59 protein-coding genes and 1 pseudogene (1 of these 60 running past the window's edge) are annotated in these 57,671 nt (G+C 40.5%); 53 read left to right on the plus strand and 7 right to left on the minus strand.

Annotated features, from left to right (window positions below; genetic code table 11):
- The first annotated feature begins 431 nt into the window (after positions 1-431).
- Genes DXB77_RS03040 through DXB77_RS03055 form a run of 4 tightly spaced genes read left to right on the plus strand, consistent with a single transcriptional unit; the run spans position 432 to position 5,458 of the window.
- The gene (locus DXB77_RS03040; RefSeq protein ID WP_118662638.1) at positions 432-1,706 is read left to right on the plus strand and encodes a glutamate-5-semialdehyde dehydrogenase; all 1,275 of its coding nucleotides are present in this window, start codon (positions 432-434) and stop codon (positions 1,704-1,706) included.
- 38 nt (positions 1,707-1,744) lie between these two features.
- Positions 1,745-3,613 (plus strand): indolepyruvate ferredoxin oxidoreductase subunit alpha, encoded by a 1,869-nt coding sequence (iorA, locus tag DXB77_RS03045; protein ID WP_118662639.1) that lies wholly within the window; start codon positions 1,745-1,747, stop codon positions 3,611-3,613.
- The gene (locus tag DXB77_RS03050; protein WP_118662640.1) at positions 3,613-4,185 is read left to right on the plus strand and encodes an indolepyruvate oxidoreductase subunit beta; all 573 of its coding nucleotides are present in this window, start codon (positions 3,613-3,615) and stop codon (positions 4,183-4,185) included. Before iorA ends, DXB77_RS03050 begins: the two co-directional genes overlap by 1 nt.
- 37 nt (positions 4,186-4,222) lie before the next feature.
- The gene (locus DXB77_RS03055; RefSeq protein ID WP_117784992.1) at positions 4,223-5,458 is read left to right on the plus strand and encodes a phenylacetate--CoA ligase; all 1,236 of its coding nucleotides are present in this window, start codon (positions 4,223-4,225) and stop codon (positions 5,456-5,458) included.
- Positions 5,459-5,517: 59 nt separating this feature from the next.
- On the opposite strand, the gene DXB77_RS03060 is transcribed toward DXB77_RS03055, so the two are convergent.
- Positions 5,518-6,114 (minus strand): cytidylate kinase-like family protein, encoded by a 597-nt coding sequence (locus tag DXB77_RS03060; RefSeq protein ID WP_008401539.1) that lies wholly within the window; start codon positions 6,112-6,114, stop codon positions 5,518-5,520.
- 33 nt (positions 6,115-6,147) lie between these two features.
- Entirely contained in the window at positions 6,148-7,509 is a 1,362-nt protein-coding gene (locus tag DXB77_RS03065) for an SLC13 family permease (protein WP_117807737.1), read from the minus strand.
- A 334-nt stretch (positions 7,510-7,843) separates the two neighbouring features.
- Between DXB77_RS03065 and tgt the strand changes: the two genes are divergently transcribed.
- Positions 7,844-8,977, plus strand: coding sequence for a tRNA guanosine(34) transglycosylase Tgt (gene tgt, locus DXB77_RS03070; protein ID WP_008401543.1), 1,134 nt, complete (start codon positions 7,844-7,846; stop codon positions 8,975-8,977).
- 12 nt (positions 8,978-8,989) lie between these two features.
- Positions 8,990-9,346 (plus strand): preprotein translocase subunit YajC, encoded by a 357-nt coding sequence (gene yajC, locus DXB77_RS03075; protein WP_008401544.1) that lies wholly within the window; start codon positions 8,990-8,992, stop codon positions 9,344-9,346.
- Between the two features lie 88 nt (positions 9,347-9,434).
- On the opposite strand, the gene DXB77_RS03080 is transcribed toward yajC, so the two are convergent.
- Positions 9,435-10,307, minus strand: a complete 873-nt coding sequence (locus DXB77_RS03080; RefSeq protein ID WP_118662641.1) for a PHP domain-containing protein — start codon at positions 10,305-10,307, stop codon at positions 9,435-9,437.
- Between the two features lie 251 nt (positions 10,308-10,558).
- Between DXB77_RS03080 and DXB77_RS03085 the strand changes: the two genes are divergently transcribed.
- Both DXB77_RS03085 and DXB77_RS03090 read left to right on the plus strand, forming a co-directional pair.
- Positions 10,559-11,266, plus strand: coding sequence for a nitrogen-fixing protein NifU (locus tag DXB77_RS03085; protein ID WP_008401546.1), 708 nt, complete (start codon positions 10,559-10,561; stop codon positions 11,264-11,266).
- Between the two features lie 20 nt (positions 11,267-11,286).
- Positions 11,287-12,297, plus strand: a complete 1,011-nt coding sequence (locus DXB77_RS03090; protein ID WP_008401547.1) for a GGGtGRT protein — start codon at positions 11,287-11,289, stop codon at positions 12,295-12,297.
- A 132-nt stretch (positions 12,298-12,429) separates the two neighbouring features.
- Here DXB77_RS03090 and DXB77_RS03095 read toward each other — a convergent pair whose 3' ends face one another.
- A complete protein-coding gene (locus tag DXB77_RS03095) occupies positions 12,430-13,074 on the minus strand; it encodes a tyrosine-type recombinase/integrase (RefSeq protein ID WP_243100132.1) in 645 nt (214 codons plus the stop codon).
- A 15-nt stretch (positions 13,075-13,089) separates the two neighbouring features.
- On the opposite strand from DXB77_RS03095, the gene DXB77_RS03100 reads away from it, so the two are divergent.
- The 19 genes and pseudogenes from DXB77_RS03100 to DXB77_RS03180 all read left to right on the plus strand — a co-directional run bounded on the left by DXB77_RS03100 (position 13,090) and on the right by DXB77_RS03180 (position 26,877).
- Positions 13,090-13,764 (plus strand): hypothetical protein, encoded by a 675-nt coding sequence (locus DXB77_RS03100; RefSeq protein ID WP_147353799.1) that lies wholly within the window; start codon positions 13,090-13,092, stop codon positions 13,762-13,764.
- A gap of 91 nt (positions 13,765-13,855) precedes the next feature.
- Complete coding sequence (locus DXB77_RS03105; RefSeq protein WP_118662644.1) at positions 13,856-14,047, plus strand: glutamyl-tRNA amidotransferase; 192 nt, start codon at positions 13,856-13,858, stop codon at positions 14,045-14,047.
- Between the two features lie 39 nt (positions 14,048-14,086).
- Entirely contained in the window at positions 14,087-14,356 is a 270-nt protein-coding gene (locus DXB77_RS03110; protein WP_118662645.1) for a DUF6275 family protein, read from the plus strand.
- Between the two features lie 160 nt (positions 14,357-14,516).
- Positions 14,517-14,768 carry a hypothetical protein gene (locus tag DXB77_RS03115; RefSeq protein WP_118662646.1) on the plus strand — a complete coding sequence of 84 codons (252 nt, stop codon included), beginning with the start codon at positions 14,517-14,519 and terminating at the stop codon, positions 14,766-14,768.
- 235 nt (positions 14,769-15,003) lie between these two features.
- Positions 15,004-15,171 (plus strand): hypothetical protein, encoded by a 168-nt coding sequence (locus DXB77_RS12975; protein ID WP_182439426.1) that lies wholly within the window; start codon positions 15,004-15,006, stop codon positions 15,169-15,171.
- 279 nt (positions 15,172-15,450) lie between these two features.
- The gene (locus DXB77_RS13215; RefSeq protein WP_243100133.1) at positions 15,451-15,585 is read left to right on the plus strand and encodes a helix-turn-helix domain-containing protein; all 135 of its coding nucleotides are present in this window, start codon (positions 15,451-15,453) and stop codon (positions 15,583-15,585) included.
- 37 nt (positions 15,586-15,622) lie between these two features.
- A complete protein-coding gene (locus tag DXB77_RS13220; protein ID WP_243100134.1) occupies positions 15,623-15,898 on the plus strand; it encodes a hypothetical protein in 276 nt (91 codons plus the stop codon).
- A gap of 84 nt (positions 15,899-15,982) precedes the next feature.
- On the plus strand, positions 15,983-16,606 hold the full coding sequence (locus DXB77_RS03125) for a TetR/AcrR family transcriptional regulator (RefSeq protein WP_118662647.1): 624 nt from the start codon (positions 15,983-15,985) through the stop codon (positions 16,604-16,606).
- An 84-nt stretch (positions 16,607-16,690) separates the two neighbouring features.
- Positions 16,691-17,154 (plus strand): annotated as a pseudogene (locus tag DXB77_RS03130) (CatB-related O-acetyltransferase).
- Between the two features lie 65 nt (positions 17,155-17,219).
- Positions 17,220-18,569, plus strand: coding sequence for an MATE family efflux transporter (locus tag DXB77_RS03135; RefSeq protein ID WP_118662648.1), 1,350 nt, complete (start codon positions 17,220-17,222; stop codon positions 18,567-18,569).
- 288 nt (positions 18,570-18,857) lie between these two features.
- Positions 18,858-19,052, plus strand: a complete 195-nt coding sequence (locus tag DXB77_RS03140; RefSeq protein WP_118662649.1) for a hypothetical protein — start codon at positions 18,858-18,860, stop codon at positions 19,050-19,052.
- A gap of 107 nt (positions 19,053-19,159) precedes the next feature.
- Positions 19,160-20,218 carry a histidinol-phosphate transaminase gene (hisC, locus tag DXB77_RS03145; protein WP_021943222.1) on the plus strand — a complete coding sequence of 353 codons (1,059 nt, stop codon included), beginning with the start codon at positions 19,160-19,162 and terminating at the stop codon, positions 20,216-20,218.
- A 306-nt stretch (positions 20,219-20,524) separates the two neighbouring features.
- A complete protein-coding gene (locus tag DXB77_RS03150) occupies positions 20,525-21,436 on the plus strand; it encodes a DUF5688 family protein (RefSeq protein ID WP_117784985.1) in 912 nt (303 codons plus the stop codon).
- A 184-nt stretch (positions 21,437-21,620) separates the two neighbouring features.
- A complete protein-coding gene (locus tag DXB77_RS03155) occupies positions 21,621-22,208 on the plus strand; it encodes a TetR/AcrR family transcriptional regulator (RefSeq protein WP_021943224.1) in 588 nt (195 codons plus the stop codon).
- An 18-nt stretch (positions 22,209-22,226) separates the two neighbouring features.
- The gene (locus tag DXB77_RS03160; RefSeq protein ID WP_021943225.1) at positions 22,227-22,619 is read left to right on the plus strand and encodes a response regulator; all 393 of its coding nucleotides are present in this window, start codon (positions 22,227-22,229) and stop codon (positions 22,617-22,619) included.
- A gap of 11 nt (positions 22,620-22,630) precedes the next feature.
- On the plus strand, positions 22,631-23,947 hold the full coding sequence (locus tag DXB77_RS03165) for a replication-associated recombination protein A (protein ID WP_021943226.1): 1,317 nt from the start codon (positions 22,631-22,633) through the stop codon (positions 23,945-23,947).
- Complete coding sequence (locus tag DXB77_RS03170) at positions 23,947-24,195, plus strand: hypothetical protein (protein WP_021943227.1); 249 nt, start codon at positions 23,947-23,949, stop codon at positions 24,193-24,195. Before DXB77_RS03165 ends, DXB77_RS03170 begins: the two co-directional genes overlap by 1 nt.
- Positions 24,196-24,249: 54 nt before the next feature.
- A complete protein-coding gene (locus DXB77_RS03175) occupies positions 24,250-24,753 on the plus strand; it encodes an SEC-C metal-binding domain-containing protein (protein ID WP_021943228.1) in 504 nt (167 codons plus the stop codon).
- 105 nt (positions 24,754-24,858) lie between these two features.
- Positions 24,859-26,877: an ATP-dependent helicase gene (locus tag DXB77_RS03180; protein WP_118662650.1), complete on the plus strand. Its 2,019-nt coding sequence runs from the start codon at positions 24,859-24,861 to the stop codon at positions 26,875-26,877.
- Here DXB77_RS03180 and DXB77_RS03185 read toward each other — a convergent pair.
- On the minus strand, positions 26,874-27,188 hold the full coding sequence (locus DXB77_RS03185; RefSeq protein WP_021943230.1) for a DUF1292 domain-containing protein: 315 nt from the start codon (positions 27,186-27,188) through the stop codon (positions 26,874-26,876). The two genes, DXB77_RS03180 and DXB77_RS03185, sit on opposite strands and share 4 nt — an antisense overlap.
- 230 nt (positions 27,189-27,418) lie before the next feature.
- On the opposite strand from DXB77_RS03185, the gene glgA reads away from it, so the two are divergent.
- The 16 genes from glgA (at position 27,419) to DXB77_RS03265 (ending at position 45,546) form a co-directional block, all read left to right on the plus strand.
- Positions 27,419-28,855, plus strand: a complete 1,437-nt coding sequence (glgA, locus tag DXB77_RS03190; RefSeq protein WP_021943231.1) for a glycogen synthase GlgA — start codon at positions 27,419-27,421, stop codon at positions 28,853-28,855.
- Between the two features lie 148 nt (positions 28,856-29,003).
- Entirely contained in the window at positions 29,004-30,752 is a 1,749-nt protein-coding gene (locus tag DXB77_RS03195) for an NFACT RNA binding domain-containing protein (protein ID WP_118662651.1), read from the plus strand.
- 69 nt (positions 30,753-30,821) lie between these two features.
- Positions 30,822-31,700 carry a YicC/YloC family endoribonuclease gene (locus tag DXB77_RS03200; protein ID WP_117822813.1) on the plus strand — a complete coding sequence of 293 codons (879 nt, stop codon included), beginning with the start codon at positions 30,822-30,824 and terminating at the stop codon, positions 31,698-31,700.
- Positions 31,701-31,706: 6 nt separating this feature from the next.
- A complete protein-coding gene (gene gmk / locus DXB77_RS03205; protein WP_021943234.1) occupies positions 31,707-32,327 on the plus strand; it encodes a guanylate kinase in 621 nt (206 codons plus the stop codon).
- 29 nt (positions 32,328-32,356) lie between these two features.
- Positions 32,357-32,599, plus strand: a complete 243-nt coding sequence (gene rpoZ / locus DXB77_RS03210; RefSeq protein WP_021943235.1) for a DNA-directed RNA polymerase subunit omega — start codon at positions 32,357-32,359, stop codon at positions 32,597-32,599.
- A gap of 62 nt (positions 32,600-32,661) precedes the next feature.
- Positions 32,662-34,161 carry a UDP-N-acetylmuramoyl-L-alanyl-D-glutamate--2,6-diaminopimelate ligase gene (locus tag DXB77_RS03215; protein WP_117807719.1) on the plus strand — a complete coding sequence of 500 codons (1,500 nt, stop codon included), beginning with the start codon at positions 32,662-32,664 and terminating at the stop codon, positions 34,159-34,161.
- Entirely contained in the window at positions 34,118-36,370 is a 2,253-nt protein-coding gene (priA, locus tag DXB77_RS03220) for a primosomal protein N' (RefSeq protein ID WP_117822811.1), read from the plus strand. The genes DXB77_RS03215 and priA overlap by 44 nt, the downstream gene beginning before the upstream one ends.
- Positions 36,371-36,384: 14 nt before the next feature.
- Positions 36,385-36,846 carry a peptide deformylase gene (def, locus tag DXB77_RS03225; protein ID WP_117822809.1) on the plus strand — a complete coding sequence of 154 codons (462 nt, stop codon included), beginning with the start codon at positions 36,385-36,387 and terminating at the stop codon, positions 36,844-36,846.
- 40 nt (positions 36,847-36,886) lie between these two features.
- Entirely contained in the window at positions 36,887-37,840 is a 954-nt protein-coding gene (fmt, locus tag DXB77_RS03230; RefSeq protein WP_117822807.1) for a methionyl-tRNA formyltransferase, read from the plus strand.
- Entirely contained in the window at positions 37,833-39,182 is a 1,350-nt protein-coding gene (rsmB, locus tag DXB77_RS03235; RefSeq protein WP_118662652.1) for a 16S rRNA (cytosine(967)-C(5))-methyltransferase RsmB, read from the plus strand. Before fmt ends, rsmB begins: the two co-directional genes overlap by 8 nt.
- A 70-nt stretch (positions 39,183-39,252) precedes the next feature.
- The gene (gene rlmN / locus DXB77_RS03240; protein ID WP_243100135.1) at positions 39,253-40,317 is read left to right on the plus strand and encodes a 23S rRNA (adenine(2503)-C(2))-methyltransferase RlmN; all 1,065 of its coding nucleotides are present in this window, start codon (positions 39,253-39,255) and stop codon (positions 40,315-40,317) included.
- 14 nt (positions 40,318-40,331) lie between these two features.
- Entirely contained in the window at positions 40,332-41,054 is a 723-nt protein-coding gene (locus DXB77_RS03245; protein WP_117822801.1) for a Stp1/IreP family PP2C-type Ser/Thr phosphatase, read from the plus strand.
- Positions 41,055-41,068: 14 nt separating this feature from the next.
- Positions 41,069-43,294: a Stk1 family PASTA domain-containing Ser/Thr kinase gene (pknB, locus tag DXB77_RS03250; RefSeq protein WP_118662654.1), complete on the plus strand. Its 2,226-nt coding sequence runs from the start codon at positions 41,069-41,071 to the stop codon at positions 43,292-43,294.
- Between the two features lie 8 nt (positions 43,295-43,302).
- Positions 43,303-44,181, plus strand: a complete 879-nt coding sequence (gene rsgA, locus DXB77_RS03255) for a ribosome small subunit-dependent GTPase A (RefSeq protein WP_117807712.1) — start codon at positions 43,303-43,305, stop codon at positions 44,179-44,181.
- The gene (rpe, locus tag DXB77_RS03260) at positions 44,181-44,840 is read left to right on the plus strand and encodes a ribulose-phosphate 3-epimerase (RefSeq protein ID WP_117784975.1); all 660 of its coding nucleotides are present in this window, start codon (positions 44,181-44,183) and stop codon (positions 44,838-44,840) included. The genes rsgA and rpe overlap by 1 nt, the downstream gene beginning before the upstream one ends.
- A gap of 58 nt (positions 44,841-44,898) precedes the next feature.
- Positions 44,899-45,546 carry a thiamine diphosphokinase gene (locus DXB77_RS03265; RefSeq protein ID WP_117784974.1) on the plus strand — a complete coding sequence of 216 codons (648 nt, stop codon included), beginning with the start codon at positions 44,899-44,901 and terminating at the stop codon, positions 45,544-45,546.
- A gap of 166 nt (positions 45,547-45,712) precedes the next feature.
- On the opposite strand, the gene DXB77_RS03270 is transcribed toward DXB77_RS03265, so the two are convergent.
- The gene (locus tag DXB77_RS03270) at positions 45,713-47,710 is read right to left on the minus strand and encodes a Na/Pi cotransporter family protein (RefSeq protein ID WP_118483788.1); all 1,998 of its coding nucleotides are present in this window, start codon (positions 47,708-47,710) and stop codon (positions 45,713-45,715) included.
- A gap of 277 nt (positions 47,711-47,987) precedes the next feature.
- Between DXB77_RS03270 and DXB77_RS03275 the strand changes: the two genes are divergently transcribed.
- Both DXB77_RS03275 and DXB77_RS03280 read left to right on the plus strand, forming a co-directional pair.
- A complete protein-coding gene (locus tag DXB77_RS03275) occupies positions 47,988-49,436 on the plus strand; it encodes a hypothetical protein (RefSeq protein ID WP_118614878.1) in 1,449 nt (482 codons plus the stop codon).
- Positions 49,437-49,452: 16 nt separating this feature from the next.
- A complete protein-coding gene (locus DXB77_RS03280; protein ID WP_118614881.1) occupies positions 49,453-49,908 on the plus strand; it encodes a 23S rRNA (pseudouridine(1915)-N(3))-methyltransferase RlmH in 456 nt (151 codons plus the stop codon).
- On the opposite strand, the gene DXB77_RS03285 is transcribed toward DXB77_RS03280, so the two are convergent.
- Positions 49,892-50,305, minus strand: a complete 414-nt coding sequence (locus DXB77_RS03285) for a 23S rRNA (pseudouridine(1915)-N(3))-methyltransferase RlmH (RefSeq protein ID WP_118662655.1) — start codon at positions 50,303-50,305, stop codon at positions 49,892-49,894. The genes DXB77_RS03280 and DXB77_RS03285 overlap by 17 nt on opposite strands.
- A gap of 179 nt (positions 50,306-50,484) precedes the next feature.
- Here DXB77_RS03285 and DXB77_RS03290 point away from each other — a divergent pair, with 179 nt between their 5' ends.
- The 8 genes from DXB77_RS03290 to DXB77_RS03325 all read left to right on the plus strand — a co-directional run.
- Positions 50,485-51,294 (plus strand): Cof-type HAD-IIB family hydrolase, encoded by an 810-nt coding sequence (locus tag DXB77_RS03290; protein WP_117807706.1) that lies wholly within the window; start codon positions 50,485-50,487, stop codon positions 51,292-51,294.
- A gap of 162 nt (positions 51,295-51,456) precedes the next feature.
- A complete protein-coding gene (locus DXB77_RS03295; protein WP_021943252.1) occupies positions 51,457-52,674 on the plus strand; it encodes an LCP family protein in 1,218 nt (405 codons plus the stop codon).
- A gap of 193 nt (positions 52,675-52,867) precedes the next feature.
- Positions 52,868-53,569 carry a UMP kinase gene (pyrH, locus tag DXB77_RS03300; RefSeq protein ID WP_021943253.1) on the plus strand — a complete coding sequence of 234 codons (702 nt, stop codon included), beginning with the start codon at positions 52,868-52,870 and terminating at the stop codon, positions 53,567-53,569.
- A gap of 21 nt (positions 53,570-53,590) precedes the next feature.
- Positions 53,591-54,136 (plus strand): ribosome recycling factor, encoded by a 546-nt coding sequence (gene frr, locus DXB77_RS03305; RefSeq protein ID WP_021943254.1) that lies wholly within the window; start codon positions 53,591-53,593, stop codon positions 54,134-54,136.
- 12 nt (positions 54,137-54,148) lie between these two features.
- Positions 54,149-54,877, plus strand: a complete 729-nt coding sequence (locus DXB77_RS03310; protein ID WP_118614887.1) for an isoprenyl transferase — start codon at positions 54,149-54,151, stop codon at positions 54,875-54,877.
- A 12-nt stretch (positions 54,878-54,889) separates the two neighbouring features.
- Positions 54,890-55,687: a phosphatidate cytidylyltransferase gene (locus DXB77_RS03315; RefSeq protein ID WP_118614890.1), complete on the plus strand. Its 798-nt coding sequence runs from the start codon at positions 54,890-54,892 to the stop codon at positions 55,685-55,687.
- 141 nt (positions 55,688-55,828) lie between these two features.
- A complete protein-coding gene (locus DXB77_RS03320; protein WP_117822791.1) occupies positions 55,829-56,971 on the plus strand; it encodes a 1-deoxy-D-xylulose-5-phosphate reductoisomerase in 1,143 nt (380 codons plus the stop codon).
- Between the two features lie 3 nt (positions 56,972-56,974).
- Positions 56,975-57,671, plus strand: partial view of a M50 family metallopeptidase gene (locus DXB77_RS03325; RefSeq protein WP_021943257.1) — the 5' portion only. It continues 401 nt past the right edge of the window; the window shows 697 of its 1,098 coding nt (coding positions 1-697); its start codon is at positions 56,975-56,977; its stop codon lies off the right edge, out of view.

Consider the following 57,671-nt stretch of genomic DNA (forward strand, 5'->3'; position numbering starts at 1 on the left):
GATTGGAGAGAATGAAGTCGCAAGACTTTCTGTATGAAATTCTGAAGGTACATGAAATAGTTTAAAAAAAGAAAGCGTCAAAAAACGCTTTCTTTTTTTGTGTATAAATATTAATTTGAAATATGAAATAATCATTCTGTACCTCATAAAAGATTGTAAAATATAAAAATTAAAAAGCAACGGCATGTTATTCTTAGATAGCCGGATATTGAAGGCTGTTATGGTATTTAAAAACTAATATAATGGTAAAAGATTGTGTATTTTTATTGCAATTACATACATAAATCTATAAAATAGATATGGTGAATCATACATAAACAGTGCGAAAAAGGGTATATATCTGATATATTATATCAGATAAACAAGAACAATAATTACAGATGTATTGTAATAGAAAGGAAATATAATAGCAGGTAGCTATTGAAAAAGGTATGGGAATAAAAGAAGAAACAATAAAAATGAAAGCGGCAGCACCTTATCTGGCAGCTTCCTCGGTAGAACAGAGAAATAAGGCACTTCTAATGGTTGCAGAGAATTTAAGGGCAAAAGCGGCAAAGATTTTTGAAGAGAATAAACGAGATTTGGCAGCGGCAGAAGAAGATCATATTGCACAGGCAGTAATGAAACGCTTGAAGTTTGATGAGGGAAAACTAAGAGATGTTATAAAAGGAATTGAGCAGTTAGTTGCTCTGCCTGATCCATTAGGAAAGGTGACATTAAAGCGTCAGTTGGATGAGGGATTAGTTCTGAATCGTGTTAGCTGTCCGATTGGTGTTATCGGAGTTATTTTTGAAGCAAGACCGGATGCACTTGTTCAGATATCATCTCTTTGTATTAAGAGTGGAAATTGTGCGATACTAAAGGGTGGTAGGGAGACAACATATACCAATCGTATCCTGTTTCAGATTATACATAACAGTATAATAGATGCAGGATTGCCGGCAGATTGTATGCTTCAGGCAGAGCAGCACAGTGAGATTGATGAACTTCTGTCGTGCCATGAGACGGTTGACCTTCTGATACCGAGAGGATCGAACAGTTTTGTTCAGTATATTATGAATCATACAAAGATTCCTGTTATGGGACATGCAGATGGAATCTGTCATATTTATGTAGATAGAGATTATGATCCAAATAAAGCGATTCCGATTATTATCGATGCAAAGACCCAGTATACAGCAGCATGTAATGCGGTGGAAACTTTGTTGATCCATAGAGATATAGCAGAAAAATTTCTTCCGGTTCTTGCAAAAGCATTAAAGGAAAATGGAATTACGCTTCGTGGAACAAAGGAAGTAACAGATCTGATTGGCGGAGAGACAATCGGTGAACAGGAGTTCAAAGAATATCTGGATCTGATCGTTTCTGTTAAGATTGTAGATACGGTAAATGATGCGATCGCACATATCAATAAATATGGTTCCCATCATACAGACAGTATCATTACCGAAAATGCGGAAACTGCAGAATTATTTATGCAGATGGTTGATTCTGCCGGAGTTTATCAGAATTGTTCAACTAGGTTTGCGGATGGTTTCCGTTATGGTTTTGGTGCAGAGGTTGGAATCAGTACAGGAAAGATCCACGCAAGAGGTCCGGTTGGTCTGGAAGGGCTTGTTACTTATAAATACAAGCTGTTTGGATGTGGACAGATTGTAGATGATTATGCAACAGGAAAGAAAGAATTTCATTTTAAAGATTTATAATAAAAATCATTCACAAGATTATTACAGGAGTTAGAAAGATGCATAAGGAATTTCGAATGGGAAATGAAGCAATTGCGCTTGGGGCAATTGCTGCCGGGGTAAATTTGATTTCCGGATATCCGGGAACGCCATCGACAGAGGTACTTGAGACGGTTGCAAAGAACAGAACAAATGACTGTTATGTAGAATGGTCGGTTAACGAGAAGGTTGCCATGGAGGTAGCAGCCGGTGCTGCTTATTCAGGCGCGAGAGTTATGGTAACAATGAAGCAGGTCGGATTAAATGTGGCATCTGATCCGTTGATGAGTCTGGAGTATGTGGGAGTAAAAGGCGGTATGGTGATTCTGGTTGCCGACGATCCGGGGCCGATCTCATCACAGACAGAACAGGATACGCGGACATTTGCAGCATTTTCAAAGGTTCCATGCTTTGATCCTACATCGGCACAGGAAGCTTATGAAATGGTACAGGAGGCCTTTGAGTACTCGGAAAAATATAAAACACCTGTATTCTTAAGACCGACAACAAGAGTGTGTCATGGATATGCAACGATTGAAGTAAAGGATGCGGCAGAATACAAAAAGAATGAATCGGAAGGATTTGTGAAAGATTCCAAACGGTGGGTTATTTTCCCGAAGCTGTCCTTTCAGGCACATCGAAATATTGAAAAGCGAAATGTCGAGCTGGGGGATGTCTTTTCTGAATATGACAGAAATGTTGTGAGCAGGAAGACAGAGACAAGATTTGGTATTGCAACCGGTGGAATCAATTATACATATACAATGGAAGCCCTGGGAACCGATGCAGAAAAAATAGCGATATTTAAAGTAGCGACCCCATTTCCGTTCCCGGAACGAAAAGCAGTTGAATATCTGGAACAGTTAGATGCGGTTTTATGTGTGGAAGAATTAGATCCGGTGATTGAACGTGCGCTTACCTATATAGCGGGCAAATATCACCTTCCGGTAAAGATATATGGTAAACTGACCGATCATGTAGCTGCCTCAGGTGAGAACACGATCGACAGTGTAAAGGACAGTATCACACAGTTCTTATTGGATCAGGGTATTGCAGCAGACCGGTACAAGGCGCTTACCGCAGGTGAAAAGAACAATCAGTCGGAAGAGTTGGCAGAGAGGCCGGAGCTTCCGGTACGTCCACCTGTATTATGTGCAGGTTGTCCTCATCGTGCTTCCTTTTATGATGTAAAATGCGCTATGAAGGGAAAGAAGACAATCTTTTGTGGAGATATCGGATGTTATACACTTGGAAATGCCATGCCGCTTGATATGGTTGACACTTGTCTGTGTATGGGCGCAGGGCTTGGAATTGCGCAGGGTGTTTATCATACAGAACCGGATACGACATGTTTTGCATTTGTTGGAGATTCTACATTCTTCGCGTCAGCAATTCCCGGAGTCGTAAATGCGGTTTATAATCAGGCAGATATGACATTGATCGTTCTTGATAATTCCACGACGGCTATGACAGGACACCAGCCACATCCTGGAACCGGACATACGATGATGGGAGATATTGTAAATAAGATTGATATTGTTGGTATCTTAAAGGGAATTGGTCTTAAGACAGTAGAGACGATCAATCCATTTGAGCATGAAGCAGCGGTACAGACAGTTGCGCGTGTTGCAGCAGAACCGGGTGTGAAGGCAATTATTTTCAAATCTCCATGTATAGCCATTACGAAGTCGTCCAGATGTATGCATATAGATACAGATGCATGTATAGGTTGCCAGAAATGTATCAGAGAGATCGGTTGTCCGGCACTTTACACATTTGAAGGCAAGGTTTGTATCGATGAAAGTCTCTGTACAGGATGTACTTTGTGCAGCCAACTCTGCCCGGTACATGCAATCGGGGACGGACAAGAAGAAAGGGGGCAGGCATAATGAATAAGAATATTATTCTGTGTGGTGTCGGTGGACAGGGAACAGTGCTTGCATCCAAGCTGATCGCAGCCGCAGCTATGGAGAAAGGAATCCCGGTTATGAGTGCGGAAACGATCGGTATGGCACAGCGCGGAGGAAGCGTATTTAGCCACGTAAGAATGGGTGAAAATCTGTATTCACCAATGATAGCAAAAGGAACAGCAGATATGATCCTGGGATTTGAACCGGGAGAAACGGTGCGGATGCTTCCTTATCTGAAAAAAAACGGAGCAGTAGTCGTCAGCAATCGTGCGGTTATGCCGGTTACAGCATCGCTGGCGAAGACCGGTTATAACGGAGCATCTATGATCGAATATCTGAAGACACAGGTAAATCAGATTCTGGTGATCGATACAGATCAGGCATGTGAAACTCTTGGGTCTGCAAAGGTGTTAAATGTCTTGATGCTGGGAGCCGCAATCTCGACCGGTATGCTTGGACTTGAAAAAGAAGATATCAAACAGGCTTTGATAAAAAGATTGCCGGAAAAATTACATGAGCTGAATTTCAGAGCACTTGATTATATACAATAAAAATATTTTATAAAATAGAAAGTTTGGAGGATAAATAATGGAGATTTCAGAGTTACAGATCAGTCAGGTCAATAAACAGATCGAAGCATTGATTAAGGCTGAAAGTTTTTATGGAAAGAAGCTGGAGGAAGCAGGAATTACAAGAATTTCGACACCGGAGGATTTTAAGAAGCTTCCATTTTCAGAAAAAAAAGACCTGAGAGATGCATATCCACTTGGTTTAATGACAGCACCGGAAAGTGAGATCGTTCGTATCCATTCATCGTCAGGAACAACAGGACTTCCGGTTATTATTCCATACACAGCAAAGGATGTAGATGACTGGGCAATCATGTTCAAGCGTTGTTATGAGCTTGCAGGTATCACGAATATGGATCGTATTCAGATCACACCGGGATATGGACTCTGGACGGCAGGAATCGGCTTCCAGAACGGAGCAGAGAAGTTGGGTGCTATGGTCATACCTATGGGACCAGGAAATACGGATAAACAGCTTCAGATGATGCAGGACATGAAATCTACTGTCCTTTGTTCGACGTCTTCCTATGCACTTCTTCTTGCAGAGGAGATTGAGAAACGTGGTATCAAAGATAAGATTTGCCTGAAGAAGGGTGTGATCGGTTCTGAACGCTGGGGCGAAAAGATGAGAAAACGTATCTCAGAGGAACTGGGAATTGAATTATATGACATCTATGGTTTGACAGAGATCTATGGACCGGGTATCGGAATCAGCTGTAAATATGACAACGGTATGCATTACTGGGATGATTATATCTATATCGAGATTCTTGATCCTGTAACCTTAGAGCCGGTTCCGGATGGCGAAATGGGTGAGATTGTTATAACAACGCTTGTAAAAGAGGGTGCACCTCTGATTCGTTATCGTACACATGATCTTTCAAGAATTATTCCGGGAGAGTGCCCATGTGGATGCAAGCATCCAAGGTTAGGTGTGATTATGGGAAGAACGGATGATATGATGAAAATCAAGGGTGTAAATGTATTCCCAAGCCAGATTGAAGAAGTATTGAAGGAATTCCCTGAATTATCAAGTGAATATCAGATTCGCATCTCCCATCTGGATGGAAAAGATACAATGAGAATCTATGTAGAGACGGATGGAAGCGTAGATTTCGTAGAGTTATCTAAGCGTATTGCAGAGAGAGTAAAGAGTCGGATTGGATTTACCCCACTTGTTAAGGTTGTAGAGATTGGGGTGCTTCCAAGAAGTGAGAAGAAGACAAAACGTGTAATTGACGAGAGATATGAATAAAGCAGAAAGCCGGATATGATATTTCATACCCGGCTTTGTTTTTGTCAGTAAATTATGAATTACAGATCAAATTTTGTCTTTACAAAATCTTCAATGATATCGGCGGTCTTTTTGAAGCCCAGGACGGTTGAATTGATCGTCATATCATAGTTCTTACTGTTGCCCCATTCCATATCAGTGTGATCCTTGTAATATGTTTTTCTGTTACGGTCATGACGTTTGATCGTAGCTTCAGCATCACGTTGGGATAACTGCTTGGTTTCCATAGTACGCTGTAACTTTGCTTCGTTATCAGCAACAATAAAGAATGAAGCTACACAATCCATATCCTTTAATACATAGTCGGCACATCTGCCAACAATTACAAAGGATTCTCCGGATGCTGCCTTTTCTTTTATAAAATCGAACTGAAGACCGGCAAGAATCTCTTCCGGAGAATTGCTGTATCCCTGAACGGTACGAGAGAACAGATATTTTCTAGGTGACTCATCATAGTCTTTAATATTATCTGTATCAAAATTATTCTGTTTTGCAACTTCTTCAATTAGATTACGATTGTAATATGGGACATTAAAACGTTTTGCAATGTCCTGTGCAATTACATGTCCGCCACTTCCATATTCACGACCGATCGTGATAATAACCTGTTTGTCCATATTTTATAACCTCCCTAAAAATATGTAAGTTTCTTAGAAGACGCTGTTATATCGAATAAATACACCGAGTGTACAAATGATCATAACAAGAATAGTAGCAGGAGCCATCTTCTTACAATATTCGCCCCATCCGACCGGATGACCTGCTTTAGCAGCTACTGAAGTACCAACAACATTTGCGGAAGCACCGATAGGTGTTGCATTTCCACCAATATCTGTACCAATGGCTAATGAATAGGCAAGGACGGCAAGAACCCCACCATTACCTGCTGCAAGTTCTTTGATAACAGGAACCATAGTAGCAGCAAATGGAACATTATCGATAAAGGCACTGCAGATAGCTGAGAGCCAGATGATAATAGCAACCATGATATACATATTTCCACCGCTGACGTTTTTGATGAATTTTGCAATGACTTCCAGAATACCGGTCTGCTCCAAACCACCAACGACAACAAATAAACCAATAAAGAATAAGAGTGTCTTGTAATCAATCTTCTTTAAAAGTTCCAGTACATGTCTGCCGGAACAGATCAGTGTGATTATAGCTATTATAACACCAATCGCAGCAACTGTCAGCCCTGTCTGTGTCTGTGTAAGAAGCAGAACAACAGAAAGCAGGAAAATAACACAGCTGAAGATAAATCCGGATTTGTCTGTAATTGCTTCTGAAGGACTTGGTATTGTTGAGGTATCAACCCCACCTTCATTTTGCTTTAATTCCTTACGAAAAGCAAGATAAAAATAGACAATCATAATAACCAGTGAAATAAGAACAAACACACCGGTATTTGTCAGAAAATCAAAGAATGAAAATCCAAGTGAGGTACCGATGATGATGTTTGGTGGATCACCACAGACGGTAGCAGTTCCACCGAGGTTGGAGCAGAAGACTTCTGCCAAGATCATTGGAACCGGATTGAATTTTAATAATTGTGAGAGTTCTACTGTTACAGCTGCAAGGAACAGAATAACCGTGATACTTGCAATGAACATGGAAAGAAATGCTGACAGGATCATAAAGGTGATCAGAATTGGAACAATTCTGTATCGTACAAGCTTTGCAATCAGCATGCAGAGCCATGTAAAGAAACCTGCACGTTTCATACCTTCAACCATGACCATCATACCGGCAATAAAAATAATGGTCGCCCAGCTGATACCGCTGGAATCTTCAGATGCTTGTCCAACTGTATGCCAGAAGCTGGTTGTAAAAATGCTTTTAACGTTTAACACTTCCATGATAGCCTGTCCACTGTGCAGACAGATACCAAGGACAAAGATGATGGTGAGTAATCCACAGCCCAGCGTTATAAGATAATGTTCGATCTTATCAAGAACGATCAGCACAAACATAGCCAGGAAGATGGTTACTGCTAAGATGGATGCTAACATGTTTCCTCCTTCTTGAGAGATACCTGAAAATCATAATGGTAGTATCTCTTCTTATTTATAATATTTTTTTTCCGTTTATCATTATAGGAAGATTGCACAAAAAGTCAATATTTTTCGGTAAAGGTTCGGTAAAGGACGATGAAAATTGATAAAAAACAAGTAAATATGACTAAAAATAGAGTGAGTAAATAAAAAATAGTCATTATATTTGGTACAAATGTTACAGTTTTCAATCGTATTGTGGATAGGAACAAAATTAATAAGAAGAAACTGTTGCATTTCCGTTCAGACTGGGGCATTATAGAGAAAGAATATTAAAGGAGAATGAGTAATTATGTATAAAATTATTTGTAAAGATGGCAGAGCAAAAAGAGCTACCTTTACGACTGTTCATGGTACAGTGGAAACTCCTGTATTCATGAATGTGGGAACTGCTGCTGCAATCAAAGGCGCAGTTGCTACGACAGATCTGAAAGAAATCGGCTGTCAGATTGAATTATCAAACACCTATCATTTACATGTAAGACCGGGTGATGAGGTTGTGAAGAAAATGGGCGGTTTACATAAGTTTATGTATTGGGATCGTCCAATTCTTACGGATTCTGGCGGATTTCAGGTGTTCTCGCTTGCAGGACTTCGAAAGATTAAAGAAGAAGGCGTTACATTTAACTCGCATGTAGATGGACGCAAGATATTCATGGGACCGGAGGAAAGTATGCAGATCCAGTCTAATCTTGCATCTACGATCGCAATGGCGTTTGACGAGTGTGCACCTGCAAAGGCGGAACGTTCTTATGTGGAGAATTCGGTTGCCAGAACCTATCGTTGGCTGGAGCGCTGTAAGGCAGAGATGACACGTTTAAACAGCCTGCCGGATACGATCAATAAGGAACAGATGCTATTCGGAATCAATCAGGGCGCAGTATATGAGGATATTCGTATTGACCATGCAAAAAGAATTGCAGAGCTGGATCTGCCGGGGTATGCTATTGGTGGATTGGCTGTTGGAGAGACAGCGGAGGAAATGTATCATATTCTGGATGTAACCGTGCCATATCTTCCTGAGAATAAGCCGGTTTATCTGATGGGTGTCGGAACGCCGATCAATATACTCGAAGCAGTTGACCGTGGTGTGGATTTCTTTGACTGTGTATATCCATCCAGAAACGGACGACATGCACATGTATACACAAAACATGGAAAACTGAATCTGAAGAATGCAAAATATGAGACAGATGACAGACCGATTGAAGAAGGCTGCGGATGTCCGGCATGTCAGCATTACAGCAGAGGTTATATCAGACATCTGTTAAAGGCAAATGAAATGCTTGGTATGAGATTTTGCGTCTTGCATAATTTGTATTTTTATAATAATATGATGAAAGAGATTAGACAGGCTATCGAAGAAGGCTCATATGCATCGTATAAAAAGTCTATGATAGAGAGTTTAACATCAAATGAAGTTTAGAAGGAGAATATTATGAACACATTAGGAATGGTTTTAAGCGGTAGTACACCAGCAAATACAGGTAGCAGCACAATGTTTATTGTTGTATATATCCTGATCTTTGCTGCAATTATCTACTTCATGATGATCCGTCCACAGAAGAAGCAGAAGGCTAAGACAGAAGAAATGCATAACCAGATGGAACCGGGTGACAATATTATGACAACCAGTGGTTTCTATGGCACAATCCTTGATATTGTAGATGACACAACTATCATTGTTGAGTTTGGTAATAACAAGAACTGTCGTATTCCAATGCATAAGAATGCAGTTGCTGAGCTTGAAAAGAAGAATGCAGCAGTAGTGGAAGAAGATAAGGAAAAGAAATAAAGAATATCTTTTTAAATAAGAAGATGTCAGAACAGAAAAATCTCCATGTTCAGTAGAAAATCTGAATATGGAGATTTTTTTCTGTTCTTCAAAAAAGATGCGCTTTAATATTGTCCAGAATTCCTGTGGTGATCCGCATACCGCCGCGACCGGTTCCGAGAGAGATGTCCGGTTTGATCACACCGTGGAAATCCGTACCGCCGGAGACAAACAAGTCATGTCTGTCTGCAATCGCCCGGAGCTTTCCGCTCTCATAGGAATTATTAGAAGAATGATAAGCTTCTAAGCCCTTTAACCCAAGTGGTTTCAGATAGTCCAGTAATTCCTCAATCTGGTTATAACCAAGCTTATAGAGTAATGGATGTGCTAGAACTGCACATTTGCCATATTGGTTGATGATCGAGAGAGCACGTTCACATGTGACCTCCGGTTTCGGAAGATAGTATCTGCATTTTTCGCCAAGGTATTTTTTAAATGCCTGATCCTTGTTCTTGACAATGCCGTCCTCAATCAGAACTCTTGCAAAATGTGCACGGGTAATGACTGTATCCGGATTTCCCTCTTGAAGTTTTTCGATGGTCATATCGATGCCGTCACGCTGAAACAGCTTGCACATTTCCACATTTCGATTAAAACGTGCATCTTTTAAAGCGTTCAATTCAGCAAGAAGTCCGGGATTGGTATAGTCCATATAGAAGCCCAGAATATGGATCTCGCGTGAACCATAGTTGCATGAAAGTTCGATACTGGGAATCAATTCCATAGGAAGAGGATCCTGTGTATCTGGGGCCGGCTGATGATTTTCCATGAACCGGATTGCTTCTGGGACTCCATCAACCGTATCGTGGTCGGTGATCGCCAGAGCGGCAAGTCCCTTATCAAGAGCCATCTGGCACACTTCAGATGGAGTAAAAGAACCATCCGAAGCAGTTGTATGGACATGTAGATCTATAAAACGCATATATATTCCTCTTTTCTTTATACAATGTAGGATTGGTTTACCGAAATCTAAAAAGATAAAAGCAAACCAAAATAATTATAATATGAATCTAAAAACATGGCAAATTTTTAGACAAACTTATTGATATTTTTTATTAATTGGTATAGACTTAATTGACGGTTTATGAGAAAATATGTCTGATGGTTACGAAAAAAGAATAGATATTCATAACCGCTTTAAGCAGATTTTCATATTTCGAAAGGAGATTCACAATGATTTATTCACAGGAAGTTGAAAACATGTGCCCAGTTGGACAGGGCGTACATCATGGATGTGCTCCAATTCCAGAAGAAGCAAAATGGGTACAGGCAAAAGAAGTAAAGGATATTTCAGGCTTTACACATGGTATTGGCTGGTGTGCACCACAGCAGGGTGCCTGCAAGCTGACATTAAATGTTAAGGAAGGAATTATTCAGGAAGCATTAGTTGAGACAGTTGGATGTTCAGGTATGACTCATTCAGCAGCTATGGCAGCAGAGATCCTTCCGGGACTTACAGTTATGGAAGCTCTTAACACAGACCTTGTTTGTGATGCTATCAACACAGCTATGAGAGAGTTATTCTTACAGATCGTATACGGTCGTTCACAGAGTGCATTCTCAGAGGATGGACTTGCTATCGGTGCTGGTCTTGAAGATCTTGGTAAGGGACTTCGTTCACAGGTTGGTACTATGTACGGTACATTAAAGAAGGGTCCTAGATACCTTGAGATGGCTGAAGGATATGTAAATGCTATCGCTCTTGATGAAGAGGGTATGATCATTGGATATAAATTCGTTAACCTTGGTAAGATGACTGATTTCATTAAGAAGGGTGATGACCCTAACACAGCTTATGAGAAGTCATGTGGACAGTATGGACGTGTTGCAGATGCAGTTAAACTCATTGACCCACGTACAGACAAAGAGATTGAGAAATAATAGAAGGAGGTAACGATATAATGGCATTATTTGAATCATATGAAAGAAGAATCAAACAGATCAATGAAGTATTAAACAGCTACGGTATCTCCTCAATCGAAGAGGCAGAGAAGATCACAAAGGATGCTGGTTTAGACGTATACAATCAGGTAAAGAGCATTCAGCCTATTTGTTTTGAGAATGCATGCTGGGCATACACAGTAGGTGCAGCAATCGCAATCAAGAAGAACTGCAGAAAGGCTTCAGAAGCTGCAGCAGCAATCGGTGAAGGCCTTCAGTCATTCTGTATCCCAGGTTCAGTTGCTGATACACGTAAGGTTGGTCTTGGACATGGTAACCTTGGTAAGATGTTACTGGAAGAAGAGACAAAGTGCTTCTGTTTCTTAGCAGGACATGAGTCATTCGCAGCAGCAGAAGGTGCGATCGGTATCGCAGAGAAAGCTAACAAAGTTCGTAAAGAGCCACTTCGTGTTATCTTAAACGGTCTTGGTAAGGACGCTGCTCAGATTATTTCAAGAATTAACGGTTTCACATTTGTTGAGACTGAGTATGATCCATATACAAACACAGTTAAAGAAGTATTCAGAAAGTCTTACTCAGAAGGACTTCGTGCAAAGGTTAACTGCTATGGTGCGAACTCTGTACCAGAAGGTGTTGCTATCATGCACAAAGAGGGTGTTGATGTATCTATCACCGGTAACTCAACAAACCCAACTCGTTTCCAGCATCCGGTAGCTGGTACTTACAAGAAGGAATGTAACGAGTTAGGAAAGAAGTACTTCTCAGTTGCTTCAGGTGGTGGTACAGGTCGTACACTTCACCCAGATAACATGGCAGCAGGTCCTGCTTCCTACGGTATGACAGATACACTTGGACGTATGCACAGTGACGCTCAGTTCGCTGGTTCATCATCCGTACCTGCTCACGTAGAAATGATGGGTCTGATCGGTGCTGGTAACAACCCTATGGTTGGTATGACAGTTGCTGTAGCTGTTTCTGTAGAGGAAGCAGCAAAGGCTGGTAAGTTCTAAAAAAGCAAGTATTTATGCAGTTTCTGTTTCTGTTGGAATGTACCAAAATTAGTGCGTAAGACACAGGTAGAACACAGTCGTAGAACACAAATAATTGCCCCGGGAGATTATATGTTCCCGGGGTTTTTGCTATTATTGTATCAGTTCTATTTCCTCTTTTAATTGATTTAAAGTTCTGTGTGTATAAACTTTTTCTGTCACATCCTCGATAGAATGACCAACTATCAGCTTTATGATGTACTCATCCATGCCAGCATCTTTTGCCAATGTAATAAATGTATGTCTTGTATCGTGAGGACGGTGGGAGAGTTTTAATTTTCCCATGATCTTATTCCAACGGCTTCTGTATTTGTCGTATGTCATGCGCATACCAGACTGACTATCCGGATCATTGAATAAATAATCGGATTCCAATTCTTTAGCCTGATCTACTCGTTTTATGATCAAATCTCTTATTTTTGGATGAATAGGAACGCACCTGTTGCGCCCTGCATCAGTCTTAAGACCGTCGAACATGGTATTATTTTCCAGATCAATATCAGCTATTTTCAAGATAGACAGTTCTTGTGGTCGCCATCCGCTGTATATACCAATTAGAATCATATCAACAACATCATAGTTTGTGTTCTTCCAAAGTAGATTTATTTCCTCCGGCGTAAATGGAACACGAATGATCTGAGGCTTTCCACTTTTGATGGCAATACAAGAGATCTGCATAGACTGCTTGATGGACAGATAAGGGAAGTCGATGAGCCTTTTGAGGCTGGTGGTATACAAGTAGATGCTCCGGGGATGTTTGGAGATCCGGCGGAAGACTGCAACTGCTGGTGCTGTCTCTTGCAGCGTGCCAGATGGGCGCTGGATGATGAAGAGCTTCAGACTCTAAAGGACAGGGCAGCATACTTTGATCTTGACAAGACAGATGAGTTTGAGAAGTACCAGCGGAAATATCTGGGGATAACTCAGGAAGATATTGATAATATAAAAAATAGTGTTAAAATAAAGAAAATTGAATTACCGTCAGAAACCGACAATATAAAGGGAATGTCAAATGAAACAAAGCAAGCCATTTGTGATGTATTTGATAAGATAAAAGAAGAATACAATGTACGTATAAACAATATTGATTTAGAAAGTTTAGGTAGTGGCAATGAAAAAGTGCCATTTCAGTATGTTCCAGAGAATGTTGGCGGGTTTTTGAAATACAAACTTGTGTTGAATAAAGATTATGATTTTAATGGGAGTCTAGAAGCATTTTCTGCTAGAATTATGAGAAACCATAATAATAATGTGTTGGCCGCTCAATATGTTGAAGACTTAAACGCACATGAGATGGCGCATGTACTAACATTTCAAAATTGCGATATATATGGTTTATTTTTACAAATGGAAGAGAAAGTTAGGAACAGTTTATTAGAGGTGGTTCATTATATGCGGATAGTACGTATGATGGAGCTGAAACAATAGCAGAAGCGTTTGTACAATATAGACATGGTGAAGAATTGCCAACCAATATTATGAAATTACTAGAAAAATATGTATTAAAGAAGGTAAAGTAATGGTTATTTTTTCTCAGTGCTTGGATTGCAAAAATTTTATAGGAAAAAAAGATAATAATACATTCCATTGCAAAGCATATCCGGATGGAATCCCAGAAGATGTTTTTTGGAATAAAATAAATCACGAAAAAAATATTGAAGGCGACAATGGATATAAATTTGAAAGCTTGAATGAAAGCACTCCGCAGTAGCAGGGTGCTTTTTTAATGCATAAAATAGGAGGATAAGTAATGATAGTAACAGGAATGAAACACTTTGAGAATGTATGTCGCAAGAAGTTGGCTGAATGGTATCGTAAGAATCACCCAGATATACAGATAGATGAGGGCGACATATATATCGTCTGGTCATGCAAGACATTACAGAATTATAAATGCCTTGCGTCAACAAATATCAGTGGTGATGGGATATATGCTGAATATACCTACAATGGTGATAGGCAGGAACTGTATGAGGATGTATACCATAAGTTGACAAATACGTGTTATACAGAGGAATAAGAACAGAATGGTAGCTAATTCAGATCATGGTAAAAACATGACCTTTTTTTATGCCCAAAGTCGGCTTATGGCGATAAAACTGTGACCGACATAGAATAACTCCGGCAAGAGTGATAACTGCCATGTGTGGCTACGATTAAAGCCAAGAAAGGATGGAATAATGGAATTAAAGGAACTGTTAGGAGAAGAATTGTACAAACAGGTACAGGCGAAGATTGACGAGAAGAACAGCACAGAGCCAGACAAGCTCAAGCATGTAAGATACACAGATCTGTCCGAGGGCAAGTACGTCAGCAAGGAGAAACAACGAACATATCACGATGCATCTTCTAAAGTCAATACAAGAATATTAGCAAATGATTCTTCTGGAATAGTGACAGAAGATGGATTACTTGAATTTGAAAACTTATGACGATCTTCGAGTTCTCTGTAAATTCAACCAGATGTGGCATTTTGTCCCATGCCTGACAAATTTCAAATTCATGAATATCTTTCAGAGTTTCTCATATTCGCGAAAAATACAATTTCTTTTATAAGAGAAAAATTTTTTGACAGCACGTAACGTGCAGATTTAATCTGGAAATAGCATCAGAAAGATCATAACAAACGGAAAAGTAAAATTAGAACTTGAATAGGGGACAAATGATATGGATAGAGAAGTGGAAGATAATACAATTATATTTACAGCATTTAACAGAAAATTGTTAAGAGATTTAGAAGAACTGAGAAATTTTCTGGTTAGAAATAAATCTGAGAGAGCTATGAAAAAACTGAATGAATTAATTGAAGATACAAAGAGGGATATAACCAAATAATTTGTAGCATGGGAAATGGTTCGCGAAAAATACATTCTCTTTTATGAAATAAAAAATCATAAAAGCCTTTGACAGCACGTAACGTGCAGATTTAGGCTGAAGGAGGATGTATATGGAATAATGGGAGGCAAAAGAAAATTATAATCACAGCATAAAGCCGATATGAGAACATTTCAGGTTTTGCTTAAATGTTAAAAAATGAAGTCTTGGCAAATAAACGAATGTTTACTAAAATAAAAGTGTAAACGGTCGTTTATTTTTTGCCCGGAGGTTATTAGTATGGGTAATAGAAAAGAAGAAATATTAATTGCGGCACTTAATCTTTTCGCCAGGGATGGTTACGAGGCTGTCTCAGTCAGCCAGATAGCAGGAGAACTTGGTATGACAAAGGGAGCATTAATACCGTCGTTATAAGAGCAAAAAAGATATTTTTAACTGTATTGTGGAGCGGATGAAGCAACAGGATAGTGAGCAGGCATCAGATCATGATATGCCGGAGGATGATAAAGAGAGAATACCTGAAAAGTATGAGACGGTGTCATTGGATGATTTTGTAAAATATAATATCATGAAGGAAAATATTGATTTTTATGGTAAGAGTGGTTTCAGACAGGCAAGCGAGTATGGTATCCGTTATCACGGATTGCCGGAGGGCTATCTGGTTGACGAGCAGGAAGTGGAAGAGTTTGATAGACAGTTAACGATGTTCTTTTCTATTTTCAAATAATAGCTGTTGATAAGTAACCGATGGGTAACTATAATAAAGTAACCAAAAGGTAACCTGTTGATGAGCCTGATTTAGGAGACAAGTGTGGAGATTAAAGAAAAGAATACAAAGGACAAAATACTGGAAGAAGCTTTAAAATTATTTGCACAGAGTGGATATATGGGAACATCCATGAATGATATTGCTTCAAAGCTTGGAGTAACCAAGGCTGCATTGTATAAGCATTATAAAAGCAAGCAGGAGATATTGGACAGTATTATTGACAAAATGAATGAACTGGATATGGAGAGAGTAAAGCGGTATGAAATGCCGGAGGGCAATCTGGAAAAGGTTGTGGCCGAGTATAAAGAAACAGCATTTGATAAAATTAAGCAGTTTACAAAGGTGCAGTTTCTTCACTGGACAGAGGAAGAGTTTTCATCCTGTTTCCGTAAGATGCTGACATTGGAACAGTACAGGGAGCCGCAGATGGCACAGTTATATCAGAATTATCTTGCAGGTGGACCATTAACTTATATAGAAGCTTTGTTCTCGAATATGCTGGGGGATGCAAGAAAAGCCAGACAGACAGCACTTGATTTTTATGGACCTATTTTTTTGCTTTACAGCATATATGATGGAGTAGATGACAAGAGTCGGGTGATAAGGCTTCTGGAAGATCACATGGATCATTTTCTACAGGAAATGCAGAAAAATATATCAAACTAAAATGTCCGGTGGCGTGATGCTGAAGGTTGCAGTCATGGAGATTTCGAGAATTATACAGATATTTTCGACAACAGGAGGCAGAAAATGAAAGATAATATTTTCCCAAGAATATTCGATAAACAGATCGTTTATCTGAAAAATGTAATAAATACCCCTGATATAGAGGTAGGGGATTATACAATGTACAATGATTTTGTACATGATCCGATTGATTTTGAAAAAATAATGTTTTGTATCATTATCCTGTTAATAAGGATAAGCTAAAAATTGGAAATGATGTGTGGATTGGATATGAAGCAGTTATTTTGTCTGGTGTAACAATCGGTGATGGCGCAATTATAGGCGCTCGTGCAGTGGTAACAAAAGATGTGCCTTCATATACGGTAGTTGGAGGAGTACCGGCAAAGCCAATTCGTAAACGATTTGATGAAGGAACGATTCAGAAACTTGAAGAAATCAGATGGTGGGACTGGGAAGAAGAACGAATTAAAAAGAATATTCAGGCAATACAGTCTGGCGATATAAGTATGTTAGAGCGTATGAATTAGAAATAAAAACATGACTTTAATAAAGGATATATACCATTTTAATTACAAAAGAGGTGAATGTAGACATGAGTACATTTGAACATGATCTTACAAAAGGAAATATCTGGAAGCAGCTTGTATGGTTTGCTGTGCCGTTTTTTATCAGTAATTTGATCCAGTCCTTATACAGCCTGATCGATCTGATCATATTAGGACATTTTGGCGGAACAAATTCCATATCGGCAGCTAATATCGGAGGACAGGTGCTTGTGATCCTGACAAATCTTGCTGCGGGACTGTCAGGCGGAGGAACTGTGATGCTTGGAAATTATCTGGGATCAAAGCGTAAGGATAAGATCAATGGAGCAATCAGTACATTACTCATAACATTGACAGTTATGGCAGCAGTATTTATGGTACTGTTAGTTATATTAAAACAGCCGTTGCTGCGATTACTTGATACACCTGAAGAAGCATTTTCGCAGGCAGAACAATATTTGTTTATTTGCACTTTGGGCTTATTATTTATTTATGGTTATAATGCGTTAAGTGCAATTATGCGTGGACTTGGTGACAGCCGAACCCCGATGATCTTTGTCATGATTGCGTGTGCAATCAATATTATTCTGGATCTGGTACTGGTTGCCGGATTTCATTTAGGAGCCGGTGGTGCTGCTGCTGCAACTGTATTTGCACAGGGCTGTTCGATGTTATTTTGTATAATATATTTAAAACATCATGATTTTATGTTTGATTTCAAACCATCTTCTTTCCATTTTATAAAAGAGGAATTTCACACTTTGCTTCGTACCGGATTGCCGCTTAGTATTCAAATGGTTGGTACAAATTTTTCGTTTTTGATCTTGACTACATTCATTAACAGGGCGGGTGGTGTAGCGGCATCGGCTGCAGCAGGAATAGTGAATAATTTTAATGGATTTGCAATTCTTCCGGAAGCAGCGATCAGCTCGGCTGCATCAGCTATGATCGCCCAGAATATGGGCAAGAAAGATGTGAAACGATCATCAAAGACTATGCACTGTTGTCTGGTTCTCTGTATTGGCGTGTCTTTGGTCGTGTTTACGTTGATGCACATATTTCCGGAGCAGATATTTCATCTGTTTGGCGTAAAAGAAGATGTCCTGATCTATGGTCTGCCATATATCTTTGCTTTTTCGTTTGAATATGTGGGACTTCCATTTATCATGTCGTTTAATACGGTTTCAACCGCAACTGGAAATGGATGGATTACGCTGGTTACAAATATGGTATCTGCATTTATCGTTCGTATTCCGTTAGCATATGTTCTGGCATTTCTTTGTGAACTTGGGGTAAGCGGAATTGCGATTGCGATACCGATCGCGACAGCCGTTGGAGCTATAATATCATTATTATTTTACAAAGCCGGAATTTGGGAAAAACACATTCTGTTATAAAAGGATTTATATGCCGTATCTGAAAATTGAGTATAATATTTCTATCCGGGCAGTACAGATATAGAATGTACCTATCCCCGGCGTAGAACGAGGGTTGTAGTATGTCAGTTTGAATATGGAGCGGAAAATGGCATTTTCAGAAAATACAAAAACAGAATCCGGGTGGTTTTTGACTAAAGTAAATGTTATGACCGGCTTTATTATCTGAAACGGTTAAATAAAAATGCAATCCTGATCGCAGCATTTTACAGCAGGGAACTCAGTGATGCCCTTACCGCATCTGACGATATGAGTGAGCTGCAGTCTTATCTGGTAGATGAAGACTATAATATTCTTTATTCGGATAATGAAAAAAGCATTGGAAAAAATGCAGTTGATGTAATTGCAGATGTCACAATGGGGTATGATAATTACCAGTTGATCGGAGATGAAAATCTGATCGTGCAGGGAAAATGTGAGAATAACTGGAGAGTCCTTTTATAAATAAGTGTCAGATGATTCTTATCTTGTATCTCATCCTGCAAAATGATAGAATAGACAACTGAAAACGATAACCTGCTGATTAGCAGAGATAACATGGAGGATAAATCATGGCATCATGGAGAGATAATATTCGTCAGGTTGAGCCATATGTACCTGGTGAGCAGCCAAAGAATACAAATGTGATCAAATTAAATACAAATGAGAATCCGTATGGACCGTCTCCAAGAGTAAAAGCGGTTCAGGATAATGAGGATCTGTTACGGTTATATCCGGATCCGACAGCAGGCGCACTGGTGGATGCACTGGCGGAGTATCATGGTGTGGATGCATCACAGGTATTTGTAGGTGTAGGTTCCGATGATGTACTTGCAATGTCATTTTTGACCTTCTTTAATTCGGATAAACCGATTCTGTTTCCGGATATCACATATTCTTTTTATGATGTATGGGCAGAACTGTTCCGGATTCCATATAAGCAGATGCCACTTGATGAGAACTTCCGTCTGAAGATAGATGATTATAAGGGCGAAAACGGTGGAATCGTATTCCCGAATCCAAACGCACCGACCGGTATCTACGAATCGTTGGATCATGTAGAGGAGATCATAAAGAACAATCCGGACGTGATCGTGATCGTAGATGAGGCATATATTGATTTTGGAGGAGAAACAGCACTTCCGCTGATCGACAAATACGACAATCTTGTGGTAGTCAGAACCTTTTCAAAATCACGTTCCATGGCGGGACTTCGAATCGGTTATGCAATCAGCAACCCTGAACTGATCAAAGCCTTAAATGATGTGAAATACTCCTATAATTCATATACGATGAACCGACCGTCTCTGGTGCTCGGTGTAGAATCTATTCATGATGATGCATATTTCAGGGAGAAGGTTGGACAGATCATTGCAACCAGAGAAAGATTTGTGAAAGAGATCGCAGAGCTTGGATTTACCTGTCTGCCATCATCTGCAAACTTTGTATTTGCAACACATGAGAGTATTCCTGCAAAGGAGATCTTTGCTGCGGCAAAAGAGAATAATATCTATGTGCGTTATTTTGATAAGCCAAGGATTGACAATTATCTGAGAATCTCGATCGGAACGGATGCAGAGATGGACGTATTTGTTAGTTTTTTGTCAAAATATGTAAAAGAATATAAATAGGGATGGCTGGTTTTGCCTGTGAGCAGGCGGATAATAGTATTGTTATCTATCGATAAAAAAATATAAGAGCGGATGTGTTTTTTGCAGATTTTGATAAGAAAGATGCGAAATACACATCCGTTTTTGCTTGTTCGGAAGAAAAACTGTTACAGAAACGCACAAGCTGTTACAAATAAACACACGCAAAATGTTGACGGCACATAGGAAATTCTTTATCATGATGGAAGAAATATTTCAGTAATAGAATCCGGATTTTATCATTTTTTCGAAATGTTTCAGACAAAGAAGCTGCGAAGGAGAGATAAAATGAAATTTAATGAATTTACAGAAACAGTCAGAGATGGGCTGGCGGTTTTATTTGAACCGGACAATATGGAGGTTGCGGTTACCAGAGTTGTAAAAAATAACGGGTTGATCCTTACAGGAATCAATATAAGGGACAGAAATTCCATGATAACACCAACGATATATATTGACGATTTTTATAGAGAGGATATTCAAAAGGAGGAGATACATACTGTTGTTTTGAGGATAAAGGATATCTTTACGGAACGATGTACCAAAGTATCGTCCGACAATGAAATTCAGAACTATATGGATTTTAACTGGGTGAAGAACCGGCTGATCTATACGGTTGTGAATCAAAGTATGAATGAAGAATATCTGGAGCATGTTCCGTATATTCCGTTTCATGATCTTGCGATCATATTTCGATGTGTCTTTCATAAAGGTGAGAATGGGATGGCATCATCAACGGTATCAGAGGATGATCTGAAACGATGGCATACAGATACGAAGACACTTTACCAACTGGCAGAAAGGAATACTCCAAGATATTTTCCTCCAGTGATCGACCGGATCACAGCATATCTGAAGGCGAGAAACTGTCTTCCTGCATTTGTGGAAGATGAGTTTTCGGGCGAGTGCGGAGAACTGTATGTAATATCAAATGAAATGGGATTAAACGGAGCCGGAGCTATGTTGTACCGGGGAATCCTTGATATGTGTACGGAGCTTGCCGGGGACAGTATCTATATTATGCCGTCCAGTATTCATGAGTGTATGTTTGTGGAGGCTGGAAAAGTGTCGGAGCCAAAGATGCTGGCAGATATTGTGAAAGAAGCAAATGACAGTGTGCTTCACCGACAGGATATCCTTTCTTATAATGTTTATTATTACGACCGGAAAAAGCATATGCTGACGACTGTAACTGTATAAAAACAGGTGTTTCATCAGAAACACAGGCATAAAAGCACCTTGAAAACAGAAGAAAAAAGAGAAGTTTACAACTGTGTTCTGCGTATATTAATTTGAAGCTTTTTTGATTGACAAACGAAAGAGCATGACATAGAATTATATAGTATATATTGGGTGTAAGTTTATGTGTTGAGAGGAGAACGGTGTGGCTGAGAATTACGTTTCAAGAAGGGATAAGATCGTTGCATCGGCAGTTGAATTAATCGGCGATCTGGGATTGAATGCTCTGACAACCAAGAATCTGGCTCGTAAGGAAAATATATCCGAAACTTTGATCTATAAATACTTCGGGGGTATTGATGAAGTATTGACGGAAGTGGTCGTACAGTATGCGGCATTTGATAAGAATATCCAGATGACCGTGGATCATCAGGCCGGATCGAATATGGATAAGTTACGGTTTTATGCAGATACATATGCAACCTATTATGATAATTATATTGGTATGGGTGCGATTATGCTGCATTATGAGGAATTATTGCATCTGAGTGAGACACGAGAGGTTATTTCTGAATGTATTCTGAAGAGAAATGAATTTGTCTGTAAGCTGTTTGAAGACGCTATAGCAGACAGAGAGATTCGGGAGGTATTTACCCCAAGGGAATTGACATTGATGTTTAACGGTATATTTACAGAGGGTCTTTTAGAGCGAAGAACCAAATATTCCAAGAAAACATTTCGTGTTGAAGTAAAAGAGATGCTGAACCAGATTGAAAAGATGCTTAGATTTTAAAGTAGGAGGAAGTTTGTCATGAGAATATTAATTGCTGAGGACGATGTTGCAAATGCAAAGTTTTTATCAAAATATTTAAGTAAATTTGGAGAAGTTGTAATTACACCAGATGGAATTGCAGCTGTTGATGAATTTGTAAATCATTTGGAAAAGGGCGAAAATTTTGAACTTGTCTGTCTGGATATCATGATGCCGAAGATCGATGGATATAAGGTACTTGCATCGATTCGAAATGCAGAGAGAAAGCATGGCGTATCCAGAATGTTACGGTCAAAGGTTATTATGACAAGTGCACTGGATGAAACCAGCTTTGACAGCAATCAGGCCAGTGATGATTATGATGATTACATCTGCAAACCGATTGATATTATGAAATTCAACGAGATCCTTAAGAAGCTTGATGTTATTTAGGATGAATAAGAATGGATTTATTTGATTATATGAGAGAAAACCAGAAGGATGATGATTCTCCTCTGGCAAAACGAATGCGACCTGAGAGCCTGGATGAGGTGATCGGGCAGGAGCATATTATCGGAAAAGAGAAATTACTCTATCGTGCGATAAAGGCGGATAAGCTTAGCTCACTGATTTTTTACGGACCGCCGGGAACCGGAAAAACGACGCTTGCCATGGTGATCGCACATACGACAAAGGCGGATTTCAAGCAGATCAATGCAACAACCTCCGGTAAGAAGGATATGGAGCAGATCATAGAAGAAGCGAAGAATATGAAGACAATGTATGGAAAACGAACCATACTTTTTATTGATGAGATCCATCGCTTTAATAAATCACAGCAGGATTATCTGCTTCCATTTGTGGAAGATGGAACGATCATCCTGATCGGAGCAACGACAGAGAATCCTTACTTTGAAGTGAATGGGGCTTTAATTTCAAGATCTAATATTTTTGAATTAAAACCGTTGTCAAAAGAAAATATAAAAGAGATCATATTAAAGGCTGTTTATGACCAGAGGGGCATGGGAGCCTTTAATGCATGTATAGATGATGATGCCGTGGAATTCTTAAGTGATATGTCAGAAGGAGATGCCAGAAGTGCACTAAATGCAGTAGAGCTTGGAGTTCTTTCTTCCGAACCGGAAGCAGATGGGCAGATTCATATTACGCTGTCGGTGGCAGAGGAATGTATTCAGAGAAGAGCATTCCGATATGATAAGGACGGAGACAATCATTATGATATCATTTCTGCATTTATCAAGAGTATGCGTGGTTCCGATCCGGATGCTGCCGTATTTTATCTGGCAAAGATGCTGTGCGGTGGAGAAAGCATTACATTTATAGCAAGACGGATCATGATATGTGCCTGTGAGGATGTTGGAAATGCGGATCCAAATGCAATTTGTGTTGCAACAGCATGTGCGCAGGCGGTAGAGCGGGTCGGTATGCCGGAGGCTCAGATCATACTTGCACATGCGGCGATCTACGTGGCGTGCGCTCCAAAGAGTAATGCGATCGTGAATGCGATCTTTTCTGCAAAAAATGTTGTGGAACATGAGCAGACAGGACAGGTTCCGGTCTATCTGCGGGATGCACATTATGGCGGAGCAAAGAAGCTTGGACATACAGGTTATAAATATGCACACGATTATCCAAATCATTATGTAAAGCAGCAGTATCTGCCTGATGAGATCGCAGACAGACAGTTTTATGAACCGACGGATAATGGATATGAGCAGAACATAAAACAATATTTTAAGAAGATAAAGGAAGAACTTTAATGGAGAAAATGAAGCGGATAGCAGCCTTTCTTATGGTCCTTGTGATTCTTGGACTGGTTGTCTGGGCATTTATCTTGGGAATAACAGGCAGTGAATATTTTTCAGCGGCATTATTTCTGTGCATTCTGGTTCCGGTATTATTTTATGGAATCAGTCTGATCACAAAGCTGCTTACAGCAAAAGGAAAAGAACTGGCAGATCAGGCTGTGTCGTCAGATGAAACAGAAAAGAATAATGTTGAAAAATAAGGGATTATCTGATATACTCTATAAAGTTTTAAAAATTGAAACGAGGTATGTAACATGAGTTTATTATCACAGTGGCGCGATTATGCGTATGGTTTTGATGACAGAACACCAGAAGGAAAGCAGTTCTGGTTTGATTATTTTCAGGCAGAAAAAGGTATTTATGAAATAATTCTTGCAAATCCAAAGGCAGATCCTGTAAAAGGAACAGTAAAGGCACTTGCAGAGAAGTTTGAAGTAAGTATCCAGACCATGATCGGTTTCCTGGATGGAATTGATGACAGTCTGATCACATCGAATAATCTCGACGAGGTTACAGAGGATTCAGAAGTAACACTTGGTATTGATTATGAGAAGCTGTATATGAATATGGTTGGATGCAATGCAGAATGGTTATATACATTACCTGCATGGGACAAGATCCTTACACAGGAAAAGAGAGATGAACTCTATAAGAAAGAGAAGACATCCAGAACACTTGTAAAGCCTCCAAAGGTTGGAAGAAATGATCCATGCCCTTGTGGTAGTGGTAAGAAGTATAAGAAATGCTGCGGTAGATAATCTGATAAAGAAGAACTACAGCAGAATTTTATAACAGGGAAGAGAAAGAGAACAGACAGATGGTTGTATCCGTCCTGTTCTCTTTTCTGTTGAAGGGAAGAACGATTGGAAGAAAAACAGCAATTCAGTAAAGAACAATTAGAAGCGATCCGGCATGAAAAAGGGCCAATGCTAGTTCTGGCGGGACCGGGAAGTGGAAAAACGACGGTGATCACGCACCGGGTGAAATATATGTTGGAGCATGGTCGAGTAAATGGAAGTCAGATCCTGGTGATCACTTTTACCAAGGCAGCAGCAGGTGAGATGAAAAGCCGGTTTGAGAAAATAATGGGATATTCGAGTGGTGTTACTTTTGGAACCTTTCATTCGGTATTCTTTATGATCTTACGTCAAGCCTATGGATATAATGGAAGCAATATCATACTGGAATCGGAGAAATATCAGATCATTCGCAGTATTATTGAAAAACATAATATGGAATATAATGGACAGGATGATTTTGCAAAAAATGTAATTGCAGAGATCGGTCTGGTAAAAAGTGAACTGACACCGATCGGACAGTATCATTCGATGAACATGAAGCCGGAAGATTTCCGGATTGCTTACCGGGAGTATGAAGAGGTACTTCGGGCGAATAATAAGATTGATTTTGATGATATGCTCGTATTTACATATGAATTGCTTCGGGATAGACCGGATATCCGGAGAATGTGGCAGCAGAGGTTCCGGTATATTCTGATTGATGAGTTTCAGGATATTAACAGGATCCAGTATCAGACTGTGAAGCTGCTGTTAGGAAAAGAACATAATATATTTGCGGTGGGAGACGACGACCAGTCTGTTTATGGATTCCGTGGCGCAGATACGAGGATCATGCTTGGCTTTCCGGATGATTTCCCGGATACTCGGATGGTCTGCTTAAGTATAAATTACAGATGCAGCAGTGCAATCGTGGAATCGGCAGGACGTATCATTAAGAACAATAAGAAGCGGTATCAGAAGGAGATCCGGTCTGCATTTGAGAAAAGTCAGTGTGAGCGTGTGCATGTGATTGAAGTCGAGGGAATGCGGCAGGAAACAGATGGTATCATACAGAAAATCCGGGAGATGAATCAGCAGGGTATCCCATATTTGGATATTGCTATTCTTTATCGTACCAATTCGGAACCATCCGGACTTGCAATGAAGCTGATGCAGAATAATATTCCATTCCGGATGAAGGATAATATGCCGGATCTTTTTTCCCATTTTGTCGTTGTGAATATCCTTGATTATATTAAGGCAGCACTTGGAAACCGAGAACGGGCATTATTTTTACGGATCATAAATCGACCGAACCGGTATATAAGCCGGGAGTGTCTGGAAACTGATCCGGTAGATCTGGAGCGGATGCAGGAATTCTATAAGGACAATCACAGGATAGTGCAGAATCTGGTAACCCTGGAAACGGATTTCAGGAGGATCGCAGAATTAAAACCATATGCAGCCGTTAATTATATCAGGAAAGCGGTTGGGTATGATGAATATCTGAAGGAATATGCTTCATATAGGGGAATCGATCCACAGGAGTATATGGATATTGCGGATGAATTTCAGGAGATGGCAAGAGGTGCCGATTCCTTTATTGAGTGGTTTAACCTGTTAAATGAATATAGGATAAAACTGAAGGAACAGGGGAAAACAGCGGAACACGCAAAGGATGCAGTTGTACTTGCGACGATGCATGGGGCAAAAGGACTGGAGTTTGATCAGGTATTTATCATGAATGCAGTAGAAGGAATGACGCCACATAAGAAATCGGTCACAGATGCGGAACTGGAGGAAGAACGGAGAATGTTCTATGTTGCCGTTACCAGGGCACGATATGGTCTGTATATCTATGTACCGAAGGTGGTGTATGGAAAGACGGGACAGATTTCCCGGTTTGTAACAGAAATGGTGATTGACTATGATATGCTGCAGGTTGGAAATAAAATCATCCACAAACGATATGGCAAAGGTATCATAACATTTGTGGATGATAAAAAAATCTGTGTGTATTTTGAAAAAGATCAGATTACAAAAACATTAAGTATCGAATATACGATAAAAAATAATCTGGTTACTGTGTCTGAAGATGATTAGTCATCTTCAGACATGGAATTGAATTCCATCTCATCCAGAATTTCATCAAAAGCATCAGCAACCATATCGAATTCTTCTTCATCATCAATTGGTTCCAGTGTGAATTCATCGTTTGGAAGTTCAATATAACGGTATACAAGAACCTCGTCATCATCATAACCTTCCGGTGCTTCGACAGGAAGCAAAGCTATATAAGAGGTATCCTCAACATCAAAGGTAGCAACAATCTCACATTCGAGGTTTGTTCCGTCGTCGAGTTCAAGTGACATCATTTCGATATCATCTAATTCATCATCATTCTGTTTTGCCATGTTTGGTCTCCTTATTAAAATAAAATTGACGGTCATTTCCGGGTATGTCGGATACCATTCAAAACTGTGTTGACCGATCATTTTCATCATAATGGAAAAGTAACCAAAAGTCCACAGCCAAATTTTATAATTGCAATAAAATGCAGCACCTTTATTCATTGAATTATATGTATAAATATGATAAAATTAATATTATTTTGGAGTTATTCCATGGGAGGAAATAAGAGAAGATGAAGAAAGTTGCTTATATTGCTTCAGAGTGTGTACCATTTATCAAAACGGGTGGTCTGGCGGATGTTGTAGGGACACTTCCAAAAATATTTGACAGAAATGAATATGATGTTCGGGTTATCATGCCGAACTATCTTTGTATTCCAAATAAATACAGAGAAAAAATGCAGTATCTGACCCATTTCTATATGGATATCGGATATAAGAATGATTATGTCGGGGTTATGTATCTGGAATACGAAGGAGTAAAAGTATATTTTATTGATAATGAATATTACTTCAATGGATTTACCCCATACGGAGATGTAAAGTGGGATATTGAAAAGTTCAGCTTCTTTTCAAAGGCAGCATTATGTATTCTGCCGGCAGTAGGATTCCAGCCGGATATCCTGCACTGCCATGACTGGCAGGCTGGTCTGGTTCCGGTATACTTGAAAACGTTATTTGCCGGAAATCCGTTTTTCAGTGGCATGAAGTCTGTTATGACAATCCACAATTTACAGTTCCAGGGTAAGTGGGATATCGATACGCTCAAGGCAGATTCCGGTCTTCCGGATTATGTGTTCACACCGGATAAGCTGGAAGTCAGAAAAGATGCAAGTATGTTAAAGGGTGGCCTTGTATATGCAGACAAGATCACAACAGTAAGTAACACATATGCCAGAGAGATTCAGACACCATATTACGGTGAAGGCTTGGATGGGCTTCTGAGTGCAAGATGGCAGTCACTCTGGGGAATTGTAAACGGAATTGATTACGATGTATGGAATCCTGCTACAGACTCACAGGTGTACAAGAATTACAGTGTCGACAATTTCCGTGAACTGAAGAAGATCAACAAGGTTGAACTTCAGAAGGAATGTGGACTTCCACAGGATGATAAGCAGTTTGTGATCGGTATTATATCCAGACTGACAGACCAGAAGGGACTTGATCTGGTTGATCGCATTATGAATGATATCTGTTGTGATGGTGTCCAGTTCATCGTTCTTGGAACCGGTGACAGCAGATATGAAGATATGTTCCGTTATTATCAGGGCATTCATCCTGCAAAGGTTTCTGCGAATATTTATTATTCGGATGAAAGATCCCATAAGATGTATGCGGGTTGTGATGTTATGCTTGTTCCATCCAGATTTGAGCCATGTGGTCTGACCCAGTTAATGGCACTTCGTTATGGAACAGTTCCGATCGTAAGAGAGACTGGTGGTCTGAAAGATACAGTAGAACCATATAACCAGTTTGAGAATACAGGTACAGGTTTCTCATTTGCAAATTACAATGCATATGAGCTGTTAGATGCGATCAACTATGCAAAGGAAGTTTATTATAACAACAAAGACGCATGGTATGGTATTCAGGAGCGTGGCATGAGAATGGATTACTCCTGGTACAATTCAGCAAAGATCTATAACGATCTTTACAATTCATTATAAAAACAAACGGTTAAACTCATTTTTCATAAATGAAAAATCAGGCAGAAGATGTTGCGATACATTTTCTGCCTTTTTACCGCAGAACATACAGATCTGGGGCTGCGGTCGTACGAAAATAGGTGGATCTGTGCAGGAAAGGTGGTTTCATATGGCTTTTGACGGAGTTGTAATATCAAATGTTGTAAGTGATCTGAAAAAGAAATTAGTGGATGGAAGGATCTATAAGATCTACCAGCCGGAAAATGATGAACTGAATATTATTATAAAAAACAACAGGGAGAATTACCGCTTACTGTTATCTGCAGATGCAAGTCTGCCTCTGATCTATCTGCTGCAGGTGCCTAAGGAGAATCCGATGACAGCTCCGAATTTCTGTATGCTGCTTCGTAAGCATATCGGAAATGGCAGGATCGTAGATATCTGCCAGCCGGGCTTTGAACGTATCGTGGAATTCACGATCGAGCACCTCGATGAGATGGGAGATCTGTGCAAAAAGAAGCTTATTATAGAAATTATGGGTAAGCACAGTAATATTATCTTCACGGATGCGGATGGAATGATAATTGATAGTATCAAGCATATATCCCATCTGGTAAGCTCGGTGAGAGAGGTCCTTCCAGGTAAAGCTTATGTATATCCGCCGTCCGGTGATAAGCGTTCTCCATATGATGCAGATCAGGATTATTTTGCATCTTCGGTATATACAAAGCCTGTGACTGTTACAAAGGCAATTTATACCTCAGTTACAGGTATTTCACCACTGATCGCAAATGAGCTTTGTTATCGTGTGGGAATCGATGGCGGACAGTCAACAGCAGCGTTAACGGATATTCAGAAAGAGAAGCTGTACCAGGAATTTGAGAAAATGGTTTCCGATATAAAGGCAGAAAACTATGTGCCGAATATTGTATATGATGGGTATATTCCGGTTGAATTTTCATCAGTAAGACTCAGTATGTATCAGGATTATCAGGTAGAAGATAAGGATGAAATTTCAAAGGTTTTAGATGAGTATTATTATAAGAAGAGTAAGGTAACAAGAATCCGGCAGAAATCAGCAGATCTGCGGAAAATCATCTCAACTGCGATTGAAAGAGCCAGCAAGAAATATGATCTGCAGTTAAAGCAGATGAAGGATACCGAAGGTCGGGAGAAATATAAGGTATATGGTGAGCTGATCAATACCTATGGATATGGAGTGGAGCAGGGAACAAAGAGCTTCCGTGCATTGAATTATTACACAAATGAAGAAATCGAGATTCCACTCGATCCGACAATATCGGTGCTTGAGAATGCTAAACGGTATTTTGCAAAGTACAACAAGCAGAAGCGGACATATGAGGTGTTAGAAAAGCTGACTGTTGAGACCAGACATGAATTGGAATATCTACAATCGGTTCAGACATTTATCGATATGACACTGGATGAAAATGCGTTAGCTCAGGTAAAAGAAGAGCTGATGATCAGCGGATATATCAAGGGAAGATATGGCAAAAAAGGGGATAAGCATACCAGCAAGAGCAAGCCATATCACTATATATCATCTGATGGTTTTCATATATATGTCGGCAAGAATAATCTGCAGAATGATGAACTGACATTTAAGTTTGCAAATGGCGGGGACATGTGGTTCCATGCAAAGAAGATGCCGGGCTCGCATGTGATCGTACGGATGGAGGGAGCAGAAGAACTTCCGGATCAGACCTATGAAGAGGCGGCAAGGCTTGCAGCATATTATTCGTCTGGAAGAGAGAATCCAAAGGTGGAGATCGACTATACAAAACGGATGAATCTGAAGAAGCCGGCAGGAGCCAAACCGGGATTTGTCATCTATCATACGAATTATTCAATGATAGCAGAACCGGTGATTCGTGGAATAGAAGAAGTAACGAGATAAAATATTTGATTTTTTATGGCGGTTGAAGTATAATATAGTATCCATTGTTTTAAGGAGAATATGATTTTTATGATTAAGAGCATGACAGGTTTTGGACGAAGCGAAGTCGTTTCCGGAGCCCGTAAGATAGTTGTGGAGATTAAGGCTGTTAATCACAGGTTTTGCGAGATCAATGTAAAAACACCAAAGAAACTGAGTTTTTTTGAAACAACTATAAGAGCATATTTAAAGAAGTATATAGAACGTGGTAAGGTAGATGTCTTTATCACTTATGAAGATCTGACCGAGACAAATGTCTCAGTAAAATATAATAAAGAGTTGGCAGAGGAATATGTTGGCTATATGAATCAGATGGCAGCAGATTTTAATCTTACAAATGATATCAGTCCATCGATTATATGCAGACTTCCGGAGGTTTTTGTTCTGGAAGAACAGACAGTAGATGAAGATGAGTTATGGAGCCTGATACAAGGTGCACTTGACGAGGCGGCTGATAAGTTTGTGAAGTCAAGAATGGTGGAAGGTGAGAACCTGAAGGTTAATCTGCTGGAGAAGCTTGACAATATGACGGCTGCAGTCGATTATATTGAAGAAGTATCACCGGAGCTTATAACAGCTTATCGTCAGAAATTGATCGACAAGATTTCAGAACTGATTGATAGCTCAGCAATCGATGAGAACCGGATTGCAACCGAGGTTGTTATATATGCGGACAAGATCTGTGTAGATGAGGAAACGGTTCGTCTGAAGAGCCACATTGACAGCACCAGAAAGATTCTGGAGGCAGGTGGAAGTGTTGGAAGAAAACTTGATTTTATTGCGCAGGAGATGAACAGAGAGGCGAATACGATCCTTTCCAAGGCAAACTCACTGGATGTATCAAACCGTGCGATCGAATTAAAGACGGACATTGAAAAAGTCAGAGAACAGATACAGAATTTGGAGTAAACAAAGATGGGAAACAGAGGTTCATTAATTGTAATTTCAGGTTTTTCCGGAGTCGGAAAAGGTACCGTTGTAAAGAGACTGGTGTCTGATTATGGATATGAGTTATCGATATCAGCAACAACCAGAAGTCCACGGACCGGAGAAGAACATGGAAGAGAATACTTTTTCATGGATAAGAGCGAATTTGAGAATCTGATTGATTATGGCGGATTTATCGAGTGGACACAATATGTTGAGAATTACTATGGTACACCAAGAAAATTTGTGGAAGAAAGTCTGAATCAGGGTAAAAATATTATCCTTGAGATAGAAGTCATGGGTGCTATGAAGATCAAAGAACAGTACCCTGATGCATTGCTGATCTTTATCAGTGCGCCGAGCATTGACAGCCTGCGCGACAGACTGCGGGGCAGAGGAACGGAAGCAGAGGATGTAATTCTGAAGCGTTTAAAGAAAGCAACAGAAGAGTCTGCAGACATGGATAAATATGACTACATAGTGATCAATGATGATCTGGAAGAATGTATACAGACGGTGAATTCAGTGATCGTAGGCTATGCATGCAGAACATCAAATAATCAGGCTTATATAAAAGAAATAAGAGATGACCTGAAAGGCATCTGGTAAGAAAAAATATAGAAAGGGGATATAATTTTATGTTACATCCATCATACACAGACTTAATGGCAGTTGTAAATTCAGAGGTTGAACCTGGAGAACATCCGGTAGTTCAGAGCAGATATTCTATCGTGCTTGCAACTGCTAAGCGCGCAAGAGAGATAATAGCAGGACAGGAGCCACTTGTAAATACAGCAAGCAATAAGCCTTTATCCATAGCAGTTGATGAGCTTTACAGCGGCAAAGTAAAGATTGTCGGTGACGACGAAGAAGATAACTAATAAAAAAAGAGGTTGTTGCATTTTTGCGCAACCTTTTTCTTTTCTAAAAAGGAGAGCAGCATATGAAAGCAAGCGAATTATTAAAGGGACTGCAGTATTCGGTTATCTGCGGAGATGAAGATATTGAGATAAAAGAGATTTATAATGATTCCAGAAAAGTTGGAGCACAGGGATTGTTTTTCTGTATAGTGGGAGCCAAGTTTGATGGGCATGAATATATAAAAGATGTAACAGAAAAAGGAGCTGTCTGTCTGATCGTCCAGAAGGATGTAAATCCAGTTCCGGGTGTGTTGATCGTAAAGGTTGAAAGTACCCGGTATGCGATGGGAATCGTCAGCAGCAATTTTTATGGAAATCCTTCGTCCAAGCTGACAGTGATCGGCATTACAGGAACAAAGGGCAAGACAACAACAACATATATGATCCGTGAGATGCTGATGAGTGCAGGACACAAGACCGGACTGATCGGAACGATCGAGATCATGGATGGAAAAGAAGTCATACCGGCGAACAATACGACACCGGAATCCATGATCGTGCATAAGAAGTTAAAGGACATGCTCGACAATGGCTTAGACAGTGTTGTTATGGAAGTGTCTTCACAGGGATTGATGCTTGACCGTGTGGCAGGGGTTGATTTTGATTACGGTATTTTCTCAAATCTTTCCAGAGATCATATCGGACCAAATGAACATAAGACATTTGAAGAATATGCAATGTGGAAAAGCAAATTATTCACGATGTGCAAAACGGGTATCTTCAATGCAGATGATGCACATGTAGATACGATGACAGAGCATGCAGCCTGCAAGATTGTGACTTATGGAATTCATGGCGATTATGATTACAAGGCAAACGATCATAATCTGTATAACAAAGACGGACATCTGGGTATTGGTTATCATTTGTCTGGAAAATTAAATGGTGATGTTCTGGTTAATCTTCCGGGTAATTTCAGTATTTATAATTCACTGGCAGCGATTGCAGTTGCAGATCTGATGGGCGTTTCATTTGACAAGATACAGGCAATCCTGAAAACAATTAAGGTAAAGGGAAGAGTAGAACTGATCCCAATCTCAGACAAATTCACGATCATGATCGACTATGCACATAATGCAGTCAGTCTTGAAAGCATTTTGGAAACATTGCGTGAATATAATCCTGGCAGACTGGTCAGCCTGTTTGGATGTGGAGGAGACCGTTCCAAAGAGAGAAGATTTGAGATGGGCGAGGTTTCCGGAAATATGGCAGATCTCACGATCATAACATCGGATAATCCAAGATCAGAAGATCCACAGGCAATCATCAATGATATAAAAACAGGAATCGATAAGACAACAGGAAAATATGTAGAGATCATTGACCGGAAGGAAGCAATTCGGTATGCTATCATGCATGCGGAACCGGGCGATGTGATCGTACTTGCAGGTAAAGGACATGAGGATTATCAGGAGATCAAGGGTGTGAAATATCACATGGATGAGAGAGACCTGATCCGGGAGATACTGGAGGAAGAAGATGTTACCAAGATATGCGGATATAATAATCGATATTTCGCATGAAGCCATTGACCGGCCGTTTCAATACCGGATACCGGATGAATTACAGGAAAAAATCCAGATAGGAAGCATGGTTAAAATCCCATTTGGCAGAGGCAACCACCTTCGTACAGGGTATGTGATCGGTTTTTCGGATCAGACGGAATATCAGCCGGATCGGATCAAGAAGATTGCAGAACTTTGTGATCGGTCGGTTCCGGTGGAAGGACGACTGCTTGCGCTCGCTGCATGGATCCGGGAGAACTATGGATCTACAATGATCAATGCAATCCGCATGGTAATGCCGGTAAAGAAGACGATCCGGCAGTTGACGGATCAGATGGTTGTGCTGACGGATCAGATGGATGCAGAACAGTTAGCACAGGTCAGAGAACGATATCAGAAAAAACATGCACAGGCGAAGCTGCGGCTGCTACAGGCGCTGGAAGAATTGCCGGAACGGTATCTGTCAATGGATATTGTCAGACAGAGACTGAATATCTCTTCGGTTACACTGAAAGCGATGCAGCAGGAAAAAATCATCGCAGTCATCAGCAAAGAACGATATCGGACGGCGGGGATTTATGACTATAAAGAGGGATTTCAGATCACTTTAAACAAAGAACAGCAGATTGTAGTAGATGAGATAACCCATGATATGGAACAGGGACATCAACAGACTTATCTGCTGCATGGAATTACCGGCAGCGGTAAGACAGAAGTCTATGTGAATATTGTAAAGAAAACAGTGGAGATGGGAAAACAGGCGATCGTTCTGATCCCGGAAATTGCACTGACATATCAGACCGTACGGTATTTCAGGAATTACTTTGGAGACCGGGTGACAATCCTGAATTCCAGATTGAGTGATGGAGAAAAATATGACCAGTTCATGCGGGCAAAGAACGGGGATGTAGATGTTGTGATCGGTCCACGTTCGGCATTATTTACACCATTTCAGAATCTGGGAATCATTATTATAGATGAGGAACACGAATCCAGTTATAAGAGTGATTATCCGCCAAAATATCATGCCCGTGAGACTGCAGTAAAGCGGGCAGAGCTTGAACATGCAAGTGTACTGCTTGGTTCGGCAACTCCGTCCGTTGAGAGTTATCACAGGGCACTTAACGGGACGTATCGTTTGCTTGAACTGCATGAACGAGCGGGAAGCGGACAGCTCGCAAAGACCTCGATCGTTGACCTGAGAAAGGAATTAAAAGCAGGAAACCGATCTATCATAAGCAGGGAGCTTGCAGATGATATCGCGGATCGGCTTGCCCGCAGGCAGCAGGTAATGTTATTTATCAATAAAAGAGGATATAACAGCTTCGTTTCATGCAGAAACTGTGGTGAGGCACTTAAATGTCCGCACTGTGATGTCAGCCTGACCAGGCATGAAAATAACCGGATGATCTGTCATTATTGTGGATTCCAGATGCCTCAGCCAAAAGTATGTCCGTCCTGTCATTCAGGGTTGATCGGCGGATATGGAACCGGAACTCAGAAGGTGGAGGAAGAGGTACAGAGATTGTTTCCACAGGCGAGGATCCTTCGTATGGATAAGGATACAACAACTGCGAAGAATGCGCATGAACAGATCCTGGAAAAGTTTGGAAACGGAGAAGCTGATATTCTGGTCGGAACACAGATGATCGTAAAAGGACATGATTTTGCAAATGTAACACTGGTTGGGATCATTCTTGCAGACCTTACGCTGTTTCAGAATGATTACCGGGCAGGAGAACGAACCTTTGATCTGATCACCCAGGCGGCAGGAAGAGCCGGAAGAGGGGAACAGCCGGGAAAGGTTGTGATCCAGACCTATAAGCCGGAGCATTATGCGATAAAAGCAGCAGCCGAACAGGATTATTCTTATTTTTATAAAGAAGAAGAGGCATATCGGGGACTGATGAAATATCCGCCGGAATGGAATATGATGGTGGTATTGATGGTAAGTTCAGATGAAGCTTTTCTGGATCAGATGGCGGAAGATATCTGTGATTATATCAGAAGCTGTTCGGTAGATGATCGGAACATGAAGATAATCGGACCGTCAGCTCCGGTAATTGCAAAAATCCGTGATATTTACAGAAGGGTTGTCTATATTAAGAATTATCGGTATAATGAGCTGGTGGTTTTAAAAGATCGGATAGAACAATATATATCAGAGAAAAAAGAAGTTCAGGATTTAAGTCTTCAATTTGACTTTAATCCTTTAAATATGTATTAAGGAGAGAACGTGAGATGGCAACAAGAAAGATAAGAATCGATGGCGACAGTATTTTAAGAAAGATATGTAAGCCTGTTAAGGAGATGACTCCACGGTTATCTCAGTTGATCGATGATATGTTTGATACCATGTATGAGGCAAATGGTGTCGGGCTTGCAGCGCCACAGGTAGGAATTGTAAAAAGAATCGTTGTAATTGATATCGGAGATAAGAATCCGTTGACGCTCATTAATCCGGAAATCATAGAGACTTCCGGCGAACAGACCGGAGATGAGGGCTGTCTGAGCCTTCCGGGTAAGGTTGGTCAGGTGACAAGACCTATGCATGTTGTGTGCAAAGCTCTGGATCGAGATATGAATGAGATCACAGTAACAGGGGAAGGACTTCTGGCACGGGCAATTTGCCATGAGACTGACCATCTGGATGGGATCTTATATAAAGATAAAGTAGAAGATGGCTTATACGAGACAGAATAAAAGAATTACCAGATGACTATAAGGAGGCAGATACAATCGTATGAATATTATATATATGGGAACCCCTGAATTTGCTGTAAAGCCTTTGCAGGCAATCGTAGATGCAGGACACAAGGTTCTTGCATGTTTTACGCAGCCGGATAAACCGAAGGGAAGAGGAAAAACACTTCAGCCGACACCTGTTAAGGAAAAGGCACTTTCCCTTGATATACCAGTTTATCAGCCGATAAAACTCAGGGAGGAAGAAAATGTTCAGATTATCCGGGATTATCAGCCGGATGCTATCGTTGTAGCAGCCTATGGACAGATCCTTCCGGAATCTATCTTAAATATTCCACAGTACGGATGCATCAATATCCATGCGTCACTGCTTCCAAAATACAGAGGAGCAGCTCCGATTGAGTGGACGATCATTAATGGTGAGACAGAATCCGGTGTTACTACGATGTATATGGCAAAGGGATTAGATACCGGAGATATGATCGAAAAGACGGTTGTTCCGATCAAAGATACCGATACCGGAGTTACGCTTCACGATAAACTTGCAGACGCAGGTGCAGAGCTGATCCTGTCTACACTTTCAAAGCTTGAAAACCATACAGCTATACGGACACCACAGGATGATTCGTTAAGCTGTTACGCATCCATGCTGAAGAAAGAAATGGGAGAGCTTGATTTTACAAAAGATGCAGCTTCTCTGGAACGACTGATCCGTGGGTTACAGCCATGGCCGGTTGCTTATACGAAGATGAATCAGAAGACTGTACGGATCTATGAGGCTTCCGTTTGTGAACAACCGGAGGAGGCATTGGAGGATGGAACACAGATCGTTCCGGGAATGATCGTTCGTGTGACGAAGAAAAACTTTACGGTTGCATGTGGAAATGGAGCATTAATGATAAGAAAGCTTCAGCCGGAAGGCAAGAAGCCGATGGATTGTGCAGCATTTCTTGCAGGAAATAAACTTAAGACAGGTCAGATGATATATGAGTAAAACTTCAAGAGAGATCGTTCTGGATATTCTGCTTGATATTGACCGTAATGATCGATTTGCAGGGGATGCTCTAGGTGGAGCACTCCGGGCAAATCAATTTATGAATAAAAAAGAACGTGCTTACATCAGCCGGTTGACGGAGGGTGTAACAGAGCAGAAGATCAGATTGGATTATATTCTTAATCAATTTTCAAAAACAAAAATTAAAAAATGTAAGCCGGTCATCCGCTGTATTTTACGGATGGCAGCATATGAGATCTTTTATATGGATGCAGTACCGGATGAAGCTGCCTGTAATGAATATGTGAACCTGACAGGAAAAAGAGGGTTCCGGACATTAAAAGGGTATGTAAATGGCGTGCTCCGGAGTGTATGCAGGAACAAAGCTGCAATTACTTATCCTTCCATGGAGGATGGTGTAGAATCATATCTGTCTGTGAAATATTCAGTTCCGGAGGAGCTGGTGGAATTTCTGTTAAAGGAATACAGTACAGACCAGTTAGAGCAGATCCTACAGGCAGGCGAGCAGGAGCGTGGCACAACGATCCGTGTAAATACGATGCAGACGACAACTGAGAAATTTCGGAATATTCTGATCGAAAAAGGCATAAAAGTAGAAAAAGGATATTATAATCAGACGTCCCTGATTATTTCAGGATATGATTATATCCGTACGGTTCCGGGATTCCATGAAGGCTTGTTTACGGTTCAGGATGAGAGCTCCAGCCTGCAGGTGCTTGCAGCAGGGATCAGATCGGGTGATGTGATTCTTGATGTCTGTGCAGCTCCCGGCGGAAAGACCATGTATGCGGCAGAACAGACCGGAGAACAGGGACATGTATATGCGCGTGATATCTCAGAAGAAAAGGTTGATAAGATCGATGAGAATTTGGAACGGTTAGAGCTTCATAACGTATCAACAAAGGTATGGGATGCAGCGGTTCCGGATCCGGATATGATTGAGAAAGCAGATGTTGTTCTTGCAGATCTTCCCTGTTCCGGACTTGGTGTTATGGCGAGAAAAAATGATATTAAATATCATGTAACAGAGGATATGGTAAGAGAACTTGCAGCAATACAAAAGACGATTCTGGATGTCTGTGCCGCCTATGTAAAACCGGGAGGAACACTGATCTATTCCACCTGTACGATCGACCGGATCGAGAATGAAGAAAACGTGACAGCATTTTTAAAGGCACATGAAGAGTACGAACTGGAAAGCCTTTCTGACTATATGCCGGAATGTTTAAAAAAACGTGCAGAAAAAGGGTATATCACTTTGCTACAGGGAGTGGATCACTGCGATGGATTTTTTATTTCAAGATTGCGCAGACGGAAATAGCAGATAAGAAAATTGATACCGGAGAGCAGAGCACTTTTCCGGTTATTCTATGGTTCAGGAAGAGAAAGATATGTTTACAGAGATAGAAGATATAAAAAAACTGGATATCCGCTCCATGCTGTTTGATGAACTGGCAGTCTGGGTACAGGCAGTCGGACAGCCGGCATTCCGTGCAAAACAGATATTTGAATGGGTGCATGAAAAAGGAATTGCAGATGCGGAAGAAATGACAAATGTTCCAAAGAAACTGATCGAGGAGATTAAAAAGCAGGGCATGCATGGTGTAGAAGAGGTGACCAGACTGGTATCGAAACAGGATGGAACCAATAAATTTCTATTCCGTTTACAGGATGGAAATGTATTGGAAAGTGTGCTGATGCGGTATAAGCATGGAAACTCCGTCTGTATCTCTTCTCAGGTCGGATGCCGTATGGGATGCCGGTTCTGCGCCTCTACAATAGGCGGTCTGATTCGGAATCTGGAAGCATCAGAGATGCTTGATCAGATCTATGCGATCGAACGGATCACAGGAGAACGCGTGTCAAATATTGTTGTAATGGGAACCGGAGAGCCTCTGGATAATTATGATAATCTGATTCGTTTCATCCGGATCATCAATGACGAGCGGGGCAAAAATATCAGCCAGAGAAATATTACGGTTTCAAGCTGCGGACTGGTTCCACAAATAAAAAAACTGGCAGATGAGGAACTTTCTATTACATTTGCTTTGTCTCTTCATAGTCCGACCGATGAAGACAGAAGAAAGCTGTTGCCGATTGCAAATAAGTATTCGATCGCAGAACTGATGGAAGTATGCAGGTATTATTTTGAAAAAACAGGCAGAAGGGTAACCTTTGAATATTCATTGGTGAAGGATGAAAATGATACACCGGAGCATGCATATAAGCTGGCGGAGCTTCTAAAAAATATGCACGGACATGTGAATCTGATTCCGGTAAATCCGATCAAAGAGCGTGAGTATTGTCGTTCACTCGGTGATTCTGTTGAAAAATTCAAATATATACTTGAAAAGAAAGATATAAATGTTACAATAAGAAGAAGTATGGGCAGAGATATTGATGCTGCCTGTGGACAGCTTCGAAGAAAATATGAAGAGGCAAAAGAGACTTTTTAGACGGGAGGCATCAGATGAGATCGGATGGTAGAACAGACATCGGTAAGAAACGAGCCCAGAATCAGGACAGCATTTTCTTTTGTGATGAGCCAATTGGGCCACTGCCAAATCTGTACATAGTAGCAGACGGTATGGGTGGTCATAAAGCTGGTGATGTTGCATCAAGGACTGCGATTGAATGTGTAACAGAATATATAAAAGAAAGCACGTTGAACAATTCGGTATCCGTTCTAAAAAGAGCGATTGTTTATGCAAATGATAAGATATACAGAATGGCAAGGGAGAACGAAGATCTGAAAGGGATGGGAACGACCCTTGTGGCGGCTGTATGTGAGGAAGATGCCCTGTATGTTGCAAACATCGGGGACAGCCGGCTGTATTTTATAGATAATGATATCAGACAGGTAACTCTGGATCATTCCCTTGTGGAGGAATTGATACGATCCGGACAGTTAGACAGAAATAAAGGCAGAAATCACCCCGAAAAAAATATAATAACCAGAGCACTGGGAATATCAGATAAGGTCATGATCGATTTCTTTGAGTTAGATATGAAGGAAAATGACAGGATTTTGTTATGTTCAGATGGCTTGACCAATATGATCGAGGATGATGAGATAAAAGAAATCGTGATGGAAGACAGCGGGGATATTACAGCAGCGGTTGAAAAATTGATTGACAGAGCGAACTATTACGGAGGAAAAGATAATATCTCCGTTGTGGTTGCTGTAAAATAGTGAGAGGTGTAAACATGTTAAATCCAGGAATGATACTCAGTAATCGTTATGAGATAATAGAATTGATCGGTACGGGCGGAATGTCTGAGGTTTATAAGGCAAAATGCCATGTGCTGAACCGATATGTAGCAATAAAAGTTTTAAAGCCGGAATTCAGTTCCGATGTGAATTTTGTAACAAAATTCAGGATCGAGGCGCAGTCAGCAGCCGGATTATCCCATCCGAATATCGTAAATGTATATGATGTCGGGGAGGACAATGGCATTTACTATATCGTAATGGAACTGGTAGAAGGAATTACCTTAAAGGAATATATTCAGGAAAAGGGAAGACTGAAATCAGATGAGGCAATTAATATTGCGATCCAGATCGCACAGGGACTGGAAGTAGCCCATCAGAATCATACGATCCACAGAGATATAAAGCCACAGAATATTATTGTGTCAAAAAATGGCGGAATAAAGGTTACAGATTTTGGTATTGCAAGAGCAGCTTCTTCCAATACTATGACAGCAAATGCCATGGGAAGTGTTCATTATATTTCCCCGGAGCAGGCAAGAGGCGGCTTCAGTGATGAAAGAAGTGATATTTATTCGCTTGGTATCACTATGTATGAAATGGTAACCGGACATGTGCCATTTGAGGGAGAGAATAATGTTGCGGTTGCATTGATGCATATACAGGGTGAGATGATCTCCCCTAGAGAATATTATCCGGACATACCGACGAGTCTGGAAAAGATTATTTTGAAATGCACACAGAAGAAGGCAGAGCGCAGATATCTGACAGCAAGTGCTTTGATCGCAGATCTGAAGCGCGTGCAGGCAAATCCGGATATTGACTGTGTTGTTGTGCCTCCAATCGTGCCAAGTTCGCCAACGGTTGAAATGACCTCGGATGAAATGAAAGCAATCAAAGAAGGAAGGCAGATGAATGAGCCTGTGTTGGATGAGGAAGATTTGGAACCGGAAGAGCATCCGGAAGACACACCGATCATACCACCTTCCAAATTTGATAATCTGTTTGATGATGACGACGATGAGGAGGAGGACGAGGAAGAACTCAGACAGCCGGAAGATGATGACGATGCAGAACTGGATGAGCTGGATCCAAAACTGAAAAAGATCATTATGATATCAAGTATTGCAGTTGTAGTTATCATTGCAATCCTTGTTGCATTATTGATTTCGAAGATTGCCGGTTTCAAGCTATTCTCCGGAAAGAAGGATACGACAGATACACCGACGACTACGGAAGCAACAGAAAGTACTGACGATACAGATGAGAACAGTGATGCCAGTACAGATGATGTTACTACAAGTGAACAGGCAACGATTCCAATGGTCAATGTAGTAGGTCTGTATAAAACAGCAGCAGAAGAAGAACTGAAAAAAGCAGGATTCACAAACTATACATTTGAAACAAAGAAGGACAATGACGTTCAGGAGGGCTATGTAATCAGTCAGAGCGTAGACGAAGGAACGGCGGTCTCAGCAGATGAGGAGATTGTTGTAACGGTTTCAGAAGGCAAGGAAGATAAAGAAGTTCCGAATGTCAGAGGATATTCCGATGACCAGGCAACAACCTTGCTTACAGAAGCAGGCTTTACGGTTACCCATGGTTATGAATATGACGATACAGTAGAGAAAAATTATGTAATCAGTCAGTCGCCGGAAGCAAAGACAATGCAGCCGGAGGGTTCTACTGTTAAGATCATTGTCAGCAATGGTAAAGAGGTACAGGATGTACCGGTGCCAAATCTGGTAGGTAAGACAGAGAAGGAAGCAGAATCTCTGCTGAGTGATGCAGGACTGGTTGGAAATCCAAGCCATGCAAACAGTAATGATGTAAAAGCAGGAAAGGTGATCAGCCAGGAAATTGATGCAGACAGTAAGGTAGAAGAAGGTTCAACGATTAATTATGTGATCAGTGACGGACCGGAAACAGTTTCCTATACAGTTAAATTTACAGGTGCTATCACAAATGCAGGATATGATTTTGAGGCAGCAGGTAATGTATCAGTGACCGTATCTTATACAATCGGAGATGCAACTTATAAGATATATTCCGGAGCAGCCGGAGAGGAGTCCTTCCCACTGGATATCGGCGGAGCAGATTCCATCAGCGGTTTATCAGAGGATTCCGGTACATTTACGGTTATGATCACAGATTCAGAAGGACAGGATGTAACATCAAGCTTTAACACCAGTGGTTTGTCAGCATCCTTTACAAAGGAATAGGTGCAGGTATGACAGGTAAGATCATAAAAGGCATTGGTGGTTTCTACTATGTTGTCTGTGAAAACGGCATCACATATGAATGTAAAGCAAAGGGTGTCTTCCGGAATCGGAAGATTAAACCTTTGGTAGGCGATAATGTTGAGATAGAGATATTAGATGAAGAGAAGAATCTGGGCAATATTGAAGATATATTGCCCAGATTTAACTGGTTAAACAGACCTGCAGTTGCAAACGTAGATCAGACTGTAATTATTTTTGCAGTGTCTGCACCAGCACCTAACTTCAATCTGCTTGACCGCTTTTTGATCAATATGGAGCAGCATGAGGTTCCTACAGTGATCTGCTTTAATAAAGTGGATCTGGAGGGCTTTCGTCAGAGTGAAGATATATGCAGATCTTATACAAAGAGTGGATATGAGGTATTGTTTATCAGTGCCGAAAGCGGCTATGGGATTGATGTGTTAGAAGCAGTTATAAAAGGAAAAACAACGGTATTTGCAGGACCTTCAGGTGTAGGCAAGTCATCGACACTGAATTCATTATTTCCGGATGCCAATGTGCAGACGGGAGGTTTAAGTGAAAAGATCCAGCGTGGAAAACATACAACGAGACATTCAGAGCTGATGTTTGTAGATGATGATACTTATATTATGGATACACCGGGTTTCAGTTCGTTATATACAGAAGAAATCGAAGCAGAAGATCTGAAGCTGTATTTTCCTGAGATTGCAGCATATACAGGAACCTGTAAATTTAACATGTGTAATCACATCAGTGAACCGGGATGTCTGGTAAAGAAAGCTGTCAGCGATGGTAGGATCAGTAAGATGCGGTATGATGATTATGTTATGATATACAATGAATTAAAGGAAAAGAGGAAATGGTAATGTTAAAGCTGTCCCCATCAGTATTGTCTGCGGATTTTGGACATCTGGCAGAAGATATACAGATCATAGATCAGGCAGGAAGTGAATATATTCATCTGGATGTTATGGATGGGTCCTTTGTGCCGAATATTTCATTTGGAGCACCGGTTATCAAGAGTGTTCGTCCGGTATCTGATAAGGTGTTTGATGTTCATCTTATGATTGATGAACCGGTGCGTTTCTTACAGGATTATAAGAATTGTGGAGCAGATATCGTAACAGTACATGCAGAAGCCTGCAAGCACCTTCACAGAACCATCGCAGCCATAAAAGAGCTGGGAATGAAAGCCGGAGTTGCATTAAATCCTGCAACACCATTATCGGTACTTGATTATGTATTAGAGGATGTAGATATGATTCTGATCATGTCAGTAAATCCGGGCTTTGGAGGACAGAAGTTTATTCCATCTTCCCTTCGGAAGATTACAGAGACCAGAGCACTGTTAAACAGCCGTGGACTTCAGACAGATATTCAGGTAGACGGCGGTGTCACTCTTTCTAATGTGGCTGAGATCATTCAGGCAGGTGCAAATGTATTAGTTGCCGGATCTGCAGTATTCAAGGGAGATAAGGTTGAGAATGTAAAAGCCTTCCATAAGATTTTTTCAGAAATACAATAGAAAGTAATAAAAAGGCAGATAGCAGATCTGCTGTCTGCCGGAACAGGTAACAGGATATATGAATCGATATTTAGTTGTTACAGGAGGAACCGTTTCAAAAAAAGTGCTTGAAACGGTTCTTTCCGATTATGATTTTCAAAAAATAATAGCATGTGATAAAGGACTTGAAATCTGTCAGGAATGTGACATACTTCCGGATCTGGTTATTGGAGATTTTGATTCGGCAAAGACAGATATTGTAGCATCATATCGGGAAAAGACAGAATTTCTGGATCTGGATACACATAAGGATTTTACAGATACCCATGTTGCGATTTCTTATATACTGGAGCAGGAGATCAGACCGGATGAAGTAATTCTGGTTGGAGCAACCGGAACCCGTATGGATCATACTCTTGCCAATATTGGCTTATTAAAGCAGTTTGCAGAGTTCGGAATATCGGCATATCTGATCGACGAGCATAACAGGATCACGATGACAGCACACCAACATATCGTGAAGCGTACCGATGCATACAGATATGTGTCACTGCTTCCATATACGGAACAGGTGACCGGTGTAACACTTCAGGGTTTTTATTATAATGCACAGGGGCTTACATTGAAGCTTGGGGAAAGCATCGGCGTCAGCAATGAGCTGATTGCAGAGTGCGGTCTGATCGAATTTGAATCCGGATTGTTAATTGTAATTGAAAGCCGTGATTGAGATAGAGTCATTATGTATATCTGTCTAAACGATATACAAGATCAAATAATAATAAAATGCAGTATTAAAGAATAAAAGGAAATAAAAAAGATACTCTGAAAGCAAAGGACCTGTATGATCCCGTGATCAGAGTATCTTTTTATAATGCTTATTATCAGAATAATCTTTATTTTTTCTTAGAGTCTTTCTTCTGTTTTACTTTTTCAATCTTTGTCTTCTTGATCTCTTTTAATTTAGGCTCTTTTTTTGTCTGCTGTTCGTTTTTATCTGCCTTAGCTGTGTTCAGATTCACAGATTTCGGAGCAGAAGATTTATTTGCATCTGATTGCGAGATCTTATGTTCCAGCTCTGGCAGGCTCGCCTTATACTTTTCGGTGATCGGATCAGAGTACAGAGACATGTAGTAGCAGTAGAGTGCTTTATATTCTTCGGAGGTCTTATATCCATTTGTGTAGATATGACCGTGCATTTCGTCAAAGGAATCTGTAGTTAATTTCTTTGCAATATGAAGTCCGATATTAGAACAGTGACTTCCGATACGATCCAGACTGGTCAGGATATCTACAAGAGCAAAACCACCGTCGATATCGCAGTCTCCGGTCTGTAAACGGATAACATGGTGATCTTTGATGATCTCTTTTACCTCTGTGATTGACTGAGCAAGTGGCTCGATACGGGAGACAGCCGTTAAATCATCGTTTTTGAATGCCATAAAGGTTGTATCAATGATATTGGCTGTAGCTTGTAAGAGCGTATTGATCTCCATGGTTCCCTGTGCGGAGAAGGAGATTTTTTCATCGGTGATCTTTCTGCCGACGATCAGAAGATTTTCACAGTGGTCACCGATTCGTTCCAGGTCACTGACACTGTTTAATAATTCAGATGCCAGCTTTCGTTCGGATGAATGCAGCCGCTTGGAGGTGATCTTTAACAGATATTCGTTTAACGCACTTTCACATTTATCAATGAACATCTCATTTTCCAGAAGTTTTCCAGCAGTTTCTTCATTATATTCCGATAATAACTGACTTCCAAGTTCGAAGTTTTCCTTGATGGAGTCTGTCATGGAGAACATTACCTTCTGCGCCTGGGTAAGAGCAATGTTTGGTGTATCAAGAAGCATTGGATCGAGAGATGCAAGCTCTTTGTCAATTTTGGATTCTTTATCGTCGCCGATGATCTTACCGGTCAGATCTGCGATCTTATTTGCGAATGGAAGCAGCAGGATCGCAATGATAAAGTTAAACATAAAATGTAGGTTTGCGATTACACCACGGTTGATGATCTTATCTATGAATGGGAAGGTGATAAACAACTGAAGTCCATAGATCACAACAACGAAGAAAATCGCACCGATAATATTAAATAACAGATAGGACATGGCAACACGTTTTGCCTTTTTGTTTGCACCGATACTGCCGAGCAGGATGGCGAAACATTTTCCTATATTAATACCGATAATAATAGGGATCGAAGAACCATAGGAAACAACTCCTGTTGAGGATAATGCCTGAAGGATACCGACTGAAGCAGAGGAGCTCTGGATGATTGCTGTTAAGACAAGACCAATCAGGATACCAAGGAGTGGATTGCTGAAAGAAATGAACAGATTCTGGAATGCTTCAGATTCTTTTAAAGGAGCGAACACAGCTTCCATTGTATTCATACCAAGGAATAAGATACCAAGACCGACTAAGATACCGGCGATATCTTTATGTTTTTTCTTATGGGCAAACAGAATGATAAAAGCACCAATACCGATCAGAACGGGTGCAAAAGAAGACGGTTTTAATAATTTGAGGATAAACATATCTTCGCCAAGATCACCAAGACGTAAAATCTGCGCGGTTGCGGTACTACCGACATTGGCACCAAATACAACAGGGATCGCCTGACCAAGCTTCATGATGCCGGCATTTACAAAACCGATCAGCATGATCGTAGTTGCTGCAGAACTCTGAATGATCGCTGTTACACCGGTACCAAGACCAAAGCCCTTAATCGCGCCGGTTGCCTGACTCTTACCGGTTGTCAGTTTTTCAAGTATCCGTTCCAGACTTCCTCCTGCCAGATTCTTCAGGGAATCGCCCATCATGTTCATTCCAAACAGGAACAGTCCTACGCCTCCAAGTAAAGTCAGAATTGAAAAAAAGTCCACTTCCATATCCTCCTGTGAATAAAAATTACCTTCTGAATAAATGTCAAAATCATGTAATGACTATGTAAAACAAAATTTACATGCTTGGATATTATAACATAGATAGTTTTCTTGTTCTATATTTTTTATTAGGATGCTTACAAATTTGTAATAATATAATAGAAATAAAAAAGAAATATAGAAAAATTATATAAAAAGAGACTTGACACGAAGAAGCGGATAGTGAGAACATAAAGCAGTAAAAAATGATCGGAACCCGGGTGGGTTTGAAGGAGTCTTTGATATGAGCAGAAGCAAAAGAAAATATTTATTTCAGAATGATCAAAATACATTAAACGGGGCACTGCTGGCTGGAAATAATTCAATGGCAGAGATGCTGCTCTGGTCATTGGTCCTGCTGCCACCGGTGATCGGAGTATATGGAGCCGGTGTGTGTTTTATCAATATTGGTCTGTTTGTCGGTACAACATTTGCCTGGTTGTTTCTGGTAAAGCGGCTCCGTTCTTATCGGGATCTTTCCCGGAAGACCATCGGAAGTATGTGGGAATTTTTATATGACAGATACCGGTCGGTTATATTAAAGGACAGCTTTCTTGTTGTATGGCTGCTGATCCTTCTGTCTATGACTGCAGCATTGCTGGAATATGGGAGTAAGGTGATCAGCAAGACGGTTGGCATGGAATATCACTGGGTTGCCGTAGGAATCGTGGTGAGCTTAAGCATTTATATGTGTATACTCGGAAATAAAGTAAGAAGTGTAATAAGGAGTATCTTCTATATAATATTGCTGTTTGTATTCTTTGTGCTGGTCATCAGTTTGTTTATGGTAAATAAACCATCGGAGCTTCTCGATATTTATGGAAAGCTGCATATGAAGGGCGGAACCAGTGTATATCTGAATATTCTGTATTATAACGGCACACAGACCGGTGTTACATATATTATATCCATGGTCGGTATGGGACTTGGCTGTCTTGGACTTCCATTTTTATTTAATGGAGCATTTGAAGCAAAGGACAGTCATGAGCTGGATCGTGGACGGGTGTTGTCAATCCTGTATACAGGCGTGATGATTGTTGTGATCAGTGTCTGGTCATTGTTAAATGCAGTATGTATTTATCCGTTAAAGGTGACGCTTGATTCTGGAATTGACGAACTGCTCCGGACTTATATTGCAGCCTTATGTCATAAGCTGGAAGTTCCGACAGAGATCCGATATGTTATACTTGGAGTTTTGGTTATTACGTTGTTGTGTCTGACCGAGCGTATATTTGCAATGAGTATGGAAGTAGCTCGGGGACTTCTGCCAAAAATGAAATGGATCAGGAATGAAAAACAGCAGAATGTGGCAGATATAGGCCTGCTGGTTATTCTTTCAGGCGCATTACTGGTGATCGTCGGTATATGGAAGCCGGAGTATCAGAAACTGATCACGGTTTCATGGGAGTATGCATCTGCAATGGCAGCTCCATGTATATTGGCAGTTGTCTGGCGAGCAGCAAGCAGACCGGGAATTTTTGCAGGACTGTTTACAGGGCTTGCGGTTTGTTCTGTCTGGTATTTTGTACCGATGATAGAAGGAAATACACTGGCGGTATCAACAGAACTGAGTGCGGGAACTGCATCCTTTGTATTTGCTTTGGCGGTAACGATCATTGTCAGTATGTTTACGCATAAGAAAAATGAAGCGGAAAAGAAATTGTTTGACCAGATAAAGCTGGATCAGAGATAGAAAATGGAGATGCATGATGCTGTTCAAGATCATATGTGTTGGAAAGATAAAAGAAGAATATTATAGCAGTCAGATACAGGAACTCTGTAAACAGATCAATAAAAAGAACCGGGTAGAGATCATTCAGAGTGAGGATGAAAAAATACCGAAGAATGCATCCGATGCTGTAAAGCAGAAGATTATTGAAACAGAAAGCAGAAACAGTCTTGCAAGTATCGGTAAAAAAGATTTTGTGATCGCTCTTTGCATAGAAGGTAAAAAATATACAACCGAACAGTTCGCGGCAATTATCCGTCAGGCAGAAGAGCGGGAATATGAAGCAGTATCCTTTCTGATCGGTGGTTCTCTGGGAACTTCAAACGAACTGGTCAGATGTGCAGATGTGAAAATGAGTTTTTCGGATATGACATTCCCACATCAGTTGATGCGTGTCATGTTGCTTGACCAGATTCGTATTATTTGTGATAAGTAATGTTGTTATTGATGGTATAGGCACGATAGAGCTGTTCCGTAAAGGCAATCAAGCAGATCTCGTTAGATAATGTCATACTGGAAACGGAAAAGGTCTGATTGGATAAAATCGGCAGATCATCCGGAGAAAATCCAATAAAATAACTGATTTTTGAATATCCGCCCAGAGCATAGTCAGAGATCATTCGGGCAAAGGCTTCGGAAGAGATCGTGTGCTTGCCTGTCTGGTCAGGGGTGATCAGGATATTGATATCGCTACTTGCAAAGGCAACTTTTTTTTTGCCTGCACAGCAGACTGTAGCTTTACAGAAAGGTGACAGCCGCTTGATATATTCATGAACAGCCGCTTTTATATTTAGTGCCAGATTCTTTTCTTTTATATAGATCGTATAATTCATGCCAAAACTCCGAAATTTAATAAAAAAGATGCATTTATGATTGATTATTATAATACAATCGCACCGTCAATTACAATAGAATCGCATTTTTTCGGGGAAACTACTGGACAAAGAGGTGAAACTACTATATATTATCAACTTGATCATTACAAATTGAAGATAAACGTGGAGATAACAAGATGAAGAAGATAATAGCACTTGATATTGATGGTACATTGACTAATTCGAAAAAAGAGATCACAAAGCCTACACTGGATAAGATCATGGAGATCCAGAAAAAAGGACATGTTGTGGCAATTGCATCCGGACGGCCGCTGCCTGGAATCCGGAAGATTGCGGATGAACTGGAACTGAATCAGTATGGTGGATATGTGCTGGCATTCAATGGCGGACGTATCGTGAATTATAAAACAGGTGAGATCGCATATCAGGCATGTGTAGATAATGAGATTGCAAGAAAAATATATGATTACTGTGTTGAGAAAAAGATTGGGATGGTGACTTATAAGGATGACATCGTTGTAACAGGAACCCCGGTTGATGATTATATGAGTCTTGAGGCAAGGATCAATCGTATGGAGATCGTACAGGTGGAGGATTTTCGTTCCTTTATTGACTTCCCGATCAATAAGTGCCTGCTGACAGCAGAACCTGATGTTGCAGAGCAGGTGGAGCAGGAGCTGGCAGCCCTGTATGGAGATTCGGTTACTGTTTTCCGTTCCGAGCCTTTCTTTGTTGAGATCATGCCAAAGGGTGTGCATAAGGCAACATCTCTTGAAAAGCTTCTGGAATATCTGCACATGGATGTAAAGGATCTGGTTGCCTGCGGAGATGGATATAACGATCTGACGATGATCGAATATGCGGGTGTCGGTGTGGCGATGGCAAATGCACAGGAGATCGTAAAGGAACATGCAGATTATGTTACACTCTCAAATGATGAAGATGGTCTGGTTCCGGTTATTGACAAATTTATCCTGGGCGAATAAAGAAGACAGTCCGGCGTAAATGTTATATTTTTATGAACAGGTTGAATTTGAATATTATTTGTAGTAGAATACACCTTGTTTGTTCGTGGAAAATTGACATTTTGTACGAAAAATAGTTCTGTTGAGATGAAACATATACACAAACGTATAGGAGAATGAATAATGAGCGATAATATTTTTAGCGATGAAGATTTCGACGATTATGATGATATGGAAGATACAGCAGCAAAGCGGGCACAGAAAAAATCTGCTGAGCGCAGATCTTCCGGAAAAAAGAAGAAAAAGAGCAAAAACAAACCATGGATCATTGCACTTATAGCAGAAATACTGGTGATCATTCTTGGAGGTGTCCTTTTTGTAAATGCTTATATCAATTCAGCATTTAATAAAATGAATTTTGAAGAGTTAAAAGACGTTAAGGTGAATGATGACCTTGCAGAAGAAACCGTAAAGAAGATGACCGGTTATACAACGATCGCATTATTCGGTGTAGATAGCCGTGATATTGATATGGTAGAAAGCGGAGCACGATCCGATGCAATCATCATTGTAAGCATTAACAATGATACACAGGAGGTTAAGATGTCTTCCGTATATCGTGACACATATCTGGAGCTTGCAAATGATTCCAAGAGCTATGAGAAGGCCACACATGCTTATGCTTATGGCGGAGCTTCAGAGGCGATCAATACATTGAACAAGAACCTTGACCTGAATATTACAGCTTATGTAACTGTAAACTTCAAGGCATTGACAGAAGCAATCGATGCACTTGGCGGTCTTGATATCGAATTGAAGTCCAGCGAGCTTGACAAGCTGAATCAGTGTATCGATGAACAGCAGAGAGTCAATGGCATCCAGTCTACGTATGTATATGATACAGGTGTTGTACATCTTGATGGTGTTCAGGCTACCGCATATGCAAGAATCCGAAGTACAGACCAGGGTGATATCACCAGAGCATGGAGACAGAGAAAGGTTATCAGCCTTATGATCGAAAAGGCAAAGAGTGCCGGAATCTCCAAGTTAAATGACTGCCTGAATGCAGTTGTAGATGATATCAGCTCCAGCCTTACAAAGAAAGAGATTATGGATCTTGCAACGAACTGCTTCAATTACAAACTGGAATCCTCAACCGGTTTCCCATTTACATGGTCAACACCAACACTTGGAAGTAAGGGAAGTCTGGTTGTAGCAGGAGATCTGGAGAACAATGTAGTCGTTCTTCACAGATATCTGTTTAACGATTATGATTATGTTCCATCCCAGACAGTTAAAAATATCAGTGCAAATATTATCAACGATACAGGATATTATAACCAGATCGATCTGGATACGTTTACAGTAGATGATGATCCGGATTCAATCGTTAATAAATAGTATATAGAAACATACCAGAAACGAAAGAACATCATGAAACCAGTCAGATTTTGTGGTGTTCTTTTTGTTATGGAGAACAGATCCGGAGCTTCGATAATTTGAATAAAATCTTTCCAACTTCCTGTTTGAAATATAGTTATATTGTGCTATACTAGGATAGAAAAATTTTGAGAAAACATAAGAGGTTACAATTATGGAAATGAACAGAGTGTTATTGAAACTTAGTGGAGAAGCACTTGCCGGAGAAAAAAAGCAGGGCTTTGATGAAAAGACTGTATATGATGTTGCCGGACAGGTAAAGAAGATCCTGGATAAAGGAATCCAGCTTTGTGTAGTAATCGGTGGTGGTAATTTCTGGCGTGGCAGAACCTCAGAAAATATGGATCGTGTAAAAGCAGATTCGATCGGCATGCTTGCAACTGTTATGAACTGTATCTATACCGCAGATGCTTTTCGTGTATTTGGAATCAAATCACATATCATGACACCATTTGCATGCGGAACAATGACAGAGCTGTTCAACCGTGATAAAGCTGTAGAATATATGGAGCAGGGAGAAGTTGTTTTCTTTGCCGGAGGAATCGGACATCCGTATTTCTCAACAGATATGGCAACTGTTCTTATGGCGGTTGAAGTAAAGGCAGATGTAGTCTTATCTGCAAAAGCAATTGACGGCGTATATGACAGTGATCCTAAGACAAATCCAAATGCAAAGAAATATGACAGCATGCAGATGAAAGATATTGTTGATAATAAGCTTGGAGTTATCGATCTTGCATCTGCAGTTCTTGCTATGGAAAACAAAATGCCGATGATGTTATTCGGCTTAAATGGTGAAGACAGTATTGTAAAGGCCGTTACCGGTGGCTTTACAGGAACATATGTGAACGTATAAATAAACAGGAGGAACAAAGATATGTTGACACAGTACGAAGAGAAAATGACGAAGACAGTTGAAAACCTGGAAGGGGAATATGCTACGATCCGTGCAGGACGTGCCAACCCTAACATTTTAAATAAGATCAAGGTGGAATATTATGGCGTGCCAACACCGATGCAGCAGCTTGCAAATATCACCGTACCGGAAGCAAGAACGCTGATGATCGCACCATGGGAGCCATCACTGGTAAAGGCGATCGAGAAGGCAATCCTGAATTCAGATCTGGGCCTGACACCAAACAATGACGGTAAGAATATCATCCTGAATTTCCCTGAACTGACAGAGGAAAGAAGAAAAGAAATCGTTAAGGATATTAAGAAAAAAGGTGAGAATGCAAAAGTTGCTATCCGTAATATCAGAAGAGATGCAAATGACGCAATCAAGAAGATGGAGAAAGCCGGAGATATATCAGAGGATGAATTAAAGACAAACGAGGATAAGATCCAGAAGATGACAGACAAATATGTTGGTCTGATCGATAAGGCTATTGAGAAGAAATCAACAGAGATATTAACTGTTTAATTTGGAGTAAGTATGAATAAAGAAATAAATGGAGAAATGATCAATATTCCGGAGCATGTTGCGATCATCATGGATGGAAACGGAAGATGGGCGAAGAAACGACTGATGCCAAGAACCTATGGACATTCAGAGGGCGCAAAGGCAATCGAGCGAACATGCGAGAATGCAGATGAACTTGGTATTAAATACCTGACTGTATACGCATTTTCTACCGAGAACTGGAAACGTTCAGTAGAGGAAGTATCTACGATCATGAATATTTTCCGTAAGTATCTGGTTGACAGCATCGAGCGATCCAACCGGAATAACATGCGCATAAGGATCATTGGTAAGCGTGAGGACCTTCCGAAGGATATCGTAGAGAAGATGGATAATCTGGAGGAAGCTACAGCAAATAATACAGGACTTCAGTTTTCTGTAGCGATTAACTATGGCGGACGGGATGAGATCACAAGAGCGGTCAGACGGATTGCATCCGACTGTATGGCTGGAAAGTTATCACCGGATGCGGTTACAGAGGATACAGTCAGTGCCTACCTTGATACAAAGGAACTGACGGATCCGGATCTGTTGATTCGTACCAGCGGAGAGCTTCGGACATCGAATTTTCTTCCATGGCAGATCGCATATTCAGAATTTTATTTTACGGATGTGTTATGGCCGGACTTTGATATGGACGAGCTGGTTAATGCATGTCGGTATTACAGTCATAGAGACCGTCGGTATGGCGGGGTAAAATAAAGAGGAAATAATATGTTTAAACAACGGGCAATCAGTGCAGTGATCCTGGTGATCATTGCAGCAATCACACTTTATTTTGGCGGAGCACTTACATGTCTGGTAATGTGTGCGGTTTCGCTGATCGGTGTGATGGAGTTACTTCGTATATATGGGCTGAACAAGAAAGAACTTGGATATGCAGCTTACGGTGCAACGGTTTTTTATTATGCATTGTTGTATTTTGACCTGCATCAGTTTATATTACCGTTGATCGCGGTCTATATGCTGGTCATCCTTGCAATCTATGTGCTCACATATCCGAATTACAAAGATAAAGAGATCATGGCGGCATTTTTTGCATTTGTATATGTAGGTGTAATGTTGTCGTATGTGTATCTCATACGAGATATGAAACATGGACTGATTCTTGTTCTGCTGATCTTTGTCAGCTCATGGGGTAATGATACCTGTGCCTATCTGGTCGGACGCGCGATCGGTAAGCACAAGATGTCACCGATCTTAAGTCCGAAGAAGAGTATCGAGGGTCTGATCGGCGGAATTGTTGGAGCAGGAATATTAGGTGTTGTATTTGGTTTGATTTATAATCATTTCATGCAGGTTGCACATTCTGTATGGATATTTGCATTGATCGGAGCTGTATGTGCGCTGCCTGCAGTTATCGGGGATCTGGCGGCTTCTGCAATCAAGAGAAATAATGATATCAAAGATTATGGCAAGCTGATACCGGGGCATGGCGGAATCCTTGACCGGTTTGACAGCATTATATTTACAGCACCAATTATGTATTATCTTATATTATATTTGTTGTAATCAGAAAAAGCAGTGTGGGAGAGCGTACAGATGAACTGTGCTCATAATTACGCTGCTTTTCCTTTATGTCGCATTGGAAATAGTGCAGACAGATAAAAAATGTTAGATACAGATGTTTGAAATGGGTAAAGGAGAACAAATATGAAACATGTAGCTATCATTGGATCCACAGGATCTATAGGAACACAGACACTTGAGATCGCAAGATGGAATCAGGATATAAAAATCTGTGCTTTATCAGCAGGAAGAAACATAGACTTATTAGAGAAGCAGGCGAGAGAGTTCCGACCGGAGATCGTTGGTCTGTGGGATGAGAAGCTGGCAGATGAATTAAAAGATCGTCTGAAGGATATGGATATCCGTGTCGTATCAGGCATGGATGGGCTGATCGAGATTGCAGAATACAAGACATCGGATATATTAGTTACCGCTATTGTAGGAATGATCGGTATCCGCCCGACTGTGGCAGCGATTAAAGCGGGAAAAGACATTGCCCTTGCAAATAAAGAAACTCTGGTTACAGCGGGACATATTATTATGCCGCTTGCAAAGGAAAAAGGAGTATCGATCCTTCCGGTTGACAGTGAACATTCGGCAATCTTCCAGTCATTGCAGGGAAATACACATGATTCCATTGAAAAAATTCTGTTGACAGCATCTGGTGGACCATTTCGTGGCAAGAGCAGAGAGTTTTTAAAGCATGTGAAATTAGAGGACGCATTAAAGCATCCAAACTGGAGCATGGGAAGAAAGATCACCATTGATTCAGCAACGATGGTAAATAAAGGTCTGGAAGTTATTGAAGCAAAATGGTTATTTGATGTAGCACCGGAAAATATTCAGGTTGTGATCCAGCCGCAGAGTATCATTCATTCAATGGTAGAATATAAAGATGGAGCAGTGATCGCACAGCTCGGTACGCCGGATATGAAGCTGCCGATCCAGTATGCGCTGTTCTATCCGGAACGAAGATACATGCCGGGAGATCGTCTTGACTTTACGAAGCTTTCATCGATTGTGATCGAGACACCGGATATGAATACCTTTCTTGGGTTACGATACGCATATGAGGCAATTGGGATCGGTGGTTCGATGCCTACAGTATTCAATGCTGCAAATGAATATGCAGTAAAGCAGTTTTTAGATAGAAAAATCGATTTTCTTGATATCTATGATATCATCCGTGCATCCATGGATCATCATAAATTGATTGAAAATCCTGATATAGATGAGATTCTTGCAACCGAGCAGGAAGTATATGAATTTATTGAAAGTGGGTGTTAGTTTTTGAATATCATATTGATCATACTTGTTTTTGGTGTCATCATTTTCTTTCATGAGCTGGGACATTTTATCGTAGCAAAGATCAATCATATCACAGTAAAAGAGTTTTCGATGGGATTCGGACCGAAGCTGTTTCAGTTTCATAAGAAAGAAACACAGTATACGCTGCGGCTGATTCCGCTTGGCGGCTATTGTATGATGCTCAGCGAAGATGATGAAGAAAACGAAAATGATGAGAATTCCTTTGAGAAGAAATCCATCTGGGCAAGAATGGCGGTTGTACTTGCAGGACCTGCCATGAACTTTGTGATCGCATTTTTATTTTCCATGGTGATCATTCATTTCTGTGGAAGTGATCCTGCGATCATAGGAGCAGTATACAATAAAGATAATATTGAAAAATACCAGATCGAAAATGCCGAGGAATATTTTAATGGTGTATATCCGGCGGAAGAAGCCGGGATATCAGATGGCGATCGGGTATTAAAGATTGAGGGAAGTACAGTTAAAAATTTCCGTGAGTTACAGATCTATCTTCAGATCTATGGAGATGGTTCACCGATTGATCTGACACTTGAGAAAGAAGACGGAACGGTCTATGATACGACGGTACATCCGGCAAAGACACCGGATGGCTATAAGATCGGAATAATGAGTGTCGGTTATCAGCTCCCGAAGAACTTCGGAGAGCTTTGTAAAT

The organism is Clostridium sp. OM05-9 (assembly GCF_003481465.1).
In the GTDB taxonomy this organism is placed as follows: domain Bacteria; phylum Bacillota; class Clostridia; order Lachnospirales; family Lachnospiraceae; genus Coprococcus; species Coprococcus ammoniilyticus.

Excerpts from the sequence above, each read along its gene's own strand:
- DXB77_RS03040 (WP_118662638.1), top strand. The coding sequence starts at position 432 with ATGGGAATAAAAGAAGAAACAATAAAAATGAAAGCGGCAGCACCTTAT.
- iorA (WP_118662639.1), top strand. The coding sequence starts at position 1,745 with ATGCATAAGGAATTTCGAATGGGAAATGAAGCAATTGCGCTTGGGGCA.
- DXB77_RS03050 (WP_118662640.1), top strand. The coding sequence starts at position 3,613 with ATGAATAAGAATATTATTCTGTGTGGTGTCGGTGGACAGGGAACAGTG.
- DXB77_RS03055 (WP_117784992.1), top strand. The coding sequence starts at position 4,223 with ATGGAGATTTCAGAGTTACAGATCAGTCAGGTCAATAAACAGATCGAA.
- DXB77_RS03060 (WP_008401539.1), bottom strand. The coding sequence starts at position 6,114 with ATGGACAAACAGGTTATTATCACGATCGGTCGTGAATATGGAAGTGGC.
- DXB77_RS03065 (WP_117807737.1), bottom strand. The coding sequence starts at position 7,509 with ATGTTAGCATCCATCTTAGCAGTAACCATCTTCCTGGCTATGTTTGTG.
- tgt (WP_008401543.1), top strand. The coding sequence starts at position 7,844 with ATGTATAAAATTATTTGTAAAGATGGCAGAGCAAAAAGAGCTACCTTT.
- yajC (WP_008401544.1), top strand. The coding sequence starts at position 8,990 with ATGAACACATTAGGAATGGTTTTAAGCGGTAGTACACCAGCAAATACA.
- DXB77_RS03080 (WP_118662641.1), bottom strand. The coding sequence starts at position 10,307 with ATGCGTTTTATAGATCTACATGTCCATACAACTGCTTCGGATGGTTCT.
- DXB77_RS03085 (WP_008401546.1), top strand. The coding sequence starts at position 10,559 with ATGATTTATTCACAGGAAGTTGAAAACATGTGCCCAGTTGGACAGGGC.
- DXB77_RS03090 (WP_008401547.1), top strand. The coding sequence starts at position 11,287 with ATGGCATTATTTGAATCATATGAAAGAAGAATCAAACAGATCAATGAA.
- DXB77_RS03100 (WP_147353799.1), top strand. The coding sequence starts at position 13,090 with ATGTTTGGAGATCCGGCGGAAGACTGCAACTGCTGGTGCTGTCTCTTG.
- DXB77_RS03105 (WP_118662644.1), top strand. The coding sequence starts at position 13,856 with ATGGTTATTTTTTCTCAGTGCTTGGATTGCAAAAATTTTATAGGAAAA.
- DXB77_RS03110 (WP_118662645.1), top strand. The coding sequence starts at position 14,087 with ATGATAGTAACAGGAATGAAACACTTTGAGAATGTATGTCGCAAGAAG.
- DXB77_RS03115 (WP_118662646.1), top strand. The coding sequence starts at position 14,517 with ATGGAATTAAAGGAACTGTTAGGAGAAGAATTGTACAAACAGGTACAG.
- DXB77_RS12975 (WP_182439426.1), top strand. The coding sequence starts at position 15,004 with ATGGATAGAGAAGTGGAAGATAATACAATTATATTTACAGCATTTAAC.
- DXB77_RS13215 (WP_243100133.1), top strand. The coding sequence starts at position 15,451 with ATGGGTAATAGAAAAGAAGAAATATTAATTGCGGCACTTAATCTTTTC.
- DXB77_RS13220 (WP_243100134.1), top strand. The coding sequence starts at position 15,623 with ATGAAGCAACAGGATAGTGAGCAGGCATCAGATCATGATATGCCGGAG.
- DXB77_RS03135 (WP_118662648.1), top strand. The coding sequence starts at position 17,220 with ATGAGTACATTTGAACATGATCTTACAAAAGGAAATATCTGGAAGCAG.
- DXB77_RS03140 (WP_118662649.1), top strand. The coding sequence starts at position 18,858 with ATGAGTGAGCTGCAGTCTTATCTGGTAGATGAAGACTATAATATTCTT.
- hisC (WP_021943222.1), top strand. The coding sequence starts at position 19,160 with ATGGCATCATGGAGAGATAATATTCGTCAGGTTGAGCCATATGTACCT.
- DXB77_RS03150 (WP_117784985.1), top strand. The coding sequence starts at position 20,525 with ATGAAATTTAATGAATTTACAGAAACAGTCAGAGATGGGCTGGCGGTT.
- DXB77_RS03160 (WP_021943225.1), top strand. The coding sequence starts at position 22,227 with ATGAGAATATTAATTGCTGAGGACGATGTTGCAAATGCAAAGTTTTTA.
- DXB77_RS03165 (WP_021943226.1), top strand. The coding sequence starts at position 22,631 with ATGGATTTATTTGATTATATGAGAGAAAACCAGAAGGATGATGATTCT.
- DXB77_RS03170 (WP_021943227.1), top strand. The coding sequence starts at position 23,947 with ATGGAGAAAATGAAGCGGATAGCAGCCTTTCTTATGGTCCTTGTGATT.
- DXB77_RS03175 (WP_021943228.1), top strand. The coding sequence starts at position 24,250 with ATGAGTTTATTATCACAGTGGCGCGATTATGCGTATGGTTTTGATGAC.
- DXB77_RS03185 (WP_021943230.1), bottom strand. The coding sequence starts at position 27,188 with ATGGCAAAACAGAATGATGATGAATTAGATGATATCGAAATGATGTCA.
- glgA (WP_021943231.1), top strand. The coding sequence starts at position 27,419 with ATGAAGAAAGTTGCTTATATTGCTTCAGAGTGTGTACCATTTATCAAA.
- DXB77_RS03195 (WP_118662651.1), top strand. The coding sequence starts at position 29,004 with ATGGCTTTTGACGGAGTTGTAATATCAAATGTTGTAAGTGATCTGAAA.
- DXB77_RS03200 (WP_117822813.1), top strand. The coding sequence starts at position 30,822 with ATGATTAAGAGCATGACAGGTTTTGGACGAAGCGAAGTCGTTTCCGGA.
- gmk (WP_021943234.1), top strand. The coding sequence starts at position 31,707 with ATGGGAAACAGAGGTTCATTAATTGTAATTTCAGGTTTTTCCGGAGTC.
- rpoZ (WP_021943235.1), top strand. The coding sequence starts at position 32,357 with ATGTTACATCCATCATACACAGACTTAATGGCAGTTGTAAATTCAGAG.
- DXB77_RS03215 (WP_117807719.1), top strand. The coding sequence starts at position 32,662 with ATGAAAGCAAGCGAATTATTAAAGGGACTGCAGTATTCGGTTATCTGC.
- priA (WP_117822811.1), top strand. The coding sequence starts at position 34,118 with ATGTTACCAAGATATGCGGATATAATAATCGATATTTCGCATGAAGCC.
- def (WP_117822809.1), top strand. The coding sequence starts at position 36,385 with ATGGCAACAAGAAAGATAAGAATCGATGGCGACAGTATTTTAAGAAAG.
- fmt (WP_117822807.1), top strand. The coding sequence starts at position 36,887 with ATGAATATTATATATATGGGAACCCCTGAATTTGCTGTAAAGCCTTTG.
- rsmB (WP_118662652.1), top strand. The coding sequence starts at position 37,833 with ATGAGTAAAACTTCAAGAGAGATCGTTCTGGATATTCTGCTTGATATT.
- rlmN (WP_243100135.1), top strand. The coding sequence starts at position 39,253 with ATGTTTACAGAGATAGAAGATATAAAAAAACTGGATATCCGCTCCATG.
- DXB77_RS03245 (WP_117822801.1), top strand. The coding sequence starts at position 40,332 with ATGAGATCGGATGGTAGAACAGACATCGGTAAGAAACGAGCCCAGAAT.
- pknB (WP_118662654.1), top strand. The coding sequence starts at position 41,069 with ATGTTAAATCCAGGAATGATACTCAGTAATCGTTATGAGATAATAGAA.
- rsgA (WP_117807712.1), top strand. The coding sequence starts at position 43,303 with ATGACAGGTAAGATCATAAAAGGCATTGGTGGTTTCTACTATGTTGTC.
- rpe (WP_117784975.1), top strand. The coding sequence starts at position 44,181 with ATGTTAAAGCTGTCCCCATCAGTATTGTCTGCGGATTTTGGACATCTG.
- DXB77_RS03265 (WP_117784974.1), top strand. The coding sequence starts at position 44,899 with ATGAATCGATATTTAGTTGTTACAGGAGGAACCGTTTCAAAAAAAGTG.
- DXB77_RS03270 (WP_118483788.1), bottom strand. The coding sequence starts at position 47,710 with ATGGAAGTGGACTTTTTTTCAATTCTGACTTTACTTGGAGGCGTAGGA.
- DXB77_RS03275 (WP_118614878.1), top strand. The coding sequence starts at position 47,988 with ATGAGCAGAAGCAAAAGAAAATATTTATTTCAGAATGATCAAAATACA.
- DXB77_RS03280 (WP_118614881.1), top strand. The coding sequence starts at position 49,453 with ATGCTGTTCAAGATCATATGTGTTGGAAAGATAAAAGAAGAATATTAT.
- DXB77_RS03285 (WP_118662655.1), bottom strand. The coding sequence starts at position 50,305 with ATGAATTATACGATCTATATAAAAGAAAAGAATCTGGCACTAAATATA.
- DXB77_RS03290 (WP_117807706.1), top strand. The coding sequence starts at position 50,485 with ATGAAGAAGATAATAGCACTTGATATTGATGGTACATTGACTAATTCG.
- DXB77_RS03295 (WP_021943252.1), top strand. The coding sequence starts at position 51,457 with ATGAGCGATAATATTTTTAGCGATGAAGATTTCGACGATTATGATGAT.
- pyrH (WP_021943253.1), top strand. The coding sequence starts at position 52,868 with ATGGAAATGAACAGAGTGTTATTGAAACTTAGTGGAGAAGCACTTGCC.
- frr (WP_021943254.1), top strand. The coding sequence starts at position 53,591 with ATGTTGACACAGTACGAAGAGAAAATGACGAAGACAGTTGAAAACCTG.
- DXB77_RS03310 (WP_118614887.1), top strand. The coding sequence starts at position 54,149 with ATGAATAAAGAAATAAATGGAGAAATGATCAATATTCCGGAGCATGTT.
- DXB77_RS03315 (WP_118614890.1), top strand. The coding sequence starts at position 54,890 with ATGTTTAAACAACGGGCAATCAGTGCAGTGATCCTGGTGATCATTGCA.
- DXB77_RS03320 (WP_117822791.1), top strand. The coding sequence starts at position 55,829 with ATGAAACATGTAGCTATCATTGGATCCACAGGATCTATAGGAACACAG.